Annotated in this window: 29 protein-coding genes and 3 pseudogenes; 4 read left to right on the top strand and 28 right to left on the bottom strand. The window is 73.6% G+C overall.

Translation table 11 applies throughout. The annotated features are described in order from the left end of the window. Positions 1 to 95, top strand: a pseudogene (locus ACFUK0_RS24710) (ATP-binding protein); the annotation flags it as partial. Between the two features lie 105 nt (positions 96 to 200). Here ACFUK0_RS24710 and cimA read toward each other — a convergent pair. The 4 genes and pseudogenes from cimA to ACFUK0_RS24690 form a co-directional block, all read right to left on the bottom strand. Beyond that, positions 201 to 1,817, bottom strand: coding sequence for a citramalate synthase (cimA, locus tag ACFUK0_RS24705; RefSeq protein WP_380253742.1), 1,617 nt, complete (start codon positions 1,815 to 1,817; stop codon positions 201 to 203). Positions 1,818 to 2,283: 466 nt separating this feature from the next. After that, a complete protein-coding gene (locus ACFUK0_RS24700; protein WP_380253740.1) occupies positions 2,284 to 3,396 on the bottom strand; it encodes a branched-chain amino acid aminotransferase in 1,113 nt (370 codons plus the stop codon). A gap of 154 nt (positions 3,397 to 3,550) precedes the next feature. Beyond that, positions 3,551 to 4,588 (bottom strand): 3-isopropylmalate dehydrogenase, encoded by a 1,038-nt coding sequence (locus tag ACFUK0_RS24695; RefSeq protein WP_380253738.1) that lies wholly within the window; start codon positions 4,586 to 4,588, stop codon positions 3,551 to 3,553. A 145-nt stretch (positions 4,589 to 4,733) separates the two neighbouring features. Further along, positions 4,734 to 4,904 (bottom strand): annotated as a pseudogene (locus ACFUK0_RS24690) (Uma2 family endonuclease); the annotation flags it as partial. Between the two features lie 151 nt (positions 4,905 to 5,055). Between ACFUK0_RS24690 and ACFUK0_RS24685 the strand changes: the two are divergent. Beyond that, on the top strand, positions 5,056 to 7,575 hold the full coding sequence (locus tag ACFUK0_RS24685) for a YfhO family protein (RefSeq protein ID WP_380253736.1): 2,520 nt from the start codon (positions 5,056 to 5,058) through the stop codon (positions 7,573 to 7,575). 41 nt (positions 7,576 to 7,616) lie between these two features. On the opposite strand, the gene ACFUK0_RS24680 is transcribed toward ACFUK0_RS24685, so the two are convergent. From ACFUK0_RS24680 to ACFUK0_RS24585, 20 genes and pseudogenes are all read right to left on the bottom strand, one after another. Continuing rightward, entirely contained in the window at positions 7,617 to 10,985 is a 3,369-nt protein-coding gene (locus tag ACFUK0_RS24680; RefSeq protein ID WP_380253734.1) for a S8 family serine peptidase, read from the bottom strand. A gap of 218 nt (positions 10,986 to 11,203) precedes the next feature. Continuing rightward, entirely contained in the window at positions 11,204 to 11,386 is a 183-nt protein-coding gene (locus ACFUK0_RS24675) for a hypothetical protein (protein WP_380253748.1), read from the bottom strand. 370 nt (positions 11,387 to 11,756) lie between these two features. Beyond that, a complete protein-coding gene (gene serA / locus ACFUK0_RS24670; RefSeq protein ID WP_380253746.1) occupies positions 11,757 to 13,343 on the bottom strand; it encodes a phosphoglycerate dehydrogenase in 1,587 nt (528 codons plus the stop codon). Between the two features lie 262 nt (positions 13,344 to 13,605). Beyond that, positions 13,606 to 14,604, bottom strand: a complete 999-nt coding sequence (gene ilvC / locus ACFUK0_RS24665) for a ketol-acid reductoisomerase (protein WP_380253732.1) — start codon at positions 14,602 to 14,604, stop codon at positions 13,606 to 13,608. 126 nt (positions 14,605 to 14,730) lie between these two features. After that, entirely contained in the window at positions 14,731 to 15,255 is a 525-nt protein-coding gene (gene ilvN / locus ACFUK0_RS24660) for an acetolactate synthase small subunit (protein ID WP_380253730.1), read from the bottom strand. 33 nt (positions 15,256 to 15,288) lie between these two features. After that, positions 15,289 to 17,142: an acetolactate synthase large subunit gene (locus tag ACFUK0_RS24655; protein ID WP_380253728.1), complete on the bottom strand. Its 1,854-nt coding sequence runs from the start codon at positions 17,140 to 17,142 to the stop codon at positions 15,289 to 15,291. Positions 17,143 to 17,483: 341 nt separating this feature from the next. Further along, complete coding sequence (locus ACFUK0_RS24650) at positions 17,484 to 20,420, bottom strand: putative bifunctional diguanylate cyclase/phosphodiesterase (RefSeq protein WP_380253744.1); 2,937 nt, start codon at positions 20,418 to 20,420, stop codon at positions 17,484 to 17,486. A 521-nt stretch (positions 20,421 to 20,941) separates the two neighbouring features. After that, on the bottom strand, positions 20,942 to 24,004 hold the full coding sequence (locus tag ACFUK0_RS24645; RefSeq protein ID WP_380253726.1) for an AAA family ATPase: 3,063 nt from the start codon (positions 24,002 to 24,004) through the stop codon (positions 20,942 to 20,944). Positions 24,005 to 24,135: 131 nt separating this feature from the next. Continuing rightward, positions 24,136 to 24,342 (bottom strand): hypothetical protein, encoded by a 207-nt coding sequence (locus ACFUK0_RS24640; protein ID WP_380253724.1) that lies wholly within the window; start codon positions 24,340 to 24,342, stop codon positions 24,136 to 24,138. 301 nt (positions 24,343 to 24,643) lie between these two features. Next, positions 24,644 to 26,149 (bottom strand): Asp-tRNA(Asn)/Glu-tRNA(Gln) amidotransferase subunit GatB, encoded by a 1,506-nt coding sequence (gene gatB / locus ACFUK0_RS24635; RefSeq protein WP_380253722.1) that lies wholly within the window; start codon positions 26,147 to 26,149, stop codon positions 24,644 to 24,646. 79 nt (positions 26,150 to 26,228) lie between these two features. Continuing rightward, positions 26,229 to 26,468: a hypothetical protein gene (locus ACFUK0_RS24630; protein WP_380253720.1), complete on the bottom strand. Its 240-nt coding sequence runs from the start codon at positions 26,466 to 26,468 to the stop codon at positions 26,229 to 26,231. Beyond that, positions 26,465 to 27,958 (bottom strand): Asp-tRNA(Asn)/Glu-tRNA(Gln) amidotransferase subunit GatA, encoded by a 1,494-nt coding sequence (gene gatA / locus ACFUK0_RS24625; protein WP_380253718.1) that lies wholly within the window; start codon positions 27,956 to 27,958, stop codon positions 26,465 to 26,467. The genes ACFUK0_RS24630 and gatA overlap by 4 nt, the downstream gene beginning before the upstream one ends. 4 nt (positions 27,959 to 27,962) lie before the next feature. Continuing rightward, on the bottom strand, positions 27,963 to 28,259 hold the full coding sequence (gene gatC, locus ACFUK0_RS24620; RefSeq protein ID WP_380253716.1) for an Asp-tRNA(Asn)/Glu-tRNA(Gln) amidotransferase subunit GatC: 297 nt from the start codon (positions 28,257 to 28,259) through the stop codon (positions 27,963 to 27,965). Positions 28,260 to 28,454: 195 nt separating this feature from the next. Next, positions 28,455 to 30,137, bottom strand: a pseudogene (locus tag ACFUK0_RS24615) (putative bifunctional diguanylate cyclase/phosphodiesterase); the annotation flags it as partial. A 355-nt stretch (positions 30,138 to 30,492) separates the two neighbouring features. Beyond that, positions 30,493 to 32,829: an NAD-dependent DNA ligase LigA gene (gene ligA, locus ACFUK0_RS24610; protein WP_380253714.1), complete on the bottom strand. Its 2,337-nt coding sequence runs from the start codon at positions 32,827 to 32,829 to the stop codon at positions 30,493 to 30,495. 18 nt (positions 32,830 to 32,847) lie between these two features. Continuing rightward, entirely contained in the window at positions 32,848 to 33,858 is a 1,011-nt protein-coding gene (locus ACFUK0_RS24605) for a methionine synthase (protein ID WP_380253712.1), read from the bottom strand. Between the two features lie 28 nt (positions 33,859 to 33,886). Beyond that, positions 33,887 to 34,576 (bottom strand): SDR family oxidoreductase, encoded by a 690-nt coding sequence (locus ACFUK0_RS24600; RefSeq protein WP_380253710.1) that lies wholly within the window; start codon positions 34,574 to 34,576, stop codon positions 33,887 to 33,889. After that, positions 34,569 to 35,120 carry a TIGR00730 family Rossman fold protein gene (locus ACFUK0_RS24595; RefSeq protein WP_380253708.1) on the bottom strand — a complete coding sequence of 184 codons (552 nt, stop codon included), beginning with the start codon at positions 35,118 to 35,120 and terminating at the stop codon, positions 34,569 to 34,571. The genes ACFUK0_RS24600 and ACFUK0_RS24595 overlap by 8 nt, the downstream gene beginning before the upstream one ends. A 44-nt stretch (positions 35,121 to 35,164) precedes the next feature. Beyond that, positions 35,165 to 36,319: a tRNA 2-thiouridine(34) synthase MnmA gene (gene mnmA / locus ACFUK0_RS24590; RefSeq protein WP_380253706.1), complete on the bottom strand. Its 1,155-nt coding sequence runs from the start codon at positions 36,317 to 36,319 to the stop codon at positions 35,165 to 35,167. A gap of 73 nt (positions 36,320 to 36,392) precedes the next feature. Then, positions 36,393 to 37,577: a cysteine desulfurase family protein gene (locus ACFUK0_RS24585; protein WP_380253704.1), complete on the bottom strand. Its 1,185-nt coding sequence runs from the start codon at positions 37,575 to 37,577 to the stop codon at positions 36,393 to 36,395. A gap of 179 nt (positions 37,578 to 37,756) precedes the next feature. Here ACFUK0_RS24585 and ACFUK0_RS24580 point away from each other — a divergent pair, with 179 nt between their 5' ends. Continuing rightward, positions 37,757 to 38,584, top strand: coding sequence for an IclR family transcriptional regulator (locus tag ACFUK0_RS24580; RefSeq protein ID WP_380253702.1), 828 nt, complete (start codon positions 37,757 to 37,759; stop codon positions 38,582 to 38,584). Here ACFUK0_RS24580 and ACFUK0_RS24575 read toward each other — a convergent pair. Further along, complete coding sequence (locus ACFUK0_RS24575; protein WP_380253700.1) at positions 38,520 to 39,179, bottom strand: trimeric intracellular cation channel family protein; 660 nt, start codon at positions 39,177 to 39,179, stop codon at positions 38,520 to 38,522. The genes ACFUK0_RS24580 and ACFUK0_RS24575 overlap by 65 nt on opposite strands. 149 nt (positions 39,180 to 39,328) lie before the next feature. On the opposite strand from ACFUK0_RS24575, the gene ACFUK0_RS24570 reads away from it, so the two are divergent. Further along, on the top strand, positions 39,329 to 39,682 hold the full coding sequence (locus ACFUK0_RS24570) for a VOC family protein (RefSeq protein WP_380253698.1): 354 nt from the start codon (positions 39,329 to 39,331) through the stop codon (positions 39,680 to 39,682). Positions 39,683 to 39,700: 18 nt separating this feature from the next. Here ACFUK0_RS24570 and ACFUK0_RS24565 read toward each other — a convergent pair whose 3' ends face one another. From ACFUK0_RS24565 to ACFUK0_RS24555, 3 genes are read right to left on the bottom strand one after another with little or no spacing between them, the layout of a single operon-like run. Then, a complete protein-coding gene (locus ACFUK0_RS24565; protein WP_380253696.1) occupies positions 39,701 to 40,762 on the bottom strand; it encodes an ABC transporter ATP-binding protein in 1,062 nt (353 codons plus the stop codon). 22 nt (positions 40,763 to 40,784) lie between these two features. Next, the gene (locus tag ACFUK0_RS24560) at positions 40,785 to 41,873 is read right to left on the bottom strand and encodes an ABC transporter ATP-binding protein (protein WP_380253694.1); all 1,089 of its coding nucleotides are present in this window, start codon (positions 41,871 to 41,873) and stop codon (positions 40,785 to 40,787) included. Beyond that, entirely contained in the window at positions 41,870 to 42,868 is a 999-nt protein-coding gene (locus tag ACFUK0_RS24555) for an ABC transporter permease (protein ID WP_380253692.1), read from the bottom strand. Before ACFUK0_RS24555 ends, ACFUK0_RS24560 begins: the two co-directional genes overlap by 4 nt. Positions 42,869 to 42,911: the final 43 nt, after the last annotated feature.

The raw sequence follows: 42,911 nt of genomic DNA, 5'->3' as shown, positions 1-42,911 counted from the left end.
CCCCCGTCATCGCCCTGGACGCCCGCCGACGCGACAGCGCCAAAAGCGCCCTCATCACCCTCGTCGAACACGCCCTCCTCGCCCGACTCCGCTGAGCCCGGCTCCGCCGAGCACCGGACCGGACCGGACGCGAAACGGCCCACGGACCTGACCGGTCCGTGGGCCGTTGTGCTGCGCCGGGGCCGCGCCCGGGCGCCGGGTCACTCCTGCGGTTCGAGCCCCGCGCGGATCAGGCCGTAGGTGTACGCGTCCTCCAGCGCCCGCCAGGACGCGGCGATCACGTTGTCCGCCACCCCGACCGTCGCCCAGGACGCCGTGCCGTCGGCGGACTCGATCAGCACCCGGGTCTTGGAGCCCGTCCCGTGCTGGCCCTCCAGGATCCGCACCTTGTAGTCCACCAGCTCCATCTTGGCGAGCTGCGGGTAGATCCCCTCCAACGCCGTCCGGAGTGCCTTGTCCAGGGCGTCCACCGGGCCGTTGCCCTCGCCGGTCGCGATCCGGCGCTCGCCCTTGGCCCAGAGCTTCACCGTCGCCTCGTTGCCGGCCAGGCCGCCGGCGGCCTCCGACTGCTGCTCGCTGATCGTCCGCCAGGACTCCAGCGTGAAGAACCGCTCCCGCCCGCCGCGCACCTCGTCGCGCAGCAGCAGCTCGAAGGAGGCGTCGGCGGCCTCGTAGGTGTAGCCGAGGTTCTCCTGCTGCTTGACCTTGGCGACCACCCGGCCCACCAGGTCGCGGTCGGCGGAGAGGTCGTAGCCCAGCTCCTTGCCCTTGAGCTCGACCGAGGCCCGGCCGGCCATGTCGGAGACCAGCATCCGCATCGTGTTGCCGACCCGCTCGGGGTCGATGTGCTGGTACAGGTCCGGGTCGACCTTGATCGCGGAGGCGTGCAGGCCCGCCTTGTGCGCGAACGCCGAGACGCCGACGTACGGCTGGTGCGTGGACGGCGTCAGGTTCACCACCTCGGCGATGGCGTGCGAGATCCGGGTCATCTCGGCCAGCCGGCCCTCCGGCAGGACGGTCATGCCGTACTTGATCTCCAGCGCGCCGACCACCGGGAACAGGTTGGCGTTGCCCACCCGCTCGCCGTAGCCGTTCGCGGTGCACTGGACGTGCGTGGCGCCCGCGTCCACCGCCGCCAGCGAGTTGGCGACCGCGCAGCCGGTGTCGTCCTGCGCGTGGATGCCGAGGCGGGCACCCGTCCGGGCGAGGACGTCGGCGACGATCTCGTGCACACCGGCCGGCAGCATCCCGCCGTTGGTGTCGCAGAGCACCACGACGTCGGCGCCGGCCTCGTGCGCGGCGCGCACCACCGCGACGGCGTACTCCTGGTTGGCCTTGTAGCCGTCGAAGAAGTGCTCGCAGTCGATGAAGACCCGGCGGCCCTGCGAGACCAGGTACGAGACGCTGTCGCGGACCATCTCCAGGTTCTCGTCCAGCGTGGTGCGCAGGGCCAGCTCCACGTGCCGGTCGTGCGACTTCGCGACCAGGGTGACGACGGGCGCGCCCGAGTTGACCAGCGCGGCCAACTGCGGGTCGTCGGCCGCGTTGCCGCCGGCCCGGCGGGTCGCGCCGAAGGCGACGAGCTGTGCGTGCTGGAGGTCCAGCTCGGCCGCGGCGCGGGCGAAGAACTCGGTGTCCCGGGGGTTGGCGCCGGGCCAGCCGCCCTCGATGAACCCGACGCCGAACTCGTCCAGGTGCCGGGCAATGTTCAGCTTGTCGGCCACCGTGAGGTTGATGCCCTCGCGCTGCGCGCCGTCGCGCAGGGTGGTGTCGAAGACGTGGAAGCTGTCGTTGGGGGCGCTGCTGGCCTCGGTCATGGCCCTGGTCTCTCCGTTCGGGCTGGGCCCCCGCCGCCCGAGACCGGGCGGAGGGGGAACTGCTTGTAGCCGGATGTGTGGCTCCACTGTCCACCATGCCCGCGCGCCATCCGGAGGGTCGGACGGCCCTTGGTGGGGGCCCCGGCCGGTCCGGATCCTGTCCCGCGGCCGGGGGTGGGGGCCGGCGGGGCAAAACAAAAGACCCCTCGCGGGTGCGAGAGGTCTGCGCGCGGGTCGTGACACCGTGAGGGCTCCGCGAGAGGGTACTGCGGAGCGGTCACTGCGGACCGGCGCGCCTGCTGCTAATAATGAGCGCGAGCGAGGACACGTTCGCAGTGTGGCACACCATCCCGGAATGCGGCTGCGGCGTCTCGCGATCCGGGACGTGGCAGGCCGGGCCGGGGGAGGCCGCCGCCGGACGCCGCCCCGCCGGGCGCCCCGCCGCGGGGGGGCGCCCGGCACGGGGTCAGACGATCCGGTGCAGCCAGCCGTGGGCGTCGGGGGCCTGGCCGCCCTGGACGGCCAGCAGGGCCTTGCGCAGCTCCATGGTGACCGGGCCGGGCTCGCCGGCCCCGACCGTCCAGTCGGCGCGGGCGGACTTGACCGAGCCGACCGGGGTGATGACCGCGGCGGTGCCGCAGGCGAAGACCTCGGTGAGCGTGCCGTCGGCGTTGCCCTGCTTCCACTCGTCGGTGGAGATCCGGCGCTCCTCGACGGCGTAGCCGAGGTCGGCGGCCATCGCGAGCAGCGAGTCGCGGGTGATGCCGGGGAGCAGCGCGCCGGACAGCTCGGGGGTGACGATCTTCGCGTCCGCACCCTCGCCGAAGACGAAGTACAGGTTCATCCCGCCCATCTCCTCGATCCACCGGTGCTCGGCGGCGTCGAGCCAGACGACCTGGTCGCAGCCCTTCTCGGCGGCCTGGGCCTGGGCGATCAGCGAGGCGGCGTAGTTGCCCGCGCACTTCGCGGTGCCGGTGCCGCCGGGGGCCGCCCGGACGTACTCCTCGGAGAGCCAGACCGAGACGGGCTTGACGCCGCCGGGGAAGTAGGCGCCGGCCGGCGAGGCGATGATCATGAAGAGGTACTCGTTCGCGGGGCGGACACCCAGGCCGACCTCGGTGGCGAACATGAACGGCCGCAGGTACAGGCTCTGCTCGGGCTCGCTCGGGACCCACGCCTGGTCCTGCTGGACGAGCAGCTCGACCGCCTCGACGAAGGCCTCGACCGGCAGCTCGGGCATCGCCAGGCGGCGGGCGGAGGCCTGGAAGCGCTCGGCGTTGGCGGTCGGGCGGAAGGTCGCGATGGAGCCGTCGGCCTGGCGGTACGCCTTGAGGCCCTCGAAGATCGACTGGCCGTAGTGCAGGGTCATGTTCGCCGGGTCGATCTCCAGCGGCGCGTACGGCGTCAGCTGCGCGTCGTGCCAGCCACGGCCCTCGGTCCACCGGATGGTGACCATGTGGTCGGTGAAGGCCCGTCCGAAACCGGGGTTGGCCAGCCGGGCCGCTCGCTCCGCGTCGGCCAGCGGGTGGGCGGAGGGCTTGAGGTCGAACGTGATGGTCGCCTGGGTGGGCGTGCTCATGGCTGTCTGTCCTTCACCGTGGGGTTGGTCCGGGCCCTGCCCGCCGGTGCTTCGGACTGATCGAACGCACGACGGCACGGCCCACTGTTGATAGTCGCATCTAGAGGGCCGTGCCGAACAGCCGACGTAACGGCTGCGAGGTTGCGCCGGCCCGTCAGCCGGATACTCGGGCGGCGAGCGCGTCGCCGACCTGCGAGGTGGAGCGGGTGCCGGTGCGCTCGGCCAGGTCGGCGGCCACGGCGGCCTCGACCTTGGCGGCCTCGGCGGTGAAGCCGAGGTGCTCCAGCAGCATGGCGACGGACAGCACGGTGGCGGTCGGGTCGGCCTTGCCCTGGCCGGCGATGTCGGGGGCCGAACCGTGGACCGGCTCGAACATCGACGGGAAGTCGCCGGACGGGTTGATGTTGCCGCTCGCCGCCAGGCCGATACCACCGGTGACGGCGGCGGCCAGGTCGGTGAGGATGTCGCCGAACAGGTTGTCGGTGACGATCACGTCGAAGCGCTCGGGCTGGGTGACGAAGAAGATCGTCGCCGCGTCGACGTGCAGGTAGTCGGTGGTGACCTCGGGGAACTCCTGGCCGACCTGCTGGAAGATCCGGGTCCACAGGTGGCCGGCGTGCACCAGCACGTTGTTCTTGTGGACGAGCGTCAGCTTCTTGCGCGGGCGGGCGGCGGCGCGGCGGTAGGCGTCGCGGACGGCGCGCTCGATGCCGAACGCGGTGTTCAGGCTGACCTCGGTCGCGACCTCGTGCACGGTGCCGGTGCGCAGCGTGCCGCCGTTGCCGACGTACGGGCCCTCGGTGCCCTCGCGGACGACCACGAAGTCGATGTCCGGCTCGCCGGCCAGCGGGGACTTCACGCCGGGGAAGAGCTTGCCCGGGCGGAGGTTGATGTGGTGGTCGAAGGCGAACCGCAGCTTGAGCAGCAGCCCGCGCTCCAGGACACCCGACGGCACGCTCGGGTCGCCGATGGCACCGAGCAGGATCGCGTCGTTGTTCTTGAGCTCTTCCAGCACGCTGTCCGGGAGGGTCTCCCCGGTGCGGTGGTAGCGGCGGGCGCCGAGGTCGTACTCGGTCGCCTCCACCTTGACGTCCGCGGGAAGGACGGCGCTGAGGACCTTGAGGCCTTCGGCCACCACTTCCTGGCCGATGCCGTCACCGGGGATCACTGCGAGACGAAGGCTACGAGACATGCAGGGGACCCTACTCCGGCGTCCAGCTGCTGACACCCGACGTCCACTATCCGGACGCGACGTGTCGCCCGTCCGGCCCTTCCAGCAGGTGAGGTCCACCTCGACGGCGAGCAGGACATCCTTGGCGGGGAAGAACGTCTGCGCGGACCGTCCGTGCGTGGCCCGTCGTACGCCGGGCCGCGAAGACAAGGCCGCCGTCGATCGACTCCGTGTGCCGTGGGAGATCCGGCAGCCGGTCGAGATCGTCGGCGGTGTAGCCGTCGGCCGGAGGCCGGATCCGGTCGGGGTACTGATCGGCGCTTCGGGTTGCTCCCACGGGGCGAGTCCGGCAGCCGACTTGTGGCTCACGGCCGGATGTCGCCCGCAGGCCACTCCGACGAGTGAGCGCATGTCCCGGGCGTGCGCCCCCGGAGCCTATGCTCGATCCGATCCGGACCGGACATTCCTCGCAGAACGGACCCTGCGCAGTGAGCGAGACCACCACCCGCCGCCGGGAGGCCGGGGCGGCCGGGATCGCGGCGGTGCTGGCCGCAGGCGCGTACTCGCTGGCGGCGGCGGTGCGCGGGACGGCTCCGTTCGGCGGCCGGTCCCCGGCGGGCGCCCTGACGGATGTCGCGGTGCCGATGCACACCCACCTGTGGGACCTGCTGCACGGGGAGACCAGCGGTGATCTGCTGTTCAACTGGGGCAGCGGCTTCGGCACGCCCTTCCTGCCGGATCTCGTGGCCGACCTGACGAACCCCTTCTCGCTCCTGGTGGGCCTGCTCCCCCGCTCGTCGGCCGCGCTCGCGGTGTTCCTGGCGACGCTGCTCACCATCGGGCTCGGCGCCGCCCTGATGACGTACGTGCTCGGGCGGCTGCACCCCGGGCCGCCGCTGCTGCGGGCGCTGCTCGCGGTCGGGTACGGGGTCTGCGCGTGGGCGACGGCCGACGGCGCGGCCGATCCGGCGTGGCTGTGGGGGCTGGTGTCGCTGCCGCTGCTCTGCCTGGCCGGGGACTGGTGCCTGCACGAGCGGCGCTGGGTGCCGGGCACCGTCTGCGTGGCGGTGGCCTGGGTCGGCAGTCTCTACACGGCGGTGATGGCCACGGTCGCCGCCGGGCTGGTGCTGCTGGTGCGGCTGGTGGTCGCCCGGCCGGGCGCGCGGGCCTGGCTGCGGGTGACCGGGCGGGCGGTGACGGCGGCCACGGTCGGGGGGCTGATCGCCTCGCCGGTGCTGTTCGTCACCGTGACGGCCGCCCAGGACGCGCAGCCCGCCCAGCTCGTCCCGCCGCAGCCGGTACCGGGCCCGGTCGCGCAGCTCGCCCAGCTGCTGCCGGGCGGCCACTGGGGGGCGCAGCTGCCGGACGTCGCGGTGGGGATGCTCGGCCTGCTGCTGGCGGCGGGCCTCCCGTTCAACCGGCGGGTGCGGGTGCGGGAGCGGGTGGCCTGGTGCACGCTGCCCGCGCTGGCGGGGGTGAGCCTGTTCTGGAAGCCGGACGTCCTGCTCTGGCACGGCCTGCCGCTCCCGGCGGGCGGGCCGTACCGGGTGGCGTTCGTGCTCAGCGGGCTGCTGGTGATGGCCGCCTGGGTGTCGCTCTCGCACCGGCCGGATCCGCTGAGCCTGCTGGGCGGGGCGGGCCTGGTGCTGCTGCTCGCCGCCCTCGCCCAGGCGCAGGGCGCGCTGCGGGCGACGGCCTGGCTGGGGACGCCGGCCGGCGCCGCCGTGGTGGTGGCCGCACTGTGGGCGCTGGAGCGGCTGCACACCCGGCGGCGGGCGAGCGCCTGGGTGGCCGCCGGGCTGGCCGGTGCGGTGTTCGGCGGGGCCGTCTGGTCGGCGTACGCGACGACCGGTCACCTGGGGACGGTGCCCACGAGAGCCGGTGCCCGGGAGGCCGCCCACCGGGTGATCCGGGCCGCGGAGGACTGGCCGCGCAGCCGGACGGACCCGGGGCCGCACGCCTTCACCGCGAACGACCCGCTGCTGCTGGGCGGCGAGGGCGGGGCGTACGCCTCGGCCGGCCTCCCGGCGGACGTCGCGCAGACCCTGCACGACCTCGGTGCGGGGTGGACGCACGGCGGCGGGCAGGTGGTCGGCCCGGACGATCCGGTCGGGCGCGCCCTGTTCGGTGTCACCACCTACCTGGCGGACGGTCCGCCGCCGGACGGCTTCACCGCCCGCCGGGCCACCGCCCTGCCGCTGGTCACCGTGCTGCCGGCCGGGGCGCCGGACATCTCCTCGGTCTGGGCCCGGCGGGGCAGCCTGCTCGGCGGCCCGGTGTACGACGTCCCGGAACTCGCCCCGGCCGGCGGGCCGGCCCCGGCCCTGCACGGCAGCAGCGGCTGGTCGGTGCCCGCCACCCCGCCCGGTTCGGCCGGATCCGTCCTCGCCGGATCGTGCCCGCCGGGCAGCACGGCGTACGTCCACAGCCTGTGGTTCCACGGCACCGTCTCGGCGCTCGGCAGCACGTTCCGCAGCGACGGCTCGCAGCCCTCCACGGCCGTCGGGGTCCGGCTGCTGGGCCCTGTGCCCGCCGACGGGCGGGTCGAGCTGCTGCTGCGGACGGACGCCGCCGCGCAGATCCCGGCCCGGCCGGTCGGCTGCCTGCGGGCGGACGCGTTCGACGCCGCCGTGCAGCGGCTGACCGCGACCGGCGGATCCGGCGTCACCGCGGGCGGGCACAGCATCAGCGCCGTGCTCCCGGCGGGCAGCACCGGTACCGCCGTGCTCTCGGTACCGGCCGTCCGGGGCTGGGTGTGCTCGGCCGGCGGCCCGTACGCGGCGCCGCTGCCCGTGCTCGGCCTGATCGGGGTGCCGCTGGGCGCCGGTGCCGGCCGGGTGTCCTGCTCCTACCGCTCGCCGGGGCTGGCCCCCGGGCTGGTGCTGGGCTCGGCCGCGGCGGGCGTGGTGGCGCTGGTGACCGCCACCCACTGGCCCCGGCGGCGGCCCGTCAAACGGGCGCCGGGGGCCCGGAGGCGGAAGGCGGCCGGCCCGGCGCCGTCCGCGTGAGGCGGATGGCACCGGGCCGGCCGTGAGCGCGGCGGCGGGGCTCAGCCGAGGGTGACGATCTGGGCCCGCCGGCCGTCCGGGTTGAGGTGGTGGACGAGCAGCAGGCGGGTGCGGTCGGCGGTGGCCCGGCGGACCTCCAGGACGCCGCTGGGCCGTTCGGGCGCGAGCAGGGCGGCCGGGCCGCCGATGCCGTCGCGGACGTCCAGCGCCGGGTGCAGCACGTCGAGGGCGACGGTGGGGCGGGAGTCCTCCAGGCCGATCGAGGCGAACGCCTCGGCGACGTCGGGCAGGCCCGGCCCGGCCAGGCCCGTCCAGAGCGCGTAGCGGACCACCGAGGCCCCCTCCCGCAGTCCGGGCAGGACGGCGAGGCGGACCGGCAGGACGACGGTGTCGCTGTCCAGCAGGTCGGTGTCGGTGTCGCCCCAGCGGGCGTTCAGCGGCTGGACGTCCAGTTCCCGGCCGGTACGGGCGTCGAAGGTCCTGGCCACCAGCACGTCGCTGCCGCGCAGCCGGTCGGCCGAGACGACGGCGTCGGTGGCGCCGTCCCCGTCGGTGTCCAGCGAGGCCCGGACGGCGTGGACGCCGACCGGGGTGACGGCGGGGGCCCACAGGTTCGCGGCCAGGTAGAGGGTGCCGCCGGCCAGCCGGTCGGCTGCGCTGCCCGCCAGCGCCGGGGTGTCGGTGGCGGCGCCGGCCGCGCGCAGGTTGGCCGCCCGGTCGCCGGGGCGGTCGACGCAGAGCGCCTCGGCGGGGCAGTCCGGCCAGCGCTCCGCCTCGCCGCCGAGGGCGAACGCGCTGACCAGGCCGCCGCCCGGGGCGGGGGCGGCGGTGCCGCGCAGGGCCAGCAGGGTGGCGGACTGCGACAGCCGGGCCTGGACGGCGGCGGCGATGTCGGAGGCCGGGCGGGGTGCGGCGTGCAGCGGCACCCGGAGCTCGGGCGATCCGGGCTCTTCGGGGGTCAGCAGCAGCAGCCCGGACAGTTCGCCGCGGTAGCTGCGGGCGTGGCCGCCCTGCATGGTGTCGGTGGTCGGGTCCAGCGCCCGGTCCAGCTCGCCGGGGACGGCCAGGGTGACCGTGACGCGCGCCGTCCCGCCCGCCGGGACGGTGACCCGCTCGGGGCTCGGCCGGAAGTCGGCGCCGGGGATCCCGGTCGCCGCCCGGTAGCCGGTGCGGTAGGCCAGCGCGGCGTCCGAGAGGTTGCGGACCTCGACCTCGCGGGTGAGCGCCAGCGGCCCGGAGACCGGCACCGGGCCGAACGAGACGCCCACCGCGCCCTCGACCGCGCCCTCCCCCGCCGCGTACGCGACGGCCGGGGTGCGGACCGCCAGATCCACCCGGGCCCGGCCCGCGCCGGTGCGCTCCGGCCCGTACGCCGGGCCGGAGCGGTCGTCGCCGAGCCAGGTGTCGGTGGCGGTGTTCATCAGCGCCGCCTTGACCTGCTCGACGCTCCAGCCGGGGTGCGCCGCGCGGACGAGCGCGGCCAGCCCGGCCGCGTGCGGTGCGGCCATCGACGTACCGCTCTCGCGCATGCCGCCCGCGCCGCTGCCGGCCTTGGCGGACCAGATGGTCTCACCGGGCGCCGCGAGGTCCGGCTTGACCACGCCCGGGACGCCGATGCCGCGCGAGGTGAAGTCGGTGAGGGTGTCGGTGCGCTGCGGCTGGTCCTGCGCGACCACGCCGTGCAGGGCGTTGCCGGGCTCGGCGAGCCGGACCCGGACGGGGCCCGCGGCGGCGCCGTCCCGGAGCCTCTGCCCGTCGGCGCGGGCCAGCAGCACCGCCGGGATCCGGTCGTTGCCGGCGATCTCGGCGAGGTGGTCGTCCACGGCGGCGAAGATCACGCCGATCGCGCCCGCGTCCGCGGCGTGGTCGGCGCGCGGCGCGGAGCCGCAGGCCCGCTCGGACTCCCTGGTCTGCCAGCCGAGCAGGGCGATCCGGCCGGTGAGGCGGGCCCGGTCGGCCTCGTCGAAGGCGGTGCAGCCGTCCTGCTGGCCGGCGGGGAGGGCGAGCTCGCCGGTGACGTCCCTGGTGTCCCAGTCCCGGTACTTGGAGCTCCAGTGCCCGGGGACGAGGCCCGCCAGTGCCTCGGGGGCGAGCACCCGCAGGCCGTCCGCGTCGCTGTGCGGGTCGACGGAGGCCGCGACGGTGAGGGCGCGCGGGGCGGTGCCGGGGCTGCCGCCGATGCCGTAGACGTCGCCCTCGTTGCCGGCCGAGGCGACCACCAGCGTGCCGAGCGCGGACAGGTGGTCGGCGGCGACCGCGTCGGCGTCGTCGGTGTTGCCGAAGCGGCTGCCGAGCGAGAGGTTGACGATGTCCAGGCGGTCGGTGAGGTCGCCGTCGCCGTCCGGGTCGGCGGCCAGGTCGAGGGCGCGGGTCAGCTGGTCGGTGGAGCCGTCGCAGCCGAACACCCGGATCGCGTAGAGCTGGGCTCCCGGGGCGGTGCCGGGGCCGACCCGGAAGCCGGCCGGGTCCAGGCCCGGGTGGTAGGGCCCGGTGTACGTCCGGCCGTCGGCGCCGACGCCGAGCCCGGCGGCGGTGCCGGCGACGTGGGTGCCGTGGCCGTTGAGGGCGCAGTCGATCGGGTTGGCGTCGGGGTGCGGGTCGGGCTGGAAGTGCGGGGAGGACGGGTCGGGGTTGTAGTCGTCGCCGACCAGGTCCCGGCCGCCGGCCACCTTCGCGGTGGGGAAGAGGCCCGGGGGTGCGGGCTTCGATCCGTCCACCGCCCGGAACGCCTCCTCGGTGCCGGGGCCGCCGAAGTCGGCGTGGGTGTAGTCGATGCCGCTGTCGATGATGCCGATCCGGACGCCCGCACCGGTGTTCGGCGCGTCGGCGGAGTCGGACCCGGCGCCGGCGCCCGACCAGACGGCCGGCGCGCCGGTGAGCTGGGCGGCGTACGAGTTGACCCGCTCCTTGCGCGCGATCGGGTGCACCGTCCGGACGCCGGGCAGGGCCCGCAGGGCGGGCAGGTCCGCGGCGGGCGCGGTGACGGCCAGGCCGGTGAGCAGGGCCTGGGTCCGGTAGAGCTCCCGGGCCGTGGGGGCGGCCCGGTGGACGGCCTGCGCCAGCGTGTCCAGGGCGTCGGCGGCCGTGGCCCGCTGCCGGGCGCCGGCCCGCGCGGCCTCCTCGCGCACCGCCTCGGGCGGGCGCAGGGCGCGGCGGGCTTCGGCTCCGGCCCGCTGCCAGGCGGGGGCGGCGGCCTCGGTGCCGAGTTCCAGCAGGACGCTGACGGGGCCGGTGGCCCCGGCCCGGGTGCCGCCCGGCGGGTCGGTGCCCGCCCCGGCGGCCGGGGCGGCGCCGAGGGTGACCGGCCAGGCCAGCAGGGCGAGGGCGGCGCCGGCCCGGCCGATACCGGCGACGGTGGGTCTGCCGAGCGGGCGGCGGACGGATTGCTTGGGTGCTGGACGGTCGAGCACAGGGCCCTCTCCCCCGGCGGGGGTGGACTGATCCGCACACGTTTCGCTGACGTCCGCCCCGTGCGGCCGTCGATCACCCCTCCGAGAGGGCTCAAATTACGATCATCGCGCCGGAGAGTGCGAGCAACGTCCCTCGTACGGGCGCCACTTGCACTCTCCGGAGTGACAACACGTCAGGCATTCGGCCCTGTCGGCCCGGCCCGGCCCCGACCGGGCGATCAGCCGAGGTGGCCGGTGGCGCCGCCGTTGTCGCGGCGGTCCAGCGCCCGCTGGAGGGCGGCGGAGGCGAAGGGGTTGGGCTCGGCACGGCGCCGCCGGCGCGGTGCGGGCGAGGCGGCCGACTGGGCGGCGCGGTGGTCTCGGTGGTCACGGTGCGTGAGCAGGTCTGCGATCGGAGGCATACCGGGCTCCTCGGTTCAGTGCACGCGCAGGTGCTGAGGGAGGGGACGTTGGTACGCCGGTCAGGGATCGCCTGCCTTGGTGCGTACGGCACATACGGGCCCACTCGCCCCGACCGCGAGGTTGGTGCCGGGGGTGGCTGTCCGGATGGCTCTTCCACGGTACGACGCCCCACCCGTCGCTGTCTGCACAACTACTTGGATTTCCTACTATCTGAGATGGGACCGCCACTCCCGCCCCACCGGCCCCTGCGGGCACGACTGCGACAACGCCGGTGACAACTCCTGCGGCGACGACGGCAGCAACGACAGCGGTAACGACAGCGGCCCTCCCGTCACGAGGACGGGAGGGCCGCTGCACGGCGTGCGGGGATCAGCGAAGGTCGACCGAGCGGGCGAACTTGGCGCCGATCTCGGCGGCGATCGCCGACAGGATCTCCTGCGGGATCTGGCTGTCGACGGTGATGGAGGCCAGCGCGCCCTCGCCGTCCCGGGCGACCTGCATGCCCGCGATGTTGATGCCCGCGTCGCCCAGGTGGCGGCCGAGGATGCCGACCACGCCGGGGCGGTCCTCGTACTTGAAGAAGGCCATGTGGTCGGTGAGGGCCACGTCGACGTCGAAGGCGTCCACGCCGACGATCTTCTGGATCTGCTTCGGGCCGGACAGCGTGCCCGAGATGGCGATCTCGCCGCCGTCGGCGAGCGTGCCGCGCACCGTGATGACGTTGCGGTGCTCGGGGCTCTCGCTGCTGGTCGTCAGGCGGACCTCGACGCCGCGCTCCTGCGCGAACAGCGGGGCGTTGACGTAGCTGACCGTCTCGGCCACGACGTCCTCGAACACGCCCTTGAGCGCGGACAGTTCGAGCACCTTCACGTCATGCTGGGTGATCTCGCCGCGGACCTCGACGTCCAGGCGGACGGCGACCTCGCCGGCCAGCGCGGTGAAGATCCGGCCGAGCTTCTCGGCGAGCGGCAGGCCCGGGCGCACGTCCTCGGCGATCACGCCGCCCTGGACGTTCACGGCGTCCGGTACGAGCTCGCCGGCCAGGGCCAGGCGGACGGACTTGGCGACGGCGATGCCGGCCTTCTCCTGCGCCTCGTCGGTCGAGGCGCCCAGGTGCGGGGTGGCGACCACGTTGTCGAACGCGAACAGCGGGGAGTCCGTGCAGGGCTCCTTGGCGTACACGTCCAGGCCGGCGCCGGCCACCCGGCCGTCGCGCAGCGCGCTGGCGAGCGCCGCCTCGTCCACGATGCCGCCACGGGCCGCGTTGACGATGCGCACGGTCGGCTTGACCTTGTGCAGCGCCTCGTCGCCGATCAGGCCGATGGTCTCGGGGGTCTTCGGGAGGTGGACGGTGATGAAGTCCGAGACCTCCAGCAGCTCCTCCAGCGTGAGCAGCTTGACGCCCATCTGGGCCGCGCGGGCGGCCTGGATGTAGGGGTCGTACGCGACGATCTTCATGCCGAAGGCGGACATCCGCTGGGCGACCAGCACGCCGATCCGGCCGAGGCCGACGACGCCGAGGGTCTTCTCGCTCAGCTCGACGCCGGTGTACTTGTTGCGCTTCCACTCGCCCTGCTTGAGCGCGGCGTTGGCGGGCGCGATGTGCCGGGCGCTGGCGATCAGCAGACCGCAGGCGAGCTCGGCGGCGGTGACGATGTTGGAGGTCGGCGCGTTGACGACCATCACGCCGGCCTTGGTGGAGGCGGCGACGTCGACGTTGTCCAGGCCGACCCCGGCGCGGGCGACGACCTTCAGCTTCTTGGCGACCGCCAGGGCCTCGGCGTCGACCTTGGTGGCGCTGCGGATGAGGATCGCGTCCACATCGACGATGGCGGCGAGCAGTTCGGCGCGGTCGGCCCCGTTGCAGTGGCGGATCTCGAAGTCCGGGCCCAGTGCGTCAACGGTGGCGGGCGACAGCTCCTCGGCGATCAGGACGACGGCGCTTTTGGATGTCACAGTGCTCACGACAGTGTGTCCTTAACTGTCCGGTTCTCCCCGGTCCATGGCACGAAGGTGGCGTGACCAGCGGGGGAAGGTGGCATGCCGCGTAGATAGACGCACGACGCTGTGGGCCTGACGCGCACTCGGAAGTGTATCGACGGGCGAGGGAGGCGGCTGCTCCCGTACGGCGAAATCACCCGCACGGGAGCAGCCAGGATGTACAGACGGGGCAGGCCCGATGACGACCGAATCGTCCGGACCTGCCCCATCCTGAGACTTACGCCTCTTCCTTGACCCAGCTCATCAGCTTGCGGAGCTTCTTGCCGGTGGTCTCCAGCAGGTGCTCGGAGTCGGCGCTCTTGTACTCGTTGTACTTCGGCAGGCCGGCCTTGTACTCGGCGATCCAGGTGTTGGCGAAGGTGCCGTCCTGGATCTCGGCGAGGACCTTCTTCATCTCGGCCTTGGTGTCGGCGGTGATGATGCGCGGGCCGGTGACGTAGTCGCCCCACTCGGCGGTCTCCGAGACGGACCAGCGCATCTTCTCCAGGCCGCCCTCGTACATGAGGTCGACGATGAGCTTCAGCTCGTGCAGGCACTCGAAGTAGGCGATCTCCGGCTGGTAGCCGGCCTCGACCAGGGTCTCGAAACCGGCCTTGACCAGGGCGGCGGTGCCACCGCAGAGGACGGCCTGCTCACCGAACAGGTCGGTCTCGGTCTCCTCGGTGAAGGTGGTCTTGATGACGCCGGCCTTGGTGGCGCCGATGCCCTTGGCGTACGAGAGCGCCAGCTCCAGGCCCTTGCCGGTGGCGTCCTGCTCGACGGCGACGATCGCGGGGACACCGCGGCCCTCGACGTACTGGCGGCGAACCAGGTGGCCCGGGCCCTTCGGGGCGACCATGCAGACGTCGACGTCGGCCGGCGGGGTGATGAAGCCGAAGCGGATGTTGAGGCCGTGGCCGAAGAAGAGGGCGTCGCCCGCCTTCAGGTTCGGCTCGATGGCCTCCTTGTACACGTCGCCCTGGATCGGGTCCGGCACCAGGATCATGATGACGTCGGCCTCGGCCGCGGCCTCGGACGGGGAGACGACGCGCAGGCCGGCCTCCTCCGCCTTGGCGCGGGACTTCGAGCCCTCCAGGAGGCCGACACGGACGTCCACGCCCGAGTCGCGCAGCGACAGCGCGTGGGCGTGGCCCTGGCTGCCGTAGCCGATGACCGCGACCTTGCGGCCCTGGATGATGGACAGGTCGGCGTCGTCTTCGTAGAACAGCTCGGCCACGGGGGCACATCTCCTTGCGTGATGGTGATGCCGGGGGGTGCGGTACCCACGGTACGTGGACCCGGCGGTGGTGTGGGGCGTTGCTTCAGGTGGTGAGACGGGCCGCGTCGCGGCGGCCCGGCGTCGCTACGCGCTGCGGTCGAGGGCGCGCAGCGAGCGGTCGGTGATCGAACGGGCGCCGCGCCCGATGGCCACCATGCCGGACTGCACGAGTTCCTTGATGCCGAAGGGCTCCAGCATCCGGAGCATCGCCTCCAGCTTGTCGGAACTGCCGGTGGCCTCGATCGTCACCGCATCGGGCGACACGTCGACCGTCTTGGCCCGGAACAGCTGGACGATCTCGACGATCTGCGACCGGGAGTCGTTGTCGGCGCGGACCTTCACCAGCACCAGTTCCCGCTGGATCGCAGCGGACTGGTCGAGCTCGACGATCTTTATCACGTTGACCAGCTTGTTGAGCTGCTTGGTGACCTGCTCCAGCGGGAGGTCCTCGACGTTGACCACGATGGTCATCCGGGAGATGTCCGGGTGCTCGGTCGGGCCGACGGCGAGGGAGTCGATGTTGAAACCCCGACGGGAGAACAGGGCGGCGATGCGGGCGAGCACGCCGGGCTTGTTCTCGACCAGGACGGAGAGGGTGTGCTTGGACATTTCGTAGCTCTCTCTGATGCTGGTGGTCGGAGGTCAGTCGAGGTCGTCGCCGAAGTCCGGGCGCACGTCCCGGGCGGCGAGGATCTCGTCGTTGCTGGTGCCGGCCGCGACCATCGGCCAGACCATGGCGTCCTGGTGCACGATGAAGTCGATCACGACCGGGCGGTCGTTGATCTCCATGGCCTGCTTGATGACCGCGTCGAGGTCCTCCGGGCGCTCGCAGCGCAGGCCGACGCAGCCCATGGCCTCGGCCAGCAGCACGAAGTCCGGGATGCGGGTGCCCTGGGCGGGGGCCGCGATGCCGTCGTGCTCCGGGCCGGAGTGCAGCACCGTGTTGGAGTAGCGCTGGTTGTAGAACAGGGTCTGCCACTGGCGGACCATCCCGAGCGAGCCGTTGTTGATGACGGCGACCTTGATCGGGATGTTGTTCAGCGCGCAGGTGACCAGTTCCTGGTTGGTCATCTGGAAGCAGCCGTCGCCGTCGATCGCCCAGACCGCGGTCTCCGGCCGGCCCGCCTTGGCGCCCATCGCGGCCGGCACGGCGTAGCCCATGGTGCCCGCGCCGCCCGAGTTCAGCCAGGTGGCCGGCTTCTCGTAGCTGATGAACTGCGAGGCCCACATCTGGTGCTGGCCGACGCCCGCCGCGTAGATCGCGTCCGGGCCGACCAGCTGCCCGATCCGCTCGATGACCTGCTGCGGGGCGAGCCCGCCGGCCGGGGCGGGCTCGTAGCCCAGCGGGTAGGTGGTCTTCCACTCGTTGAGCCGGACCCACCAGTCGGTGTACTCGGTCTTGTGACCGGCGTCGAACTCGGCCTGGACGGCGACGATCAGGTCGGCCAGCACCTCGCGGGCGTCGCCGACGATCGGCACGTCGACCGGGCGGTTCTTGCCGATCTCGGCCGGGTCGATGTCGGCGTGCACGACCTTGGCGTACGGGGCGAAGCTGTCCAGCTTGCCGGTGACGCGGTCGTCGAAGCGGGCGCCGAGGGTGAAGAGCAGATCCGCCTTCTGCAGGGCGGTGACGGCGGGCACGCTGCCGTGCATGCCGGGCATGCCGAGGTGCTGCGGGTGGCTGTCGGGGAACGAGCCGAGCGCCATCAGCGTGGTGACGACCGGGGCGCCGGTCAGCTCGGCGAGGATCCGCAGCTCGGCCGTGGCGTTCGCCTTGATCACGCCACCGCCGACGTAGAGCACCGGCTTCTTCGCGCCGACCAGCATCCTGGCGGCCTCGCGGATCTGCTTGGCGTGCGGCTTGGTGACCGGACGGTAGCCGGGCAGCGAGGTCTCGACCGGCCAGCGGAAGGTCGTGGTGGCCTGCAGGGCGTCCTTGGCGATGTCGACCAGGACCGGGCCGGGGCGGCCGGTGGCGGCGATGTGGAACGCCTCGGCGATCACCCGGGGGATCTCGGACGGGTCGGTCACCAGGAAGTTGTGCTTGGTGATCGGCATCGTGATGCCGCAGATGTCCGCCTCCTGGAAGGCGTCCGTGCCGATCGCCTTGGAGGCGACCTGGCCGGTGATCGCGACCATCGCGACGGAGTCCATGTAGGCGTCGGCGATCGGGGTGACCAGGTTGGTCGCACCCGGGCCCGAGGTCGCCATGCAGACGCCGACCCGGCCGGTGGCCTGCGCGTAGCCGGTGGCGGCGTGGCCGGCGCCCTGCTCGTGCCGGACCAGGATGTGACGGACCTTCTGCGAGTCCATCAGCGGGTCGTACGCGGGAAGGATGGCCCCGCCCGGGATCCCGAAGACGGTGTCCGCGCCTACGGCCTCCAGCGAGCGGATGAGCGACTGCGCGCCGGTCATGGTCTCGACGACACTCTGGGGACCCGGTGCGTGGGCGGCCGGGGTGTCCCCACGGCGGGGGGATGCGGCGTGCTCAGTCATCTGCCTGTCTCTTCTCGGGTTCTGCCGGCCCGGGCGGTGGGCCCCCCGCCAGTGGGGAGGGCTGCCTGGGTGGGCCGGTCGCCGGCTCTGCCCCAATCCTCCGCCCGTTCCCCCTGGAGTGGGAGGGGAAGGCGTTGGGGCCAGTGGTCTTGCAGTGTTCGAACAGCATTGGTGCAACAGGTGTCAGTGCAACAAAAAACCCCTCGTGCCCAGGGCATGCGAGGGGTGGCGCGTCGGTCTGTCACAAGCGGGACATCGAAACCCGCTCAGCCGACGCGCCCGCCAAGTACGAGAATTCGGGTGCGCATGGCAACGACCTTCCTCCCGCGCGGTGTGGAGTGTCAAGCGGGTGGGACGGCGGTCTCACCATGCGGACCATGCCCCGGACCACCGGCCGGACGGCGTTCCGGCAGGTCGGAGGCACCGCGGTGATGTACGACACGTACCGGCCCAGGCTCCGTACGGCCACCCGATCGGGCGTCCGGGGCGGTGAAGGCGCGGCGGGCCGAGAGGGTGCCCGCCGGCCGCGGCAGCGGGTACACGCGGCGCCCCAGCGCCCGGCGCAGGCGCTGCTCCTCCAGCGGCTGGGCGAAGGCCGTCCCCTGCCCCTGGCGGCAGCCGAGCTCCTGCAGCATGGCGACCTGGCGCGGCAGGTCCACCCCCTCGGCGGCGGTGACCAGGCCGAGGTCCCGGCCCAGCCGCAGGGCGTGGCCGGCCAGCGCGCGGCTGAGTGCCGACTCGGCGAGATCCTGCACGAGGGTGCGGTCCAGCTTGAGCGCGTCGAACGGGAGCCGGGCCAGCGTGCCGAGCGAACCGCTGCCGGCCCCGAAGCCGGCGACCGCCGTGGACACGCCGAGCCGGCGCAGCGCGGCCAGCCGCCGCCCGAGTTCGTCCGCCGTGGAGTCCGGCCCCGTTCTGGCGACCTCGATCACCAGCTGGGTGGCGGGCAGGCCGGTCTCCCGCAGCGCCGCCGCGATCGTCTCGTACATCCCGGGAGCGCAGAGCCGCTCCGCGGACAGCCGCACCGAGACGGGAACGGCCGCCGTTCTCGGGCGGGCCTGCGGCGCACTGCGCAGCGCGGCCGCCGACACCACCTCGTGCACCAGCCAGCGGGAGAACCTGGTCGCCCCGTCGCCCTGCTCGACGGTGCGCAGGAACTCGGCGGGCGTCAGCAGCAGGCCCTGCGCGGAACGCCAGCGGGCCTGCGCCTCGACCAGCGCGACGGCGCCGGTGGTGAGGTCCACCACGGGCTGGTGCAGCAGCGCGAAGCTGCCCTCTCGGACCGCGACCCGCAGCCGCTCCTCCAGCTCGGTGCGGCGCTCCCGGTCGGCCCGCATGCCGGGTGAGTACAGCACCACCCGGCCCTTGCCCTCGGACTTCGCCCGGTACATCGCGAGGTCGGCGTTGCGCATCAGCTCGTCGGTGGCGGCCTTCGGATCCGCGCAGGACTCCGGCGAGGGGGTGGCGAAGGCGATGCCGATGCTCGCCGCGACGCCCAGTTCGGCGCCGCCGATCCAGTACGGCTCGGAGAGCGCGGAGCGCAGCCGCTCGGCCAGCTCCTGCACCTGGTGGCGGCCGAGCCGCCCGCACACCAGGGCGGCGAACTCGTCGCCGCCGAAGCGCGCGACGGTGTCACCGGCCCGGACCACGCCCTGCAGCCGGCGGGCGGCCTGCACCAGCAGCTCGTCGCCGACCTGGTGCCCGGCACTGTCGTTGACCGCCTTGAAGCCGTCCAGGTCGAGGAAGAGCACCGCGACGGTGGACAGGCCCGGGTCGCGCGGCCCGCGCGGGCGGTCCTCGCCGCGCTCGCCGAGGGCGCCGCGCACCCGCTGGGCGAACAGCGCCCGGTTGGGGAGGTCGGTGAGCGGGTCGTGGAAGGCGTTGTGCTGGAGCTGGGCCTGGAGCCGGACCCGCTCGGTGACGTCCCGGCTGTTGAGGATCAGGCCCTCGCGGTAGCGGTTGACGGTCGACTCCACGTGCAGCCACTCGCCGTTCCCGGAGCGGATCCGGCACTCCACCCGGGCGGACGGCTCCGCCGTGCCGGGGCTGCGGTGGGCCTGGTGCTGGCACTTCACGAGCAGCCGGCGGACCTCCAGCAGCACCCGGTCGACGTCCTCGGGGTGGACGAGGTTGAGCAGGTTGCCGCCGACCAGCTCGGCCGGGTCCCGGTTGTAGACCCGCAGGGCGGCCGGGCTGACGTACGAGAGCACGCCGTTCGCCCCGGCGATCATGATGACGTCGCTGGAGCCCTGCACCAGGGAGCGGAAGTGCGCCTCCTTCTGGGCCAGCTCCTGGGCCAGCGAGAGGTTGTCCAGCAGCATCACGCCCTGCCGCAGGATCAGCGCCAGCCCGACCGTGCAGGCGGCGGCGGCCACCACCCGGTCCAGCGCGTGCCCGCCGAGCGCGTTGTAGAGGATGCCCGCCGTGCAGACGGCCGCGGCCACGTACGGGGTGAGCGCGCTGAACGTGGTGGACACCCGGCGCAGCGGGGCGCCCGCCGCCGACGGGTGCTCGCGGCTCGGCCGGCGCCAGCGCGGCGACCACGGCGCCCAGGCCAGCAGCAGGCTGCCGGCGAACCAGCCCGCGTCCAGCAGTTCGCCCGAGTGGTAGCTGCTGCGCAGCTCGGGCGAGGTGAACAGGGCGTCGCAGACCACGGTGACGGCCAGGCCCACCATCGCGGTGTGCACGGCCGCCCGGTTGCCGTCGCGGCTGCGGAAGCGCAGCCCCACCACCAGGCTGACCAGCAGGATGTCAAGGACCGGGTAGGCCAGCCCGAGGGCCAGGCGCAGCGGGTCGCCGCTCTCGCCCTGGGCGGTGCGGCCGAGCGCCAGGCTCCAGCTGAGCGTGAACAGGGAGCCGGCCACCAGCCAGCCGTCGAGCACCAGGTAGACCCAGCCGGCCGCCGTACGGGGGCGCTGGGCGAGCACCAGCAGGCCGGTGATGGCGAGCGGGGCGAACAGCAGGAAGGCGAGGTCGGCGCAGGAGTCCGCGGGGATGGGCGCGTCGAGCACCACCTCGTACCAGCCCCAGGCGCCGTTGCCGAAGGCCACCGTGGCGGAGGACAGGCCGAACAGCAGCCAGGCCTGGCGGAGGTGGCCGCTGACGGTGCAGCCGTGCACCAGGCAGGAGAGGGCTGCCGCGAGCGCGGCGGCGGCGAGGCCGAAGTCGCCCATGAACAGCGCGAGCCCGGGGGTGCCCCAGCCGAGGGCGGCGCCCAGTGCGTACGCCAGGCAGACGGCGACGAGCAGCGTGCCGGGCAGGCGCGGGCTGCACCGCAGGCGCCGGAGCGGGCGGCGGGCGGGCGGCGGGACGGCCGGGGCGGCGGCGTCTGCGGGCGGCTCCGCGGTGGGCGGTGCGGCGGCCGGCAGTAACGCGTGCGGCGGGTCGCACGGCGGGGAGCCGGGCCCCTCCGGTCCGGGCAGCACCTCATCGGTGGAGCTCACTCGACATCTCCCCCTCCGGCCGCCCGGGGCCTGGCGGCGCCCGGGTGTGGGCCGCGCCGCCGACCGGTGTGGCCACGGGGCACCGGCGGCCCGGTACGGCCCGGCACCCCGCCGGGGCACTGGCCCTGGGTCCGGGCGGCCCTCGGACCGCCGCGCCGCACCGATGTTCCCAACCGGGACACTACACCACTTCGGTCACTCAACGAGACATACATTGAACTTAGAGTAATGGCCGGTGGCCGGGAAAACGGGTTCGTTCCGGGCGTATCCACCCCATTCGGCGGCGGCGCCCGCCAGGGGGCTCACGCGGCGCGCACGGGAGCACGGAGGCCGTGACCGACCGCCCCCGGCGTGCCTCAGCCGGCGACCGGCGTCGGCGCGTCCGGGAAGAGCCGCAGCCGGTGGGCCACCGCGGCGGCCTCGCCCCGGCCGGTCACCGCCAGCTTGGCGAGGATGTTGGAGACGTGCACGCTCGCGGTCTTCGGGGAGATGAAGAGCTCCTCGGCGATCTGCCGGTTGGTCCGGCCGAGCGTCAGCAGCCGCAGGACGTCCCGCTCCCTGGGGGTGAGGCCGAGGGTCTCGACGGCCGCCGGAGCGGGCGCGGGGCGCACCGGGGCGGCCGCGCCCGCGCGGTCGATCCCGGCGCGGGCGGCGAGCGCCCCGATCTCACCCAGCAGGTGGCGGTCCCCCCGCGTGCGGGCCAGGTCACCGGCCTCCCGCAGCAGGTCGGCCGCCGCGTCCCGGTGCCCGGCGGCGGCCTCGGCGGCGGCCGCCCGGAGCAGGGCGAGCACCAGGGGGTACGGCAGGCCGGTCGCTCGCAGCGGGTCCAGCGCCGCCGCCCAGTGCCCGGGCGTGTCGGCGCCCTCGGCGCGGGCGAGTTCGGCCTCCAGCAGCCGGGCCCAGCCGACCTGCAGCGGCACCTTGGGCGACAGCCCGGCCGCCGCGGCGGCGATCCGGGCCAGCACCTGGGGGCGGCCCGGATCGACAGCCGGCAACCCCCGCGCGTCGGCCTCCACCCGGGCGCCGGCGGCGAGCAGCGGCAGCAGCAACGACTCACCCCGGCAAGGGCGTTCACCATCCAGGATGTCGAGCAGTTCGGCCCTGGCGTCGAGCGGGCGGCCGGCCCGCTCGGCGACCTGGATCGCCAGCACGGCGAGCGGCACCAGGTGCTGCAACTGGCAGACCCGGTGCGCCGAACGGGCCCGGGCCAGCAGCCGGGTGGCGGCCGGCAGGTCGCCGCGCATCAGGGCGAGGTCGCCGCGCACCCGGTCCAGGAACTCGGCGTGGGTGCCGGTCGGCCGCTCGGCCTCGGCGGCCGCGAGCAGCTCGGCGGCCTCGTCCGCACGGCCGGTGGCGATCAGCGCCTCGGCGAGGTTGCCGGTCAGGATGGCCCCGGTGTTGCGCAGCAGCCCGGTGTTGCCCGCGGCCTCCAGCCCCTCGCGGGCGAAGACCGCCGCCTCCTGCGAGCGGCCCTGTGAATTCAGCAGGCTGGCCAGGTTGTTGAGGCCGCGCAGCAGCAGGTCCGGGGCGCCGGCCGCCGCCCTGGTCGCCGCGACCGCGCCGGCCAGCTGGCGCACACCCGCCTCGGGGTCGTCCTCCAGGTCGCTGCGCATGGTGCCGAGGGTCATCAGCGCGTGCTGTTCGACGTCGGACGCGCCGACCTGGCGGGCGATCTCCACCGCCCGCTCGGCCAGCGCGATGTGCTCCTCGGTGGGGTTCTTGAGCATGCCGGACGCCGCGCCCAGCGCGAACACCTCGGCCTGCACGGCGGACGGCCGCAGACCCTCGACCAGCCGCTGCGCATGGGCGAGTTCGGCCTCGTCGCCGGCCCGGTTCAGGTGGCCGAGCATCCGCGAGCGGTACATCCGGAACCAGGCGGCGCGGGCCGGGCTGCGCTCCTCGTCCACCAGCTTCAGCGCCCGTTTGGCGAGGCTCAGCCCGCGCTCGCGGTCACCGCTGCGGCGGGCCGCGACGACGGCCTCGGCGAGCACGTCGACCAGCCGCAGCCGCTCGCAGGACGCGTCGTCGTGGGAGCCCGTGCCGCAGCCGCAGGGCGGGTAGGTCTCGGCCCAGTCGTACGGGCGCAGGGTGTTCTCCAGGACTTCGTCGGAGACCTGGTCCCAGAGCTCCAGGGCGCGTTCCAGCATCCGCAGCTGCTCGGCGAAGGCGTTGCGCCGGCGGGCGGCACGGGCCGCGTCCAGGGCGCTCGGCAGGGCGCGGGCGCTGTCGTGCGCGTGGTACCAGTAGTTGGCCAGCCGGGCCGGCCGGTCCGCGGTGCAGACCAGCGCGGGCTGCTCCGCCAGCACGGTGGCGTACCGGCGGTTGATCCGGTGGCGCTCGCCGGGCAGCAGGTCGTCGGAGACCGCCTCGCGGACCAGGGCGTGCCGGAACCGGTAGCCGTCCCCGTCGGTGTCCGGGCGCAGGATGCTGGCGCCGACGGCTGTGCGCAGCGCCTCGATCAGGGCCTCCTCGCCGTCGTCGAGGACGGCGGCGAGCAGCGAGTGCTCGACGTACGAGCCGCCCTCGGCGGCGATCCGCACGACCCGCTGGGTGTCCTCGGGCAGCGCCTCGACGCGGACGAGCAGGATGTCGCGCAGGGAGTCGGTGAGCCCGGCCGCGCAGCCCTCCCGGATGGAGGTGGCGAGCTCCTCGACGAAGAACGGGTTGCCCTCGGAGCGGCGGTGGATCCGGTCGACCAGTTCGCGGTCCGGGGTGCCGGTGCCGAGGATCCCGGCGAGCTGCTCGGCCACCTCGCCGGGGCCGAAGCGCTCCAGCTCCAGGCGCTGCACGGTGCGCAGCCGTTCCAGTTCGACCAGGAAGGGGCGCAGCGGGTGACGGCGGTGCAGGTCGTCGGTGCGGTAGGTGGCGACGATCAGGACGCGGGCCCGGTGCAGGGTGCGGAGCAGGTAGGCGAGCAGCTCCCGGGTCGAGCGGTCGGACCAGTGCAGGTCCTCCAGGGCGAGCACCAGGGTGCGGTCCTCGCTGAGCCGTTCGAACAGCCGGGCGGTGTGCTCGAAGAGATGGGCCCGCCCGTACTCGTCGTTGGGCTCCCCGTCGGGCTCGCCGAAGTCGGGGAACAGCCGGGCGAGATGGCCCTCCATCCCGGCGGCGGCGGCCTCCAGTTCGGCGCCCAGCGTGCGGTGCAGCCGGCGCAGCGCGGTGACCAGCGGAGCGTACGGCAGGCCCTCGGCGCCGATCTCCGGGCAGCTGCCGAGCGTGCTGACCACGCTGTCGGTGCCGGCCCCCTCACAGGACTGCTGCAGGAACTCCTCCAGCAGCCGGGTCTTGCCGACGCCGGCCTCCCCGCCGATCAGGACGGCCTGCGGCCTGCCCTCCCCCGCACGGCGCAGCGCCGAGGCCAGCACGGTGATCTCGGGGCCTCGGCCGACGAAGACGGGACTCACCGATATCTGCTGCATGGGCCCGAGCATGCCATAGGGATCCGGGCCCGGCCGAGTGCTTATCCCGGTGCCCGGACGGCCGGAGGGGGAGGCGCCGACGGCGGCCTCCCCCTCATTCTTCGCAGCGGCACCTGATTCGTGCCGAAGCGTCAGCATTCGCCCAGACGGGCCGTCACCGGACCCTGCTCGGTGGCGCCGGCGGGCCGGCCCGCCGCCCCGCCCAGCCGGCCGAGCAGGCCGCCGAACCGCCGGCCCCGGCCGGGCAGCGCCTCCCGGGCCTCCCGTACCAGCCGTGCCCGCTCGGCCCGGGTCCGCAGTTCCACGGCCCGCTGCTGGATCAACTCGTACTCGATCATGGTGTCCCCTCGGCTCTTCCCGGTGTGTCGCTCTGGGTAGGAGCCTCCTCGCCCAGGGGGGTGCACCACATCGGCAGCCTGCCGCATCTTCCGGGCACCGAAGGCCTTAGAGCACCGGCCGCGGGCAACGCGAGAGCCCGTACCCGCCCCCGGGAGGGGGTGGGTACGGGCTCTCCTGCCTTACGGCCCGCGCCGGGCGGCCTAAGGACCTGCCGGGAGGGGCCTTAGGCCTCAGGCCTCGGAACTCAGGCCTCAGAACTCAGGCCTCAGGCCTCAGGCCTCAGGCCTCAGGCCTCAGAACTCAGGCTGCGCCGAGGCGTTCCAGGATGAGGTCCTTCACGCGGGCCGCGTCGGCCTGGCCGCGGGTGGCCTTCATCACCGCGCCGACCAGGGCGCCGACCGCGGCGACCTTGCCGTCACGGATCTTGTCGGCGATGGCGGCGTTCTCCGCGATGGCCTGGTCGACGGCCGCGCCCAGCGCGGAGTCGTCCGAGACGACGGCCAGGCCGCGTGCGGCGACGACCTCGTCCGGCTCGCCCTCGCCGGCCAGCACGGCCTCGATGACCTGGCGGGCCAGCTTGTCGTTCAGCTTGCCCTCGGCGACCAGCGCGGTGACCCGGGCGACCTGCGCCGGGGTGATCGGCTGCTCGGCGAGGTCGGTGCCGGTCTCGTTGGCGCGCCGCGCCAGCTCGCCCATCCACCACTTGCGGGCCTGGTCGGCGGGGGCGCCGGCGGCGATGGTCTCCAGGATCGGCTGGACCGCGCCGGCGTTCAGCACGGACTGCATGTCCTTGTCGGAGAGGCCCCACTCGCCCTGCAGGCGGGCCCGGCGCACCCGGGGCAGCTCGGGCTGTGCGGCGCGCAGCTCCTCGACCCAGTCGCGGGCCGGGGCGATCGGCACGAGGTCCGGCTCGGGGAAATAGCGGTAGTCCTCGGCGTTGTCCTTGATGCGGCCGGCCGTGGTGGAGCCGTCCTCCTCGTGGAAGTGCCGGGTCTCCTGCACGATGGTGCCGCCGTCGTCGAGGACGGTGGCGTGCCGCATGATCTCGAACCGGGCGGCCCGCTCCACGCTGCGCAGCGAGTTGACGTTCTTGGTCTCCGAGCGGGTGCCGAACTTCTCCCGGCCGTGCGGGCGCAGCGACAGGTTCACGTCGCAGCGCATCTGACCCTTGTCCATCCGGGCCTCGGAGACGCCCAGCGCCTTGATCAGCTCGCGCAGCTCGGCGACGTACGCCTTGGCGACCTCGGGGGCCCGGACGCCGGCGCCCTCGATCGGCTTGGTGACGATCTCGATCAGCGGGATGCCGGCCCGGTTGTAGTCGAGGAGCGAGTGCGAGGCGCCGTGGATGCGGCCGGTCGCGCCGCCGATGTGCGAGGACTTGCCGGTGTCCTCCTCCATGTGGGCGCGCTCGATCTCGACCCGGAAGGTCTCGCCGTCCTCCAGCTGCACGTCGAGGTAGCCGTTGAAGGCGATCGGCTCGTCGTACTGCGAGGTCTGGAAGTTCTTCGGCATGTCCGGGTAGAAGTAGTTCTTCCGCGCGAACCGGCACCACTCGGCGATCTCGCAGTTCAGCGCCAGGCCGATCTTGATCGCCGACTCGACGCCGATCGCGTTGACCACCGGCAGCGAGCCGGGCAGGCCCAGGCAGGTCGGGCAGACCTGGCTGTTCGGCTCGGCGCCGAGCTCGGTCGAGCACCCGCAGAACATCTTGGTCTTGGTGCCCAGTTCGACGTGGACCTCAAGGCCCATCACCGGGTCGTACGACGCGAGAGCGTCCTCGTAGGAGACCAGGTTACTGACGCTCACAGCGTCCCCTTCACTAAAAAAAGTCTTTGGGAGGTACCGGCCCGGCCCCCGGTGTCGGGGGCCGGGCCCAGGCGGGCTCTCAGCCCAGCAGTACGTCGTCGTCCCCGAGCTGCTTGAGCTCGCGGATCAGCAGGGCTGCGCCGGTGACCAGGGCCAGGGCACCGACCACGGCGTTGATCAGCTTCAGGTTGTCGTGCTCGCCGTGGGCCTTCCGGACGTCCTTCGCGATCGAGATCGCACCGAACGCGGTGGTCCCCAGGGACAGCCAGAGCCCGGGCTTCGAGTGCTTGAAGCCTTTGGCCTTCGCGATGCTGCTCACAGTGCCGGTGCCTCCTCCAGCAGGGTGTGCCCCCACTTGTCGTTGAGCGCGGCCTCCACGGCGCCGCCCACGCGGTACAGGCGGTCGTCCGCCATCGCGGGTGCGATGATCTGCAGGCCGACCGGGAGATTGTCCTCCGGCGCGAGCCCGCAGGGCAGCGACATGGCCGCGTTGCCCGCGAGGTTGGACGGAATCGTGCACAGGTCCGCCAGGTACATGGCCAGCGGGTCGTCGGCGCGCTCGCCGATCGGGAAGGCGGTGGTCGGCGTGGTCGGGGAGACCAGCACGTCCACGCCGGCGAAGGCCGCGTCGAAGTCCCGCGAGATGAGCGTGCGGACCTTCTGCGCCGAGCCGTAGTAGGCGTCGTAGTAGCCCGAGGACAGCGCGTACGTGCCCAGGATGATGCGGCGCTTCACCTCGGCGCCGAAGCCGGCCTCGCGGGTGAGCGCGGTGACCTCCTCGGCGGAGCGGGTGCCGTCGTCGCCGACCCGCAGGCCGTAGCGCATGGCGTCGAAGCGGGCCAGGTTGGAGGAGGCCTCGCTCGGCGCGATCAGGTAGTAGGCGGGCATCGCCAGGGTGAAGGACGGGCAGGAGACCTCGACGACCTCCGCGCCCAGCTCGCGCAGCAGCTCCACCGACTCGTTGAACCGCTGCATCACGCCGGCCTGGTAGCCCTCGCCGGCGAACTCCTTGACGACGCCGATCCGCATGCCGCGCACGTCGCGCAGCTTCGCGGCCTCGACCACGGCCGGGACGGGCGCGTTGATCGAGGTGGAGTCGAGCGGGTCGTACCCGGCGATGGCCTCGTGCAGCAGCGCGGTGTCGAGCACCGTGCGGGCGCACGGGCCGCCCTGGTCCAGCGAGGACGAGAACGCGATCAGGCCGTACCGGGAGACCGAGCCGTACGTCGGCTTGACGCCGACCGTGCCGGTGACGGCGCCGGGCTGGCGGATCGAGCCGCCGGTGTCGGTGCCGATGGCGAGCGGGGCCTCGAAGGCGGCCAGCGCGGCGGCCGAGCCGCCGCCGGAGCCGCCGGGGATGCGGGAGAGGTCCCACGGGTTGCCGGTCGGGCCGTAGGCGCTGTTCTCGGTGGAGGACCCCATGGCGAACTCGTCCATGTTGGTCTTGCCGAGGATGACGACGCCGGCGTCCTTCAGACGGCCGGTCAGCGTCGCGTCGTACGGCGGCACCCAGCCTTCGAGGATCTTGGAGCCGGCCGTGGTCGGGACGCCCTTGGTGGTGAAGACGTCCTTGAGCGCGAGCGGCACGCCGGCCAGCGGGCCGAGCTCCTCGCCCTTGGCGCGCTTCGCGTCCACCGCGCGGGCGGCGCCGAGCGCGCCCTCGGTGTCCACGTGCAGGAAGGCGTTGACCTTCTTGTCGACGGCGTCGATCCGGTCCAGGTGCGCCTGGGCCACCTCGACGGCGCTGACGTCGCCCTTGGCGATCGCGGCGGCGGTCTCGGCGGCCGTGTAGCGGATGAGGTCGGTCATGGGATTAGTCCTCCCCCAGGATCTGCGGCACGCGGAATCGCTGCTCCTCGGCGGCCGGTGCGCCGGCCAGCGCCTCGGCCGGGGTGAGCGAGGGCCGTACCTCGTCCGCGCGCATGACGTTGGTCAGCGGCAGCGGGTGGGAGGTCGGCGGGACGTCCAGTCCGGCGACCTCGGAAACGCGGGCGACCGCGCCGATGATCACGTCGAGCTGCTCGGCGAAGTGGTCCAGCTCTTCGGCCTGCAACTCAAGACGCGACAGCCGGGCGAGGTGGGCGACCTCCTCGCGCGTGATGCCAGGCATGCAGCGATCCTCAAGGTGAGTTCTGGTGAGCCGGGCTCCGCGTCGAGGCGGGGCCCGGCCGGGCGGTGAGCCGGCGGCACCGCCGCGCGACCCAGCCGTCCTCGTGGTCTGTGAGCCCCATCCTATGGGGCACCACCCGGGCACCGGCCACGTCAATACCTCGCGGCGGCCCGGCCGCTCGCCGCCGCGCCGCCCCTACTGCGGGACGACGGGCGCGGTGACCTCCGCCTGCACGGGCTGCGGCGGCTGGACGGGCTGCCCGGACCGGGCCGGCGGCAGCGCCGCGGGCAGGACCGAGGGCAGGCCGGCCGCGAGGCTGATCGGCATGCCGCAGGCCAGCGAGGGCGGCGCCATCCGCTCGGCCGGCGGCGCGCCGATCCGGTGCACCCGCAGCCAGGCGGTGGCCTGGTCGGCGGGCAGCGCGGCGGAGACCAGCCACCCCTGGACGGCGTCCACCCCCATCGCGTGCAGGCGCTCCCAGGTCTCGTCGTCCTCGACGCCCTCGGCGACCACCGTCAGCCCGAGCGAGTGGGCCAGTTCGACCGAGCAGCGGACCACCGCCGCGTCGTGGTCGTCCGCGACCATCCGGGAGACGAAGGAGCGGTCGATCTTCAGCTCGCCGACCGGCAGGCTGCGCAGCCGCACCAGCGAGGAGTGGCCGGTGCCGAAGTCGTCCAGCGACATGCCGACGCCGTAGCCGCGCAGCTCGGCGAGGGTGTCGGCGGCCCGCCGGGAGTCGTCCAGCAGCAGCCGCTCGGTGATCTCCAGCTGCAGGGCGTGGGCGGGGACGCCGTGCCGCACCAGGTGCCCGGCGACCCGCTGGGCGAAGCCCGGGTTGAGCACGTCGCGCGGCGAGACGTTGACCGCGACCTGCACCTGGAGGCCCTGCGCGCGCCAGAGCGCGAGCTGGCCGACCGCCGCCTCCAGGACGTAGTCGGTCAGCCGGGGCATCAGGCCGCTGGACTCGGCGAGCCCGACGAACTCGTCCGGCGAGACCCGGCCCTGGCCGGGCCGCTCCCAGCGCAGCAGCGCCTCCAGGCCGACCACCCGGCCGTCGAAGGCCACCTTCGGCTGGTAGTGCAGCTGCACCTCACCGGTCTCCAGCGCCCGGCGCAGATCGCCGAGCAGCCCGATCCGGTACGGCGTGTCGGCGTCCTGGGTCTCGTTGTAGCGCTCGACGCCGCTGCGGCCGCGCTGGGCGTGGCCCATCGCGACATCGGCCCGGCGCAGCAGCGACTCCGCGTCCTGGGCGTGCTCCGGGTAGACGCAGACGCCGGCGCTGGCCTCCAGGACGAGCAGCAGGCCGTCCAGCCGGATCGGCGCCGCCAGCTCGGCCATCAGGGTCCTGGCGATCCGCTCCAGGGTGTCCGGGCAGCCGACGCCGGGCACCAGGACGGCGAACTCGTCGCCGCCCATCCTGGCCACCACCGGCCGCCGGCTGCCCTCGGCCGCGGGCGCCAGTGCGGCGAACACGTCCTCGACGGACTCGCCGCCGTGACCGCTCAGCGCGCCCGGGCGCAGTGCCCGGTGCAGGCGGCGGGCGATGTGCACCAGCAGCCGGTCGCCGGCGGTGTGCCCGAGGGTGTCGTTGAGCGAGCGGAACCGGTCGAGGTCGAGCAGGATCAGCCCGACGCTGTAGTCGTCACCGTGGTCCGCGATCGACTCCTGGGCGGCCAGCAGCAGCGCGTGACGGTTCGGCAGGTCGGTCAGCGGGTCGGTGAGCTGGTCGCGCGCGCGGTCCCGGGCGATCCGCCAGGCCGCGACGAGCACCGCCAGCGGCACCGCGAACAGCGGAAGGAGCTCCGGTTCGTAGCGGTAGACCAGGACGGCGAGCGGGATGAGCGGCGCGGCCCCGGCCAGCACCACCCCGAGCAGCAGGACCGCACCTGCCACCCCCTGTGGCGGGCGTGTGGGCGTGCCGCCGGTCGTACGATCCATAAGCCCTGTCCTCCGTCGGGCCCGCCCCGAATCAGGCCGCTTTACGGTGAGGCACCACGTCGGTGCCGGCAGCTGCCGGGCATGGAGAGGCCCCGCGGAGACCGGCTCAGCCGGCGCCCCCACCCCTGCTGACACTCTGTCGGCCACCAGGGTAAGCCGGGGCCCACCGGAAGGGCAGAGTTTCGGGCAACCGGGAATACGCCACTGATGTGCGGTCGGGCACAGTGACAGAATGCCCCCTTTCCCCTCCCGGGGGCAGAGTGACGGTGCATCAAGGCGGTAACGGGACGGGCCGTCAGGCCCCGGCGGGCTCCTCGGCGGGGTCGGCGGGGTCAGTGGCGGGCTCGGCGAGGGGCTCGGCGGCGGGCTCGGGCGCGGGATCCTCCGAAGGCTCCGGGAGCCCGAGGTAGCCGCGCGCGGCCTGCGGGCCCTGCTCCAGCAGGACGGCGAAGCCCGCGTCGTCCAGCACCGGCAGCTTCAGCTGGACGGCCTTGTCGTACTTGGAGCCGGGGTTGTCGCCGGCCACCACGAAGTCGGTCTTCTTCGACACCGACCCGGTGACCTTGGCGCCGCGCGAGGTCAGCGCCTCCTTGGCGCCGTCCCTGGTGTGGCCGGCCAGGGTGCCGGTGACGACGAGGGTGAGGCCCTCCAGCGGGCGCGGCCCCTCGTCCTCGGCGGCCTCCTCGGTGAAGACCACCCCGGCGGCCCGCCACTTCTCCAGGATCTCCCGGTGCCACTCCTCCTCGTACCACTCCTTGATCGAGCGCGCGATGATCGGGCCGACGCCCTCGGTGGCGGCGAGCTCCTCCTCGGTGGCGGCGAAGACGCGGTCCAGGTCGCGGAACTCGGCGGCCAGCGCACGGGCGGCGACCGGGCCGACGTGGCGGATCGAGAGGCCGTTCACGTACCGCCAGAGCGGCCGGTCCCTGGCCTTCTCCAGGTTCTCCAGCAGCAGGGTGGCCGACTTCTTCGGCTCCCCCTTGAGGTTGGAGAAGAAGGTCATGACCTTCTCCTTGCCGGTCCTGTCGTCCAGCTTGGGCATGCCGGACTTCTGGTCGCGCACCTTCACCTTGATCGGCAGGAGCTGGTCCAGCGTCAGGCCGAAGATGTCGCCCTCGTTGCCGACCGGGGCCTCGGCGGGTTCGAGCGGCTGGGTCAGTGCGGTGGCCGCGACGTACCCGAGGCCGTCGATGTCCAGGGACTCGCGGCCGCCGAGGTAGGCGATCCGCTCGCGCACCTGGGCCGGGCAGAACCGGGCGTTGGGACAGCGCAGGTCGATGTCGCCCTCGGACATCGGACGCAGCTCGGTGCCGCACTCGTGGCAGTGCGAGGGCATCACGAACTCCTGCTCGGTGCCGTCGCGGACGTCCTCCACCGGGCCGAGGATCTCGGGGATCACGTCGCCGGCCTTGCGCAGCACCACGGTGTCGCCCAGCAGCACGCCCTTGGCCTTGACCACCTGCTGGTTGTGCAGCGTCGCGTACTGGACCATCGAGCCGGCCACCTTGACCGGCTCGGCGAGCACCGCGAACGGCGTCGCCCGGCCGGTGCGGCCGATGCCGACCTGGATGCTGGCCAGCTTGGCGGTGACCTCCTCCGGCGGGTACTTCCAGGCGATCGCCCAGCGCGGGGACTTGGAGGTGGCGCCGAGCCGGCCCTGCAGGGCGATCTCGTCGACCTTGACGACGACGCCGTCGATCTCGTGCTCGACCGAGTGCCGCTGCTCGCCGAACTGCTTGATGAAGGCGCGGACCTCCTCCAGCGTGCCGACCACCCGGTTGTGCCGAGCGGTGGGCAGGCCCCAGTCGTGCAGCAGCTGGTACGCGTGCGACTGGCAGTCGATGTCGAAGCCGGCCCGGGCGCCGATGCCGTGCACCACCATGTGCAGCGGGCGCGACGCCGTGACCAGCGGGTCCTTCATCCGCAGCGAGCCGGCGGCGGCGTTGCGCGGGTTGGCGAACAGCCTGACCAGGGCGTGCGGGCGCCTGCCCTCCGCGGCGCGCTCCTCGTTCTCCAGCCGGCGGCGCTCGTTCTCGGCCGCGAGTGAGGCGTTCAGCTCGGCGAAGGCCTCGGTGGGCAGGTAGACCTCGCCGCGGATCTCCACCAGCTCCGGGATGTCGTCGCCCTTGAGCCGGTGCGGGATCTCCTTGATGGTGCGGACGTTGGCGGTGATGTCCTCGCCGACCCGGCCGGTGCCGCGGGTCGCGGCCAGCACCAGCACGCCGTTCTCGTACGTGAGGTTGACGGCCAGGCCGTCGACCTTGAGCTCGCAGAGGTAGTGGTAGTCCAGGCCGTCCAGCTCGCGGGCGACCCGCTCGGCCCAGGCGGACAGCTCCTCGTCGTCCATCGCGTTGTCCAGGCTGAGCAGCCGCTCGCGGTGCTCGACCTTGGTGAAGCCCTCGGCCGCCGCGCCGCCGACCTTCTGGGTGGGAGAGTCGGGGGTGACGAGCGCCGGGTGCTCGGCCTCGACGGCCTCCAGCGCGCGCATCAGCAGGTCGAACTCGGCGTCGCTGACGACCGGTGCGTCCTGCTCGTAGTACCGCACGCGGTGGCCCTCGATCTCGGCCGCCAGCGCGGCGTGCCGCTCCCGCACCTCCACCGGGATCTCCTCCCAGCCCTCGACAGCCGCCACCGTCCGCCTCCTACCGTCTCACTCCGGGTTGTCGACCAGACTCTGCGCCGCCTTCACACTGAGTGACAGCGCCCTGCGCGCGTAGTCCGGGCTCGCCCCGGCCAGACCGCAGGTCGGCGTCACCAGCACCCGGCGGCCCAGCAGTTCCGGATCCAGCCCGAGCCTGCGCCACAACGTCCTGACACCCTGGACACTACCGGCAGGGTCCGACAATCCTTCGTCGGTGGAGGGCACCACACCGGCGAGGATCCGGGTGCCGGCCTCCACCGCCTCGCCGAGATCGTCGTCATCACGCTCCGTCAGCAGCGAGAAGTCCAGCGACACCCCGGCGACTCCGGCGCGGCGCAGCAGCGGGATCGGCACGCCGGGCGCGCAGCAGTGCACCACCACCGGCACGTCCAGCTTGCCGATCACGCTCCGCAGTCCCTCCTCGGCGACCTGCCGGTCGACCGAACGCAGCCGCTGGAAGCCGCTCGCGGTCTTCACCGCGCCGGCCAGGACGGCGGGCAGCGAGGGCTCGTCCAGCTGCAGCACGACCTGCGCGCCGGGGATGCGGCGGCGGACGTCCTCCAGGTGGCGGCGCAGGCCCTCGGTGAGCGAGTCCGCGATGCCCCGGCGGGCGCCCGGGTCGCGCAGCGCCTTCTCGCCGTTCCTGAGCTCGATCGACGCGGCGAGCGTCCACGGGCCGACGGCCTGCACCTTCAGCGCGCCCCGGTACCCCTGGGTGAACTCCTCCAGGGCGTCCAGGTCCTCGCCGAGCCAGGAGTGCGCCCGCCGGGTGTCGCGCCCGGGCCGGTCGGCGAAGCGCCAGCCGCTGGGCTCGGTGTGCGCGAACAGCTCGACCAGCAGACCGGCGCCGCGGCCGATCATGTCGGCGCCGGGCCCGCGCGCGGGCAGCTCCGGCAGGTACGGGAGCTGCTCCAGCGCGCCGACCGCGGTCCGGGCGGCCTCCCGCGCATCGGTGCCGGGCATCGAGCCGACGCCGGTCGCGGCGCCGTGCAGGTCGGGGAAGGCGGGTTCGGTGGTCACCCCGGAAGACTATGGTCTCCCGGCCCGGCTACTTGCCGGGACGGACCGTGATGTCGGTGATCTCGGCGTCGCGCGGCAGGTCGAGCGCCGTCAGGATCGCGGTGGCCACCGACTCGGGGGTGATCCAGCGCTCCGGGTCGTACTCCTTGCCCTCCTGCTGGTGCACCTTGACCTGCATCATGGTGGCGGTGCGGCCGGGGTAGACGGAGGTCACCCGGACACCGTGGGCGTGCTCCTCGGCGCGCAGCGCGTCGGCGACCGCCCGCAGGCCGAACTTGCTGGCCGCGTAGCCGCCCCACTCGGCGTGCGCGGTGAGGCCGGCACCGGAGTTGACGAAGACCACGTGGCCGCGGACGAGCCGCACGGACGGCAGCACCAGGCGGGTCAGCTCGGCCGGGGAGACCAGGTTGACGTTCAGCTGCTCCTGCCAGGCCTTGACCGGCAGGTCGCCGATCTGGCCGAGGTGGACCACGCCGGCGATGTGCAGCAGGGAGTCGATCTCGACCGGCAGTTCCTGCTGGCCGAGCGTCCAGGAGAGCCGGGCCGGGTCGGCGAGGTCGGCGACCAGGGTGCGGGCTCCGGGGAAGCGCTCGCGCAGTTCGGCGGCGCGCCGGGCGCTGCGGGCGAACAGCCAGAGGTTCTCGCCGCGCTCGGCGAGGCGCGCGGCGACGACGGCGCCGATGCCGGAGCCGGCACCGGTGATCAGGTGGTTACCCATGGTCGGTGGCCTTTCGGGCGCGGGCTTCGAGGTGGGTGAAGACCTCGGCCGGATCGTCGGTGAAGGTGATCAGCTCGGCGAGCCGTCGGGGCAGGAAGCCCTCCTGGTCCATCCGCCGGAGCTGGGTCTGCAGGCCCTCGTAGAAGCCGTCGGTGTCGAGCACCACGACCGGCTTGTCGTGCAGGGCGTGCTTCTTGAGCTCCAGCACCTCGGTCACCTCGTCCAGCGTGCCGAGGCCGCCGACCAGGACGACCACGGCGTCCGCGCGCATCAGCAGCTGGGCCTTGCGCTCGGCGAGGTCGCGGGTCATCACGATCTCGTCGGCGCCCTCGTACGTCTTGTGGGCGAGGAACTCGACGGACACCCCGACCAGCCGCCCGCCGGCCTCCTTGACCCCGTCGGCGAGCAGGCCCATCAGGCCGGCGTGCGAGCCGCCCCAGACCAGGGTGTGGCCGCGCTCGCCGAGGAGGCGGGCGAAGTCGGCGGCGGGTTCGGTGTAGCGCTCGTCGAGCGAGTACGCGGAGCAGAAGACGCAGATATTCATGATGCCCAAGGTCTACCACGGGGCCCGGGCCCCGATCACCGGAGTTACGCCGGGACGGCCCGGCGGCCGGTGGCGGCGATGGTGGCGGAGCCGACCACCCGGGTGCCGTCGTAGAGCACCACGGCCTGGCCGGGCGCGATGCCCCGGGCGGGGGTGTCCAGCTCGACCCGCAGCTCGCCGTCGGCCAGCGTGGCGGTCACCGGGACCTCCTCGCCGTGGGCGCGCAGCTGGGCCGTGTAGCGGCCGTCGGCGCCGGGGGCGGTGCCGCACCAGCGCGGGCGGATCGCGGTGAGCGAGAGCACGTCCAGGCCCTCGACGGGGCCGACGGTGACGGTGTTGTTCACCGGGGAGATGTCCAGCACGTAGCGCGGCTTGCCGTCGGCGGCGGGGCGGCCGATCCGCAGACCCTTGCGCTGGCCGATGGTGAAGCCGTAGGCGCCGTCGTGCTCGCCGACGGTGTTGCCGTCGGTGTCGACGATGTCGCCGGGGGCGGTGCCGAGGTGCTTGGCGAGGAAGCCCTGGGTGTCGCCGTCGGCGATGAAGCAGATGTCGTGGCTGTCGGGCTTCTTGGCGACGGCGAGGCCGCGGCGCTCGGCCTCCTCGCGGATGGCGTCCTTGGTGGTGTCGCCGAGCGGGAAGAGCGAGTGGGCCAGTTGGTCGGCGTCGAGCACGCCGAGGACGTAGCTCTGGTCCTTGGCCATGTCGACGGCGCGGTGCAACTCCCGCTCGCCGGTGGGCAGGTCGACGATCCGGGCGTAGTGGCCGGTGCAGACGGCGTCGAAGCCGAGCGCGATCGCACGGTCCAGCAGCGCCGCGAACTTGATCTTCTCGTTGCAGCGCAGGCACGGGTTGGGGGTGCGGCCGGCCGCGTACTCGGCGACGAAGTCGTCGATGACGTCCTCGCGGAAGCGCTCGGCGAGGTCCCACACGTAGAACGGGATGCCGATCACGTCGGCGGCCCGGCGGGCGTCGCGGGAGTCCTCGACGGTGCAGCAGCCGCGGGCGCCCGTCCGGAAGGACTGCGGGTTGGCGGACAGCGCCAGGTGCACGCCGGTCACTTCGTGGCCCGCTTCGGCGGCGCGGGCGGCGGCGACGGCGGAGTCGACGCCGCCGGACATCGCGGCCAGCACGCGCAGGCGGCGGCCGCCCGCCGCGTCGATCGGCTTCGGACCAGTGGGGGCACCCGGGAAGTCAGTCATGATGCCTCCAAGAGTACGTGCTCGCCGCGCGCGGTCCGCAGGCAATTCCCGGGCGCCGCGGCGGCCCCGGCCGTCAGCGCCGGGCGGCGGCCGCGAGACCGGCGTTGCGGGCCCGCCGCACGGCCGGCTCCAGCGCCGCGGTGAGCGCCGTGACGTCCGCCGCGACCGAGGTGTGGCCGAGCGAGAACCGCAGGGAGGCCCGGGCCAGCACCGGGTCGACACCCATCGCCAGCAGGACGTGGCTGGGCTGCGGCACGCCGGCCGAGCAGGCCGAGCCGGTCGAGCACTCGATGCCCTGGGCGTCCAGCAGCATCAGCAGGGCGTCGCCCTCGCAGCCGGGGAAGGAGAAGTGCGCGTTGGCGGGCAGCCGGCCCTCGGGCGCCGGGTCACCGTTGAGCAGCGCGTCGGGGACGACGGCGAGCACCGAGGCGATCAGCTCGTCGCGCAGGCCGGCGACCATGGCGGAGTGTTCGGCCCGGCGGTCGACGGCGATCCGGGCAGCGGCGGCGAACCCGGCGGCGGCGGGGGCGTCCAGGGTGCCGGAGCGGACGTCGCGCTCCTGGCCGCCGCCGTGCAGCAGCGGCACCGGGGTCGCGCCGCGGGAGAGCAGCAGGGCGCCGATGCCGAACGGGCCGCCGATCTTGTGGCCGGTGATGGTCAGCGCGGTCAGGCCCGACTCGGCGAAGGAGACCGGCACCTGGCCGAGCGCCTGCACCGCGTCGGCGTGCATCGGGATGCCGTACTCGGCTGCCACGGCGGCGAGTTCGGTGACCGGCTGGAGGGTGCCGACCTCGTTGTTGGCCCACATCACGGTGACCAGGGCGACCGAGGCCGGGTCGGCCTCGATGGCCTCGCGGAGCACGTCGGGGTGCACCCGGCCGTACGCGTCGACCGGCAGGTACTCGACCCGGGCGTCCTCGTGCTCGGAGAGCCAGTGCACGGCGTCCAGCACCGCGTGGTGCTCGACCGGGCTGGCCAGCACCCGGGTGCGGGCCGGGTCGGCGTCGCGGCGGGCCCAGAAGAGGCCCTTGACGGCGAGGTTGTCCGACTCGGTGCCGCCCCCGGTGAGGACGATCTCGCTCGGTCGTGCGCCCAGCGCGTCCGCCAGCGACTCCCGGGACTCCTCGACCACCCGCCGGGCTCGACGGCCGGCCGCGTGCAGGGAGGAGGCGTTGCCGACGACACCGAGGTGCGCCGTCATCGCGGCGATCGCCTCGGGCAGCATCGGCGTGGTCGCCGCATGGTCCAGGTATGGCATAACCCGTCGATTGTAGAGGGCGTCCGGGTCACGATTCGGCCATTGCACCCTCTGCAACGCGTCGTTAACCTGACGCCACCAACGGGACCGTCCCGGCGGGGCGTTCACCGTCCGCCCGGCAGCGCACGGGGCCCGGTCCGGTCGGACGCCCGGTTCGGCCGGATGCTCAGGGGGGCTCCATGTCACAGTCGGTCGACCGCGCACTGACCATCCTGGCGTCGCTCGGCGAAGGCCCGGCCTCCCTCGAACAGGCCGCGGGCTCGATCGACGTGCACAAGTCCACCGCGCTGCGGCTGCTGCGCACGCTGGAGGCGCACGGTTTCGTGCACCGGCAGTCGGACCACCGCTACCGGCTCGGCGGCCGGCTGTTCTCACTGGCCCAGCAGGCCCTGGAGGAGGTCGACGTCCGCCAGGTCGCGGCGCCCTACCTGGCCTCCCTCAACGAGCGGTACGGCCACACCGTGCACCTGGCCGTGCTGGAGGACGGCGAGGTCGTCTACCTGGACAAGGTGGAGAGCCGCTACCCCGTCAGCCCCGGCTCCTGGCTCGGCTCCGCGTCCCGGATCGGCCGCCGGGTGCCCGCCAGCGCCACCGCGCTCGGCCGGGTGCTGCTCGCCGACCTGCCCGAGGAGCAGTTCGCGGCCCTGCCCGCCGCCGCGCCGGCCCGCGGCGCCCTGCGGCCGGGCGCCGCCGGGCAGCGGACCGAGGAGCTGCTCGCCGACCTCGCGGCCGTGAAGCGGCTCGGCTGGGCGATGGACCGCGGCGAGCACCAGGAGGCGGTGACCAGCATCGCCGCGCCGATCTCCGGCAGCGGCGGGCGGGCCGTCGCCGCCTGCGCCATCTCCGCGCCCGCCGACGTGGCCCCGGCCGCCGTGCTCACCCGGCTGCTGCCGGAACTCCTCTGCACGGTCGAGGCGATCTCGCTGGCGTACGGCGGCTCCCCTACTCCTCGCTGGTGCGAGAACCGTTGCGGTGCCAAGCCCGCGGCGCACGCCACCCGAACCTGAGCGCGCACATCCGCAGCAGGAACGCGGTCAGCGCGGCCGTCGTCCCGGTGGCCGCGGTCAGGTCGTCGAAGGCGATCAGCACGGCCACCATGGCCGAGCCGATCAGCGCGGGCACGGCGTAGATCTCCCGGTCCCAGCGCAGCAGCGACGGGATCTCCTGCGCCAGCACGTCCCGCATCACGCCGCCGCCCGCGGCGGTCACCATGCCGAGCGCCACGGAGGCCACCGAGCCGAGCCCGAAGTCGTGCGCCTTCGCCGTGCCCGTCACGCAGAACAGTCCGAGCCCGAGCGCGTCGAGGGTCTGCACGCTCCGGTTGATCCGCTCGACCTGCGGGTGCAGGAAGAACACCACCAGCCCGGCCGCCAGCGGCGTCGAGAAGTATCCGAGGTTGGTGAACGCCGCCACCGGCGTCGCCCCGATCACCAGGTCGCGCATCACCCCGCCGCCGAGCGCGGTGACCTCGGCGAGCACACAGATACCGAAGATGTCCATGTTCTTGCGCACGGCCAGCAGGCCGCCGGACAGGGCGAAGACGAAGATGCCGACCAGGTCCAGGGTCTGCTGCACGTCGGAGGGGAAGATCTGCGAGGTCACCGGCCCAGTCTCCACCGGGCCGCCGGACCGCCCCGCCACCGGTCCGCCGACACGCCTCCGGGCGCGGGCGGGCCGGCCGGCCCGCGGGCGGCGGCGCCGCCCGGGCGTCATCACGCGGGCCAGGGGCGCCGGCGGATAGTGTGGGGGTCATGACACTGCACTGGGAGCAAGTGGTCGTCGACGCGAACGACCCCGTCACGCTGGGCCGTTGGTGGGCCGAGGCGCTCGGCTGGGTGGTGGTGGACGACGACGACGAGGAGTTCGAGATCCGCTCCGCCCCCGAGCGGCTGCCCAGCATCCTCTTCATCCGGGTGGACGACCCCCGGGTGGTGAAGAACCGTCTGCACCTGGACTTCCGCCCGGAGACCGGCCAGGCCGCCGAGGTGGACCGGCTGCTCGCGCTCGGCGCCCGCCGTGCGGACGTCGGCCAGGGCGAGCAGTCGTGGGTCGTGCTCGCCGACCCGGAGGGCAACGAGTTCTGCGTGCTGAGCGCCCGCCACTGACGGCGGCGGGCGCCCGGCTCAGGCCTGCGGGAGCGCCTCGGCGCCCTGCCCCGGGGAGTTCTCGGGGAAGTGGCAGGCGACCTGGTGGCCCGACTTCAGGGCGACCAGCGGCGGCTCCTGGGAGGCGCAGACGTCGGCGGCCTTCCAGCAGCGGGTGCGGAACCGGCAGCCGCTGGGCGGGTTGATCGGGGAGGGGACGTCGCCGGTGAGCCGGATCCGCTGGCGCTGCTCCTTGCGCCGCGGGTCCGGCACCGGGACGGCCGACATCAGCGCGTTGGTGTAGGGGTGCATCGGGCTCCTGTAGAGGGAGTCCCGGTCGGCGATCTCGACGATCTTGCCGAGGTACATCACCGCGACCCGGTCCGAGACGTGCCGGACCACCGAGAGGTCGTGCGCGATGATCAGGTAGGTCAGGCCGAGCTCCTTCTGGAGGTCGTCCAGCAGGTTCACCACCTGGGCCTGGATCGAGACGTCCAGGGCCGAGACCGGCTCGTCCGCGACGATCATCTTCGGCCGCAGCGCGAGCGCGCGGGCGATGCCGATGCGCTGGCGCTGCCCGCCGGAGAACTCGTGCGGGTAGCGGTTGTAGTGCTCGGGGCTGAGGCCGCACAGCTCCAGCAGCTCCTGGACGGCCTTCTTGACGCCGCCCTCGGTCTTCACCTTCTGGAGCCGGAACGGCGCACCGACGATGGTGCCGACGGTGTGCCGGGGGTTCAGCGAGGAGTACGGGTCCTGGAAGATCATCTGGATGTCGCGGCGCAGCGGCCGCATCGCCCCGACGCCCAGGTGGGTGATGTCGGTGCCCTCGAACTCGACCGTGCCGGCGGTCGGCTCGTCGAGCCGGGTGACCAGCCGGCCCATCGTCGACTTGCCGCAGCCCGACTCGCCGACCACGCCGAGGGTCTCCCCCGCGTTGACGCTGAAGTCGATGCCGTCGACCGCGCGGACGGCGCCGGACTGCCGGCGCAGCAGGCCCTTGGTGATCGGGAAGTGCTTGGTGAGCCCGGTGACCCTGAGCAGCGGTTCGCGGTCGGAGGCGGGCGCCGGTGACGGGATCGCCGCTACCTGAGTGTCCGTCATGAGAGTTCTCCTGAAACGTGGTTCACAGCCGGGGCGCGATCTCGTCGGCGAAGATCCGGTGCCGGTCGGCGGCCGGCAGGTGGCAGGCGGCGAGGTGGCCGGGGGCCGCCTCGGCCAGCAGCGGCACCTCGGTCGTCGAGCGTCCGCCGGTGAGGCCGGCATACGGGCAGCGCGGGTGGAAGGCGCAGCCGGAGGGCACGTTGATCAGGCTCGGCGGGGTGCCCTTGACGGGGATCAGCCGGTCCTGGAGCTCGCGGTCCAGCCGGGGCATCGAGCCGAGCAGGCCCCAGGTGTAGGGGTGCTCGGGCGAGTCGAACAGCGTTGCCGCAGGGCCGCGTTCGATGCACTTGCCGCCGTACATCACCAGGATGTCGTCGGCGAGTTCGGCGACCACCCCGAGGTCGTGGGTGATGATGATGACGGCCGAGCCGAACTCCTGCTGGAGGTCGCGGATCAGGTCCAGGATCTGCGCCTGGACGGTGACGTCCAGGGCGGTGGTGGGCTCGTCGGCGATCAGCAGGGACGGGTCGTTGACCAGGGCCATGGCGATCATCGCGCGCTGGCGCATGCCGCCGGAGAACTCGTGCGGGTAGGCGTCGATCCGCTTGTCGGGCTGCGGGATGCCGACCCGGTCGAGCATCTCGACGGCCCGCCTGCGGGCGTCCTTCCGGCTGGCGCCGGGGTGGTGCGCCCGGTAGCCCTCGACGATCTGCGCGCCCACCGTGTAGTACGGGTGCATCGCGGTCAGCGGGTCCTGGAAGATCATGGCCATCTTCTGGCCGCGCAGCCGGCGGACCTTCTCCGGCGAGGCGCCGATCAGCTCCTCGCCGTCCAGCCAGACCTCGCCGGAGATCTGCGGGGCGCCGCGCTTGGTGCCGGTGCGGTGCAGGCCCATGATCGACAGCGAGGTGACGGACTTGCCGGAGCCGGACTCGCCGACGATGCCGAGGGTCTGGCCCTTCTCCAGCGTGAAGTCGAGGCCGTCCACGGACTTCACCAGGCCGTCGTCGGTCGGGAAGTGCACCTTGAGGCCGCGGACGGCGAGGAAGGCCTCGGGTGCGGCGGCGTCCTTGCGGAGCCGGTCCTGGGTCTGGGTCTGGGTCTTGCTCATGTCAGCCTCACCCGAGGATCGACAACGGCGTACAGCAGGTCAACCAGCAGGTTGGCCAGGATGATGAAGAAGCCGGCGAACAGGGTCACGCCCATGATCACCGGGAGGTCGCTGCCGCTGATGGCGGCGACCGCCTCGTACCCGAGACCGCGGAAGTTGAAGGTGGTCTCGGTGAGCACCGCGCCGCCGATGAGCCCGCCGAGGTCCATGCCGAAGACGGTCAGGATCGGGGTGAGGGTGGAGCGCAGGGCGTGCTTGCCGATGACCGTCCGCTCGCCGAGGCCCTTGGCCCGGGCGGTGCGGATGTAGTCCTCGCCGAGGACGTCGAGCAGGGTGGCGCGGGTGAGCCGGGCGTAGGTCGCGGCGTAGAGGAACGCCAGGGTGACCCACGGGAGGGCGAGGTTCTGCACCCAGGCCACCGGGTCGTCGGTCAGCGCCACGTAGTCGTGCGGGAACCAGCCGAGCTGGTAGACGAAGACCGCGCTGGCGAGCATGCCGGTGAAGTAGATCGGCAGCGAGACGCCGGCGAGCGCGGTGGTCATGGTGAGCCGGTCCAGCAGGGTGCGGCGGCGCAGCGCGGAGATGACGCCGGTCGCGGTGCCGAAGAGCAGCCACAGCACGGCCGCGCCGAAGGCGAGCGAGGCGGTGACGCCGAGGCGGTCGAGCAGGACGGGCCAGACGGCCCGCTCGGTCTTGAACGAGTACCCGAGGCAGGGGGCCGAGCAGTGGGTGACGTCGACCCCGGTGCTGTAGTCCCGGCCGGCGAAGATGCCCTTCAGGAACAGGAAGTACTGCTCGATGATCGACTTGTCCAGGCCCATCTTGTGCCTGATGCCCTCGATCGCCGCCTTGTCCGCGATCTTGCCGACATAGAGCAGCGCGGGGTCGCTGCCGGTGATTTTCGGCACCATGAAGAAGATGCCGAAGGTGACCGCGGAGACCACCAGCAGCATGGCGACGACGTTGACGAGCCGTCGGATGAGATACACGAGCACTGCGGCCGGCGCCGCCGGTGGCCGGCCGGGCCCCCTCGTGGGG

This window comes from Kitasatospora sp. NPDC057223, assembly GCF_042669755.1.
Classification (GTDB): Bacteria; Actinomycetota; Actinomycetes; order Streptomycetales; family Streptomycetaceae; genus Kitasatospora.
This window is presented reverse-complemented; position numbering and strand designations above follow the sequence as displayed.

Bases quoted from the DNA above. Each gene is read 5' to 3' on its own strand.
- cimA (WP_380253742.1), bottom strand. From the start codon at position 1,817: ATGACCGAGGCCAGCAGCGCCCCCAACGACAGCTTCCACGTCTTCGAC.
- ACFUK0_RS24700 (WP_380253740.1), bottom strand. From the start codon at position 3,396: ATGAGCACGCCCACCCAGGCGACCATCACGTTCGACCTCAAGCCCTCC.
- ACFUK0_RS24695 (WP_380253738.1), bottom strand. From the start codon at position 4,588: ATGTCTCGTAGCCTTCGTCTCGCAGTGATCCCCGGTGACGGCATCGGC.
- ACFUK0_RS24675 (WP_380253748.1), bottom strand. From the start codon at position 11,386: ATGCCTCCGATCGCAGACCTGCTCACGCACCGTGACCACCGAGACCAC.
- ilvN (WP_380253730.1), bottom strand. From the start codon at position 15,255: ATGTCCAAGCACACCCTCTCCGTCCTGGTCGAGAACAAGCCCGGCGTG.
- ACFUK0_RS24655 (WP_380253728.1), bottom strand. From the start codon at position 17,142: ATGACTGAGCACGCCGCATCCCCCCGCCGTGGGGACACCCCGGCCGCC.
- ACFUK0_RS24645 (WP_380253726.1), bottom strand. From the start codon at position 24,004: ATGCAGCAGATATCGGTGAGTCCCGTCTTCGTCGGCCGAGGCCCCGAG.
- ACFUK0_RS24640 (WP_380253724.1), bottom strand. From the start codon at position 24,342: ATGATCGAGTACGAGTTGATCCAGCAGCGGGCCGTGGAACTGCGGACC.
- gatA (WP_380253718.1), bottom strand. From the start codon at position 27,958: ATGACCGACCTCATCCGCTACACGGCCGCCGAGACCGCCGCCGCGATC.
- gatC (WP_380253716.1), bottom strand. From the start codon at position 28,259: ATGCCTGGCATCACGCGCGAGGAGGTCGCCCACCTCGCCCGGCTGTCG.
- ACFUK0_RS24600 (WP_380253710.1), bottom strand. From the start codon at position 34,576: ATGGGTAACCACCTGATCACCGGTGCCGGCTCCGGCATCGGCGCCGTC.
- ACFUK0_RS24595 (WP_380253708.1), bottom strand. From the start codon at position 35,120: ATGAATATCTGCGTCTTCTGCTCCGCGTACTCGCTCGACGAGCGCTAC.
- mnmA (WP_380253706.1), bottom strand. From the start codon at position 36,319: ATGACTGACTTCCCGGGTGCCCCCACTGGTCCGAAGCCGATCGACGCG.
- ACFUK0_RS24585 (WP_380253704.1), bottom strand. From the start codon at position 37,577: ATGCCATACCTGGACCATGCGGCGACCACGCCGATGCTGCCCGAGGCG.
- ACFUK0_RS24580 (WP_380253702.1), top strand. From the start codon at position 37,757: ATGTCACAGTCGGTCGACCGCGCACTGACCATCCTGGCGTCGCTCGGC.
- ACFUK0_RS24570 (WP_380253698.1), top strand. From the start codon at position 39,329: ATGACACTGCACTGGGAGCAAGTGGTCGTCGACGCGAACGACCCCGTC.
- ACFUK0_RS24565 (WP_380253696.1), bottom strand. From the start codon at position 40,762: ATGACGGACACTCAGGTAGCGGCGATCCCGTCACCGGCGCCCGCCTCC.
- ACFUK0_RS24560 (WP_380253694.1), bottom strand. From the start codon at position 41,873: ATGAGCAAGACCCAGACCCAGACCCAGGACCGGCTCCGCAAGGACGCC.